The 56,426-nt window shown below is 63.8% G+C and carries 55 protein-coding genes (2 of these 55 cut by a window edge); 27 read left to right on the forward strand and 28 right to left on the reverse strand.

Annotated elements, in window-relative coordinates; all coding sequences use genetic code 11:
* On the reverse strand, window positions 1-223 hold the 5' end (the start) of the coding sequence (locus ACFQX9_RS25220) for a dihydrofolate reductase family protein (RefSeq protein ID WP_085395044.1). Its footprint begins 401 nt before the window's first position; 223 of the gene's 624 nt are visible here — the first part of the coding sequence; the start codon lies at window positions 221-223; the stop codon falls past the left edge of the window.
* Between the two features lie 17 nt (window positions 224-240).
* Entirely contained in the window at window positions 241-543 is a 303-nt protein-coding gene (locus tag ACFQX9_RS25225; protein WP_143275400.1) for a hypothetical protein, read from the reverse strand.
* 110 nt (window positions 544-653) lie between these two features.
* Between ACFQX9_RS25225 and ACFQX9_RS25230 the strand changes: the two genes are divergently transcribed.
* Entirely contained in the window at window positions 654-1,070 is a 417-nt protein-coding gene (locus ACFQX9_RS25230) for a helix-turn-helix domain-containing protein (RefSeq protein ID WP_085395042.1), read from the forward strand.
* Window positions 1,071-1,100: 30 nt separating this feature from the next.
* Here ACFQX9_RS25230 and ACFQX9_RS25235 read toward each other — a convergent pair whose 3' ends face one another.
* The 3 genes from ACFQX9_RS25235 to ACFQX9_RS25245 form a co-directional block, all read right to left on the reverse strand.
* Complete coding sequence (locus tag ACFQX9_RS25235) at window positions 1,101-2,309, reverse strand: MFS transporter (RefSeq protein WP_085353232.1); 1,209 nt, start codon at window positions 2,307-2,309, stop codon at window positions 1,101-1,103.
* Entirely contained in the window at window positions 2,309-3,172 is an 864-nt protein-coding gene (gene kdsA, locus ACFQX9_RS25240; RefSeq protein WP_018458071.1) for a 3-deoxy-8-phosphooctulonate synthase, read from the reverse strand. The genes ACFQX9_RS25235 and kdsA overlap by 1 nt, the downstream gene beginning before the upstream one ends.
* A gap of 125 nt (window positions 3,173-3,297) precedes the next feature.
* Window positions 3,298-3,624, reverse strand: coding sequence for an NIPSNAP family protein (locus ACFQX9_RS25245; RefSeq protein WP_247336773.1), 327 nt, complete (start codon window positions 3,622-3,624; stop codon window positions 3,298-3,300).
* Between the two features lie 195 nt (window positions 3,625-3,819).
* On the opposite strand from ACFQX9_RS25245, the gene ACFQX9_RS25250 reads away from it, so the two are divergent.
* From ACFQX9_RS25250 to ACFQX9_RS25260, 3 genes are all read left to right on the forward strand, one after another.
* On the forward strand, window positions 3,820-4,494 hold the full coding sequence (locus ACFQX9_RS25250) for a response regulator transcription factor (protein WP_247362721.1): 675 nt from the start codon (window positions 3,820-3,822) through the stop codon (window positions 4,492-4,494).
* On the forward strand, window positions 4,491-5,867 hold the full coding sequence (locus ACFQX9_RS25255; protein WP_377790992.1) for a sensor histidine kinase: 1,377 nt from the start codon (window positions 4,491-4,493) through the stop codon (window positions 5,865-5,867). The genes ACFQX9_RS25250 and ACFQX9_RS25255 overlap by 4 nt, the downstream gene beginning before the upstream one ends.
* Before the next feature lie 103 nt (window positions 5,868-5,970).
* Window positions 5,971-6,633 carry a class I SAM-dependent methyltransferase gene (locus ACFQX9_RS25260; protein WP_018458074.1) on the forward strand — a complete coding sequence of 221 codons (663 nt, stop codon included), beginning with the start codon at window positions 5,971-5,973 and terminating at the stop codon, window positions 6,631-6,633.
* Between the two features lie 4 nt (window positions 6,634-6,637).
* On the opposite strand, the gene ACFQX9_RS25265 is transcribed toward ACFQX9_RS25260, so the two are convergent.
* From ACFQX9_RS25265 to tpiA, 3 genes are all read right to left on the reverse strand, one after another.
* Window positions 6,638-8,269 carry a CTP synthase gene (locus ACFQX9_RS25265; RefSeq protein WP_007590604.1) on the reverse strand — a complete coding sequence of 544 codons (1,632 nt, stop codon included), beginning with the start codon at window positions 8,267-8,269 and terminating at the stop codon, window positions 6,638-6,640.
* Window positions 8,270-8,435: 166 nt separating this feature from the next.
* Window positions 8,436-8,822 (reverse strand): preprotein translocase subunit SecG, encoded by a 387-nt coding sequence (secG, locus tag ACFQX9_RS25270; RefSeq protein WP_007590603.1) that lies wholly within the window; start codon window positions 8,820-8,822, stop codon window positions 8,436-8,438.
* Between the two features lie 157 nt (window positions 8,823-8,979).
* A complete protein-coding gene (gene tpiA, locus ACFQX9_RS25275) occupies window positions 8,980-9,738 on the reverse strand; it encodes a triose-phosphate isomerase (protein ID WP_085395037.1) in 759 nt (252 codons plus the stop codon).
* Between the two features lie 223 nt (window positions 9,739-9,961).
* Here tpiA and ACFQX9_RS25280 point away from each other — a divergent pair, with 223 nt between their 5' ends.
* The 4 genes from ACFQX9_RS25280 to moaC are packed head-to-tail and all read left to right on the forward strand — an operon-like array spanning window position 9,962 to window position 14,261.
* On the forward strand, window positions 9,962-11,860 hold the full coding sequence (locus tag ACFQX9_RS25280; RefSeq protein WP_377790993.1) for a SurA N-terminal domain-containing protein: 1,899 nt from the start codon (window positions 9,962-9,964) through the stop codon (window positions 11,858-11,860).
* Window positions 11,861-11,874: 14 nt separating this feature from the next.
* On the forward strand, window positions 11,875-12,888 hold the full coding sequence (gene trpD / locus ACFQX9_RS25285) for an anthranilate phosphoribosyltransferase (RefSeq protein WP_085362122.1): 1,014 nt from the start codon (window positions 11,875-11,877) through the stop codon (window positions 12,886-12,888).
* Window positions 12,889-12,895: 7 nt separating this feature from the next.
* Window positions 12,896-13,717, forward strand: a complete 822-nt coding sequence (gene trpC, locus ACFQX9_RS25290) for an indole-3-glycerol phosphate synthase TrpC (protein ID WP_018458078.1) — start codon at window positions 12,896-12,898, stop codon at window positions 13,715-13,717.
* Window position 13,718: 1 nt separating this feature from the next.
* Window positions 13,719-14,261: a cyclic pyranopterin monophosphate synthase MoaC gene (gene moaC / locus ACFQX9_RS25295; RefSeq protein WP_018458079.1), complete on the forward strand. Its 543-nt coding sequence runs from the start codon at window positions 13,719-13,721 to the stop codon at window positions 14,259-14,261.
* 9 nt (window positions 14,262-14,270) lie between these two features.
* On the opposite strand, the gene ACFQX9_RS25300 is transcribed toward moaC, so the two are convergent.
* Window positions 14,271-14,372 carry a Flp family type IVb pilin gene (locus tag ACFQX9_RS25300; protein ID WP_085353576.1) on the reverse strand — a complete coding sequence of 34 codons (102 nt, stop codon included), beginning with the start codon at window positions 14,370-14,372 and terminating at the stop codon, window positions 14,271-14,273.
* A gap of 142 nt (window positions 14,373-14,514) precedes the next feature.
* Here ACFQX9_RS25300 and ACFQX9_RS25305 point away from each other — a divergent pair, with 142 nt between their 5' ends.
* A complete protein-coding gene (locus ACFQX9_RS25305) occupies window positions 14,515-17,247 on the forward strand; it encodes an EAL domain-containing protein (RefSeq protein WP_018458080.1) in 2,733 nt (910 codons plus the stop codon).
* A gap of 273 nt (window positions 17,248-17,520) precedes the next feature.
* Here ACFQX9_RS25305 and ACFQX9_RS25310 read toward each other — a convergent pair whose 3' ends face one another.
* Window positions 17,521-18,858: a S41 family peptidase gene (locus tag ACFQX9_RS25310; protein ID WP_026233497.1), complete on the reverse strand. Its 1,338-nt coding sequence runs from the start codon at window positions 18,856-18,858 to the stop codon at window positions 17,521-17,523.
* Window positions 18,859-19,162: 304 nt separating this feature from the next.
* Between ACFQX9_RS25310 and ACFQX9_RS25315 the strand changes: the two genes are divergently transcribed.
* The 6 genes from ACFQX9_RS25315 (at window position 19,163) to ACFQX9_RS25340 (ending at window position 24,553) form a co-directional block, all read left to right on the forward strand.
* Window positions 19,163-20,296, forward strand: coding sequence for an alpha-hydroxy acid oxidase (locus tag ACFQX9_RS25315; RefSeq protein WP_377790994.1), 1,134 nt, complete (start codon window positions 19,163-19,165; stop codon window positions 20,294-20,296).
* A 14-nt stretch (window positions 20,297-20,310) separates the two neighbouring features.
* Complete coding sequence (locus ACFQX9_RS25320) at window positions 20,311-20,937, forward strand: HAD family phosphatase (RefSeq protein ID WP_085395035.1); 627 nt, start codon at window positions 20,311-20,313, stop codon at window positions 20,935-20,937.
* 167 nt (window positions 20,938-21,104) lie between these two features.
* On the forward strand, window positions 21,105-21,296 hold the full coding sequence (locus ACFQX9_RS25325; protein WP_026233498.1) for a hypothetical protein: 192 nt from the start codon (window positions 21,105-21,107) through the stop codon (window positions 21,294-21,296).
* A 238-nt stretch (window positions 21,297-21,534) separates the two neighbouring features.
* The gene (gene glp / locus ACFQX9_RS25330) at window positions 21,535-22,746 is read left to right on the forward strand and encodes a gephyrin-like molybdotransferase Glp (RefSeq protein WP_085395034.1); all 1,212 of its coding nucleotides are present in this window, start codon (window positions 21,535-21,537) and stop codon (window positions 22,744-22,746) included.
* A gap of 176 nt (window positions 22,747-22,922) precedes the next feature.
* Window positions 22,923-23,624 (forward strand): transcriptional repressor LexA, encoded by a 702-nt coding sequence (gene lexA / locus ACFQX9_RS25335; protein ID WP_026233499.1) that lies wholly within the window; start codon window positions 22,923-22,925, stop codon window positions 23,622-23,624.
* Between the two features lie 494 nt (window positions 23,625-24,118).
* Window positions 24,119-24,553, forward strand: coding sequence for a hypothetical protein (locus ACFQX9_RS25340; RefSeq protein ID WP_018458088.1), 435 nt, complete (start codon window positions 24,119-24,121; stop codon window positions 24,551-24,553).
* A 138-nt stretch (window positions 24,554-24,691) separates the two neighbouring features.
* On the opposite strand, the gene ACFQX9_RS25345 is transcribed toward ACFQX9_RS25340, so the two are convergent.
* The 4 genes from ACFQX9_RS25345 to ACFQX9_RS25360 form a co-directional block, all read right to left on the reverse strand.
* Entirely contained in the window at window positions 24,692-26,971 is a 2,280-nt protein-coding gene (locus tag ACFQX9_RS25345) for a ComEC/Rec2 family competence protein (RefSeq protein ID WP_247336797.1), read from the reverse strand.
* 95 nt (window positions 26,972-27,066) lie between these two features.
* Window positions 27,067-27,300 (reverse strand): DUF2171 domain-containing protein, encoded by a 234-nt coding sequence (locus ACFQX9_RS25350; protein ID WP_007610829.1) that lies wholly within the window; start codon window positions 27,298-27,300, stop codon window positions 27,067-27,069.
* Window positions 27,301-27,384: 84 nt separating this feature from the next.
* Window positions 27,385-27,771 carry a nuclear transport factor 2 family protein gene (locus ACFQX9_RS25355; protein WP_377790995.1) on the reverse strand — a complete coding sequence of 129 codons (387 nt, stop codon included), beginning with the start codon at window positions 27,769-27,771 and terminating at the stop codon, window positions 27,385-27,387.
* A 19-nt stretch (window positions 27,772-27,790) separates the two neighbouring features.
* Window positions 27,791-29,467: a glutamine--tRNA ligase/YqeY domain fusion protein gene (locus ACFQX9_RS25360; protein WP_085395031.1), complete on the reverse strand. Its 1,677-nt coding sequence runs from the start codon at window positions 29,465-29,467 to the stop codon at window positions 27,791-27,793.
* A 166-nt stretch (window positions 29,468-29,633) separates the two neighbouring features.
* Between ACFQX9_RS25360 and gltX the strand changes: the two genes are divergently transcribed.
* The 8 genes from gltX (at window position 29,634) to ACFQX9_RS25400 (ending at window position 38,889) form a co-directional block, all read left to right on the forward strand.
* Window positions 29,634-31,061: a glutamate--tRNA ligase gene (gene gltX, locus ACFQX9_RS25365; protein ID WP_085353254.1), complete on the forward strand. Its 1,428-nt coding sequence runs from the start codon at window positions 29,634-29,636 to the stop codon at window positions 31,059-31,061.
* A gap of 169 nt (window positions 31,062-31,230) precedes the next feature.
* The gene (gene gltA, locus ACFQX9_RS25370) at window positions 31,231-32,535 is read left to right on the forward strand and encodes a citrate synthase (RefSeq protein WP_018458093.1); all 1,305 of its coding nucleotides are present in this window, start codon (window positions 31,231-31,233) and stop codon (window positions 32,533-32,535) included.
* Between the two features lie 177 nt (window positions 32,536-32,712).
* Window positions 32,713-33,891: an ROK family transcriptional regulator gene (locus tag ACFQX9_RS25375; protein ID WP_198957573.1), complete on the forward strand. Its 1,179-nt coding sequence runs from the start codon at window positions 32,713-32,715 to the stop codon at window positions 33,889-33,891.
* A 57-nt stretch (window positions 33,892-33,948) separates the two neighbouring features.
* On the forward strand, window positions 33,949-35,235 hold the full coding sequence (locus tag ACFQX9_RS25380; RefSeq protein ID WP_085353258.1) for an ABC transporter substrate-binding protein: 1,287 nt from the start codon (window positions 33,949-33,951) through the stop codon (window positions 35,233-35,235).
* A complete protein-coding gene (locus tag ACFQX9_RS25385) occupies window positions 35,232-36,155 on the forward strand; it encodes a carbohydrate ABC transporter permease (RefSeq protein ID WP_085362119.1) in 924 nt (307 codons plus the stop codon). Before ACFQX9_RS25380 ends, ACFQX9_RS25385 begins: the two co-directional genes overlap by 4 nt.
* The gene (locus tag ACFQX9_RS25390) at window positions 36,148-37,005 is read left to right on the forward strand and encodes a carbohydrate ABC transporter permease (protein WP_018458097.1); all 858 of its coding nucleotides are present in this window, start codon (window positions 36,148-36,150) and stop codon (window positions 37,003-37,005) included. The genes ACFQX9_RS25385 and ACFQX9_RS25390 overlap by 8 nt, the downstream gene beginning before the upstream one ends.
* 10 nt (window positions 37,006-37,015) lie before the next feature.
* Window positions 37,016-38,125 carry an ABC transporter ATP-binding protein gene (locus tag ACFQX9_RS25395; protein WP_247523000.1) on the forward strand — a complete coding sequence of 370 codons (1,110 nt, stop codon included), beginning with the start codon at window positions 37,016-37,018 and terminating at the stop codon, window positions 38,123-38,125.
* On the forward strand, window positions 38,122-38,889 hold the full coding sequence (locus tag ACFQX9_RS25400; RefSeq protein ID WP_247296565.1) for an SDR family NAD(P)-dependent oxidoreductase: 768 nt from the start codon (window positions 38,122-38,124) through the stop codon (window positions 38,887-38,889). The genes ACFQX9_RS25395 and ACFQX9_RS25400 overlap by 4 nt, the downstream gene beginning before the upstream one ends.
* A gap of 121 nt (window positions 38,890-39,010) precedes the next feature.
* Here the strand turns inward: ACFQX9_RS25400 and ACFQX9_RS25405 are convergent, their stop codons facing one another.
* Window positions 39,011-39,976 carry an ABC transporter substrate-binding protein gene (locus tag ACFQX9_RS25405; protein WP_377790996.1) on the reverse strand — a complete coding sequence of 322 codons (966 nt, stop codon included), beginning with the start codon at window positions 39,974-39,976 and terminating at the stop codon, window positions 39,011-39,013.
* A gap of 616 nt (window positions 39,977-40,592) precedes the next feature.
* Here ACFQX9_RS25405 and ACFQX9_RS25410 point away from each other — a divergent pair.
* The 3 genes from ACFQX9_RS25410 to ACFQX9_RS25420 all read left to right on the forward strand — a co-directional run bounded on the left by ACFQX9_RS25410 (window position 40,593) and on the right by ACFQX9_RS25420 (window position 42,371).
* Window positions 40,593-41,000 (forward strand): hypothetical protein, encoded by a 408-nt coding sequence (locus ACFQX9_RS25410; RefSeq protein ID WP_085349974.1) that lies wholly within the window; start codon window positions 40,593-40,595, stop codon window positions 40,998-41,000.
* Between the two features lie 199 nt (window positions 41,001-41,199).
* Entirely contained in the window at window positions 41,200-41,637 is a 438-nt protein-coding gene (locus ACFQX9_RS25415; protein ID WP_247487540.1) for a nuclear transport factor 2 family protein, read from the forward strand.
* Between the two features lie 329 nt (window positions 41,638-41,966).
* Entirely contained in the window at window positions 41,967-42,371 is a 405-nt protein-coding gene (locus tag ACFQX9_RS25420; RefSeq protein ID WP_247336813.1) for a hypothetical protein, read from the forward strand.
* A gap of 202 nt (window positions 42,372-42,573) precedes the next feature.
* On the opposite strand, the gene ACFQX9_RS25425 is transcribed toward ACFQX9_RS25420, so the two are convergent.
* The 5 genes from ACFQX9_RS25425 to lpxA all read right to left on the reverse strand — a co-directional run bounded on the left by ACFQX9_RS25425 (window position 42,574) and on the right by lpxA (window position 47,306).
* Window positions 42,574-42,747: a hypothetical protein gene (locus ACFQX9_RS25425; RefSeq protein WP_164988493.1), complete on the reverse strand. Its 174-nt coding sequence runs from the start codon at window positions 42,745-42,747 to the stop codon at window positions 42,574-42,576.
* Between the two features lie 1,109 nt (window positions 42,748-43,856).
* A complete protein-coding gene (locus tag ACFQX9_RS25430; protein WP_247487544.1) occupies window positions 43,857-44,222 on the reverse strand; it encodes a GNAT family N-acetyltransferase in 366 nt (121 codons plus the stop codon).
* A gap of 219 nt (window positions 44,223-44,441) precedes the next feature.
* Window positions 44,442-45,641 carry a lipid-A-disaccharide synthase gene (gene lpxB, locus ACFQX9_RS25435; protein WP_377790998.1) on the reverse strand — a complete coding sequence of 400 codons (1,200 nt, stop codon included), beginning with the start codon at window positions 45,639-45,641 and terminating at the stop codon, window positions 44,442-44,444.
* On the reverse strand, window positions 45,638-46,495 hold the full coding sequence (locus tag ACFQX9_RS25440; RefSeq protein ID WP_085384805.1) for an LpxI family protein: 858 nt from the start codon (window positions 46,493-46,495) through the stop codon (window positions 45,638-45,640). Before ACFQX9_RS25440 ends, lpxB begins: the two co-directional genes overlap by 4 nt.
* Window positions 46,496-46,514: 19 nt before the next feature.
* Window positions 46,515-47,306, reverse strand: coding sequence for an acyl-ACP--UDP-N-acetylglucosamine O-acyltransferase (gene lpxA, locus ACFQX9_RS25445; protein ID WP_085353276.1), 792 nt, complete (start codon window positions 47,304-47,306; stop codon window positions 46,515-46,517).
* A gap of 175 nt (window positions 47,307-47,481) precedes the next feature.
* Between lpxA and ACFQX9_RS25450 the strand changes: the two genes are divergently transcribed.
* On the forward strand, window positions 47,482-47,826 hold the full coding sequence (locus tag ACFQX9_RS25450) for a KTSC domain-containing protein (protein ID WP_085353277.1): 345 nt from the start codon (window positions 47,482-47,484) through the stop codon (window positions 47,824-47,826).
* Window positions 47,827-47,832: 6 nt separating this feature from the next.
* Here the strand turns inward: ACFQX9_RS25450 and fabZ are convergent, their stop codons facing one another.
* The 8 genes from fabZ to frr all read right to left on the reverse strand — a co-directional run.
* Window positions 47,833-48,249 (reverse strand): 3-hydroxyacyl-ACP dehydratase FabZ, encoded by a 417-nt coding sequence (gene fabZ, locus ACFQX9_RS25455; protein ID WP_050992707.1) that lies wholly within the window; start codon window positions 48,247-48,249, stop codon window positions 47,833-47,835.
* A gap of 41 nt (window positions 48,250-48,290) precedes the next feature.
* Window positions 48,291-49,358, reverse strand: a complete 1,068-nt coding sequence (lpxD, locus tag ACFQX9_RS25460) for a UDP-3-O-(3-hydroxymyristoyl)glucosamine N-acyltransferase (protein ID WP_377790999.1) — start codon at window positions 49,356-49,358, stop codon at window positions 48,291-48,293.
* 125 nt (window positions 49,359-49,483) lie between these two features.
* Window positions 49,484-52,039 (reverse strand): outer membrane protein assembly factor BamA, encoded by a 2,556-nt coding sequence (gene bamA, locus ACFQX9_RS25465; protein ID WP_026232862.1) that lies wholly within the window; start codon window positions 52,037-52,039, stop codon window positions 49,484-49,486.
* Window positions 52,040-52,226: 187 nt separating this feature from the next.
* Window positions 52,227-53,378, reverse strand: coding sequence for an RIP metalloprotease RseP (gene rseP, locus ACFQX9_RS25470; RefSeq protein WP_085353280.1), 1,152 nt, complete (start codon window positions 53,376-53,378; stop codon window positions 52,227-52,229).
* A gap of 44 nt (window positions 53,379-53,422) precedes the next feature.
* On the reverse strand, window positions 53,423-54,646 hold the full coding sequence (gene dxr, locus ACFQX9_RS25475; RefSeq protein WP_085394825.1) for a 1-deoxy-D-xylulose-5-phosphate reductoisomerase: 1,224 nt from the start codon (window positions 54,644-54,646) through the stop codon (window positions 53,423-53,425).
* A 4-nt stretch (window positions 54,647-54,650) separates the two neighbouring features.
* Window positions 54,651-55,493: a phosphatidate cytidylyltransferase gene (locus ACFQX9_RS25480; RefSeq protein WP_026232863.1), complete on the reverse strand. Its 843-nt coding sequence runs from the start codon at window positions 55,491-55,493 to the stop codon at window positions 54,651-54,653.
* Window positions 55,490-56,248, reverse strand: a complete 759-nt coding sequence (locus tag ACFQX9_RS25485; protein ID WP_007610887.1) for an isoprenyl transferase — start codon at window positions 56,246-56,248, stop codon at window positions 55,490-55,492. Before ACFQX9_RS25485 ends, ACFQX9_RS25480 begins: the two co-directional genes overlap by 4 nt.
* A gap of 112 nt (window positions 56,249-56,360) precedes the next feature.
* Window positions 56,361-56,426, reverse strand: the final stretch of a protein-coding gene (gene frr / locus ACFQX9_RS25490; protein WP_007603628.1) for a ribosome recycling factor. 498 nt of this gene lie beyond the right edge of the window; only the last 66 of its 564 coding nucleotides appear in the window; its start codon lies beyond the right edge, outside the window; it ends in the stop codon at window positions 56,361-56,363.

Here is a 56,426-nt window from a genome sequence, read left to right on the forward strand (position 1 = left end):
AGCGGTTCGCTGCGTTCTCCCAATGCCGTAGATACCCTTCATTCAGCATCTTCCGACTGAGAAGAATCGTGTCGATGCGCTCGAAGTGAGCATTGAAATCGCGCTTCAGTTCATCATCCCAAAAGTTGTTGTCACCCCAACCCCATAGCTGCCAATTTACCGTTCCGTAGGAGCCGACAAAGCCATCGGCTGACACCTGCATCTGAAGGATAAGTTTTCGCATCGGTCTATTCTCTCGAATCATGCAAGGATCGAAGCTGCGAACGATTCAGCAGCCCATTGTTTGAAGGTCGTTCGAGTTGTGTTTTCTGAAGTTGGCGTGTCGAGTGCCCATCGCTCTTGGCGATTGAAGCTCGCTGGAGTTTCGATCAACGCTTCCGTGAAGCTGGCTGATATCCCGTTTGCGATCATGCTGCTGCGGGCGTCATCGAGCGGGACAGATCGATAAGTCACGTCTTTGCGCAGTTTCCTGCCCAGGAGCTCTGTCACCTTCTGAAATATGTAAAAGCCGCCGCTTGCAACCTGATGGATATCTGCGGGCATTTTCCACCACTCCTCCAGCATTGAGACTTTGTGATTGGTTTACATTTGGAAGCATTGACGCCAGCCTCGAATGATGTCAATAGTAAATCGATTTACAAAGGGAACTACGGATGTCGGGAAGACAGCGATCAGGTTGCCCAATCAGTCTGTCGCTGGAGTTGCTCGGCGATCGCTGGACGCTGCTGATTGTGCGTGACATCGTTTTCGCGGGGAAACAGCACTTCCGGGAATTTCTGCAGTCCGATGAAACGATATCATCGCGGACGCTTGCGGAGCGGCTTCAAACGCTGCAAGAAGGCGGCGTCCTTACCCGTCATGACGACCCCACGCATAAACTGAAGGCGATTTATCGCCTTACGGAGGCGGGCATTGATCTGCTGCCTGTCCTCGCCGAGCTTGGCTTATGGGGCAGCAAATATCGTAATGCTGATCCGGATCTTGGTGCGATTGCCGAGAGACTATCGGCGGGGGGCCCCAAGATGCTTTCCCAGATGAAGCAAAAACTGAGGAAAGGAGGTTCTAAATGACGATACGCCGCGTCAGGCGCTAGACATCTTTTAGGCGACTGCATCCGATGGCGCCCGCTGTTTCAACAGCCGCGCACAGGCGAAGCCCAGCGCGACCATGATCGCGGCGCTCGCGAACAGGGTCGGCATCTTGCCGCCATGCTGGAGGCCAAGTCCATAGGCGAGCGGCCCCACCGTCTGCCCCATGAAGAAGAAGAACGAATGCAGCGACAACGCGGTTGCGCGCGCCTCGACCGAGAGTTCGCTGGCAAACATCTGAAGGCAGCCATGGGCGATGTAGAAGCCCCATCCCATCACGATGAGATTGAACGCCTGCACTTCCCAGCGCAGGCCGAAGCCGACGGCAACGAGCTGCGAAGCCACCAGCGTCATGCCCGCGATCATCATTCCCTTCATGCCCAGCCATGGCAGCAGGCGCGACACCGTCAGCGTGTAGAACAAGCCGCCGACCGCAAAGCCCGCGATGACGATGCCCGCGATCGAGAGCGAGGTCTGACCGAGCTCGAACAGGAACGAAGCGATGTAGGGAAACAGGCCGAGCACGCAGCAGCCTTCGATGAACACCGCCGCATAACAGACATAGGCGTTCGGGTTGGTGAAGATGGTGCGATAGCCCGCCTTCAGCGCCGACAGGCTCGTCTTCGGCGGATGCTTGACCTTGGCGCCACGAAAACCGGCGGCGACCGCGATCGAGGCAACGATCACCAGCGCGCCGAGCACCGCCAGCACGCCGCGCCAGCCGAGGAAATCGCCGATCAGGCCGGAGGCCGAGGCGCCGAGGAGATTGCCCGTCATCGCGCCGGCGAGCGTGCGGCTGATCGCGACCTGGCGCTTCTCCGGACCGACGAGATCGCTGGTCAGGCTGAGCGCCACCGGAAACACGCCGCCGGAGCCGATACCGGCGAGGATACGGGTCGCGAACAGAACCGAGAATGAGCTCGAGAGCGCCCCCAGGATGTTGGCAAGGCCGAGCAGCGCGAGGCAGCCGATCATCAGCCGCGTCTTGCCGAACAGATCGGCGGCGGCGCCGACGATCGGCTGGATGATCGAGAAGGTGAAGGCGAACACCGCGGCAAAACCGGCAGCGGTCGCGATGCTGACGCCAAAGTCCTCCGCGACGTGCGGCAGCACCGGATCGAGCGCGCGCGCGGAGAGCGCCGCGGCGAAGCTTGCACCGGAGATGACGTAAAGCGCGGCCGGCAGGCCGTGATCGTGCGCCCGCGCCTCGCCTTGCTGCATCAGCGCGGGTCGGCTTTGGTCGAATCCTTGGCGAGCGCGTCGAACGCCATCAGCCTTCGGATCAGCCCTTCGAACTCGCGCAGCGGCACCATGTTGGGTCCGTCGGACGGCGCGCTGTCAGGATCGGGATGGGTCTCGATGAAGATACCGGCAACACCGACGGCGACGGCTGCGCGTGCGAGCACCGGCACGAATTCGCGCTCGCCTCCGGAAGACGTCCCCTTCCCGCCCGGCTGTTGCACCGAATGAGTCGCGTCGAAGATCACGGGGGCGCCGGTGGTGCGCGCCAGGATCGGCAGCGCGCGCATGTCGGAGACCAGGGTGTTGTAGCCGAAGGACGCGCCGCGTTCGGTGACGAGCACGTTGGGATTGTTCGCGCTCGTGATCTTGGACACGACGTTGGCCATGTCCCAGGGCGCAAGAAACTGACCCTTCTTGACGTTGACGACCTTGCCGGTTGCGGCCGCCGCCAGCAGCAGATCGGTCTGGCGACATAGGAAGGCGGGAATCTGCAGCACGTCCACCGCCTGCGCCACCTCGGCACACTGCCCGGCGTCATGCACGTCGGTCAGGACCGGCAGGCCGAGCGACGATCGGATTTCGGCGAAGATCGGCAGCGATTGTGCAAGTCCGAGGCCACGCGCGGCCGACGCGCTGGTGCGATTGGCCTTGTCGAATGAGGTCTTGTAGACGAGGCCGATCTGCAGCCGCGCGGCGATCTCCTTCAGCGCGGAGGCCACCTCCAGCGCATGCTGGCGGCTTTCGAGCTGACACGGCCCGGCAATGATCGAGATCGGCAGATCATTGCCGAATTTGACCTTGCCAATGGTGACGACCGGAGCCGCTGACGTCGAAGAGCTCAAGGCAAATCCCTCGTTTCGGCGCGACCATAGCCGCGATGAAGGGCGGATCAACCCCATTCGGCCTGGGCTCCCAGAATATCAGGGTTGCGCCCAGGCTCCCCGCGACGCCCTCGCGCCGGCCGTCTCTACTTCACCGACGAGAAGGCGGTCGGCGCCAGGATCTGGCTGACGATGTTGCCGACGATCTGGCCGTCCGCCTCGCTCTCGGCGCGCCCTTTCATCCAGTCCGGATCGGTCATGAAGGCGGCCCACTTCTTCTCGCGCTCGGCGAGCGACTCCCAGGCCAGGAAATAGGTCAGCTCCTGGTTGGATTCACCGATCAGGGTCGTGAAGAACCCGGCCTGCTTGATGCCGTGCTTTTCCCACACCTTCAGCGTGACGGTCTCGAACCGCTTGAGCAGTGCCGGCAGGCGGCCGGGCACGCAGCGATAGATGCGCATTTCGTAGATCATTCGTATTCCTCCCTGATCAGGTCCGGCGGTTATAACGGCCGGCCCCGACGGTGTCTTGAGGCCCGCTCGGCCGCCCCGGTAGCGTTCCGTGCATGGCTAGAGCCGCTCAAGCCGCTTCATCGAGAGCCGGTTCCCGCAATGCTGCCGCAATGATACGGCCGCTAGAATGGCGCGATTGAGGTTGAGGTGCGGATCATGCGGATTTTGCTCGTCGAGGACGAGGCCGAAATGGCCGACGCGCTGGTGTCGGCGCTGAAGCGCTACGACATGGTCGTGGACCACGCCCCGACGCTTGCCGAGGCGGAAGAGGCCATTTCTGCCGACGTCCACGCCGCCGTCCTGCTCGATCGCCAGCTTCCCGATGGCGACGGTCTCACCCTGATCCCGAAACTCAGGGCGCGCGCCGACGGCGTGCCGATCATCGTGTTGACGGCGCGCGGCGAACTCGCCGACCGGGTCGCCGGACTGGACTGCGGGGCGGATGATTATCTGTCAAAGCCGTTCGCGGTGGAGGAATTGTTGGCGCGGCTGCGCGCCGTGCTGCGCCGGCCCGCCGGGCTGCATCCCGACATCATGCACGCCGGCCGCCTCGCCTTCGATTTCGGCCATCGCGAGGCAAGCATCGACGGGGCTCCGCTCGAGCTGCCGCGACGCGAGCTCCTCGTGCTGGAAGCCCTGGTCCGCCGCATGGGCCGGACCGTGCTGCGCTCCGCGCTGGAAGAAGTCGTCTACAGTTTCGACGACGAGATCCAGTCGAATGCGCTCGATACGCATGTGTCGCGCCTGCGCCGCAAACTCTCGGAAGCCGATGCGCGCGTGGAGATCCACGGCATCCGCGGCGTCGGCTATCTCCTGAAGAAGCTGCCATGAGCAAGCACCACGAACCCTATTGTCTGCGCTCGCGGCTGAGCTTGCGCCTGCTGTCGCTCCAGGCGGTGCTGCTCACGGCGCTCGTTGCCGTCGTCGTCGGGGCATTGAGCGCGTCGGGATTCGTGATCGCCGGACGCGACGAAGATCGCGTGATCGATATCGTCCAGCGCGCGCTCGGACGCGACGCGCAAGGCGACCTGGTCCTGCGGTCGACGACCGAACTGAAGCAATTGCGCAGCGAGACCCCCGATCTCTGGTTCCTGGTCCGCGACAGGCAGGGACATTCGCTCAGCGAAGGCCCCGTGCCGGCCGAATTCGCCGCCATCGGCAGCGGCCTCGACCAGATCAGCCAGGCCCGGCTCGGCTGGCAGCTGTTCGAGGACGATCCGCGCAAGCCCCCGGCGCGGCTGAAGCGGGTCGATACCGACGCCGGCAATGTGCAAATCATCACTGCGACGCAAGGCAAGCTCACCGGCGCCAAGGCGTTGTTCATGACATCGCTTGCATTGCTCGGCATCGCCCTGCCCGGTCTGCTTCTCATGGGAACGGCGACGTTCATCGCCACGCCGATGATCGTGCGGCGCGCCTTCGAGGCGCTCGATGCGACGGCGGACCAGGCGCGGCGCATCGACATCCATCAACGCGGCGCGCGGCTGTCGCTGGACCGGATTCCGCTGGAAGTCGTGCCGCTCGTGACTGCGGTCAACGACGCGCTGGCGCGGCTGGACCAGGGCTATGCCCGCCACAAGCGCTTCGTCGCCGATGCCGCACACGAGTTGCGCACACCGATCGCGATCCTGAACACGCGGCTGGAGTCGCTTCCAGCGGGGCCGGACAAGACCCGGTTGCTGGAGGATTCCGCGCGGCTAGCAACGCTTGCCGAGCAGCTGCTGGACATTCAAAGGCTCGACCGCTGCGGCCATCCCTTCACGCGCGTTGACCTCGTCGCAATCGCGCAAAGCGCGGCCGCAGATCTTGCGCCGCTGGCCATTGCCGCCGGCTACGAGTTGGCGCTCGACGCCCCCTCCACGCCGGTCGAAACGATCGGCGATGCGGCGGCGCTGGAGCGCGCGCTGACCAACCTTGTGCAGAATGCGATCCAGCACGGCCCGCGCCGCGGCACCATAGGCATTCGTGTCAGCAGGCCCGCGAGCATCGAGGTCACGGACGAAGGCGCCGGCATTCCGGCCGATCAGCGCGAACAGATATTCGAACCGTTCTACCGGCTGACACCGCTCGATCGCGGTGCCGGCCTCGGTCTCAACATGGTGCGCGAGATCGTGCTCCTGCATGGCGGCCACATCTCGGTCGCGGACACAGCGATCGGCGGCGCGTGCTTCAGGATGTCACTGCCGCCCGTCCGGGAGAATTGACGCAATCGACAGGCGGCACGCAATGCTGTCGCAATGCACTCAAGCGATTGTTCGGCCGCCTCACCTCTGACCTGCGAGGCGCAACCAAGATGCCGGAGTGCGCATGCCCAACGATTTCCTCTCGTTCTTCCTGTCATGGATGTCAGCCCCGCGCCGCGTCGGCGCGATCGCGCCGTCAGGCGCGGCGCTGGCCGATCTCATCACCCGCGAGATCACCGCATCGACCGGCCCTGTTCTCGAGCTCGGCCCCGGCACCGGCGCGTTCACCTACAAGCTGCTCAAACGCGGCGTGCGCCAGCAGGACCTCACGCTGATCGAATACGGCTCCGACTTCATGAAGGTGCTCCAGATGCGTTTTCCGAACGCGCGCGTCTTGTGGATGGATGCAGGGCGGCTCGCAACGGAGCGCCTCTATGACGGCGCGCCCGTCGGCGCGGTCGTGAGCGGCCTGCCGCTGCTCAACATGTCGACGCGCAAGGTGGTCTCGATCGTCGGTGGCGCGTTCAGTCATGTCCGCCCCGGCGGCGCCTTCTACCAGTTCACCTACGGCATGAGTTGTCCGATCCCGCGGCCCGTGCTCGACCGGCTGGGCTTGCGCGCAAAGCTGGTGGATCGTGCCCTGCTGAACGTGCCGCCGGCCGCCGTCTACAAGCTGACGCGACGGCCGCAGATGAAGCTCGTCACGGGATCGCTTGCGCCTGATACGTCAATGCCGGCCGCGCCGGAGCCGATGCATCTTGCAGGTGACTGCACCGCCACGCGCTGAGCGATTACACCAGGCGGCTCTGAACCATTGCCGCGCGAATGAACGACGCGAACAGCGGATGCGGCTCGAACGGTCGCGACTTCAGTTCCGGATGGAACTGGACGCCGATGAACCAGGGGTGATCCTCGTACTCGACGATCTCCGGCAGCACGCCGTCGGGCGACAGGCCCGAGAATTTCAGCCCGTGCTGCTCGAGGCGATCCTTATAGGCGGTGTTGACCTCGTAGCGATGGCGGTGGCGCTCGGAAATCTCGGTCGCGCCGCCATAGACTTCCGAAACGCGGCTGCCGCGATTGAGCGCCGCGGGATAGGCGCCCAAGCGCATCGTGCCGCCGAGATCGCCGGCGTTGGTGCGCTTCTCGAGCTCGTTGCCGCGCAGCCATTCCGTCATCAGGCCGACCAAGGGCTCCTTGGTCGGGCCGAACTCGGTGGAGTTGGCCTCCTCGATCCCGACGAGATTCCGAGCTGCCTCGATCACCGCCATCTGCATGCCGAAGCAGATGCCGAAATACGGCACGTCGCGCTCGCGCGCGAACTGCGCCGCGCGGATCTTGCCTTCGGCGCCGCGCTGGCCGAAGCCGCCGGGCACCAGAATGCCGTTGACGTGCTCGAGGAACGGCGCGGGATCTTCCTTCTCGAAGATCTCGCTTTCGATCCAGTCGAGATTGACCTTCACCTTGTTGGCGATGCCGCCATGGGAGAGCGCCTCGATCAGCGACTTATACGCATCCTTCATGCCGGTATACTTACCGACGATGGCGATGGTGACGTTGCCCTCGGGATTGCGGATGCGCTCGTTGATCTGCTGCCAGCTCCGCAGCTCCGGCGGAATCCGCGAGCCGATGCCGAAGGCGGCAAGCACTTCGTCGTCGAGGCCTGCCGCATGGTAAGCCTGAGGGACAGCGTAGATGCTGTCGGCGTCGCGCGCCTCGATGACGGCGCTCTCGCGCACGTTACAGAACAGCCCGAGCTTGCGCCGTTCCTCCTTCGGGATCTCGCGATCGGTACGGCAGAGCAGGATGTCCGGCTGGATGCCGATCGAGCGCAGCTCCTTGACGGAGTGCTGCGTCGGCTTTGTCTTCAGCTCACCGGCGCTCGGGATGTAAGGCAGCAGCGTCAAATGAATGTAGATGGCGTGATCGCGCGGCAACTCGTTCTTGAGCTGGCGGATCGCCTCGAAGAACGGCAGGCCCTCGATGTCGCCGACGGTGCCACCGATCTCGACCAGCACGAAGTCGTAATCGTCGTTGCCGTCGAGGACGAAATCCTTGATGGCGTTGGTGACATGCGGAACCACCTGGATGGTCGCGCCGAGATAATCGCCGCGCCGCTCCTTGGAGATGATGTCCTGATAAATCCGCCCGGTCGTGATGTTGTCGGCCTTGGTCGCCGGCCGCCCGGTGAAGCGCTCATAGTGACCGAGATCGAGGTCGGTCTCCGCGCCGTCATCGGTCACGAACACTTCGCCGTGCTGATACGGCGACATCGTTCCGGGATCGAGATTGAGATAGGGGTCAAGCTTGCGGAGGCGGACCTTGTAGCCCCGAGCTTGCAACAGGGCACCGAGTGCCGCTGAAGCCAGACCCTTGCCGAGCGAAGAAACCACGCCGCCGGTGATGAATATGTACCGCGCCATGGGGCTTAACCTCTAATCCCTCGAATTCGATTCGCCAAAGCGATTCGTATTCCGCCCCAAACATTTTGCGGGGCTGTGGGTGAGCCAGAACTGAGAGTGGTGACAGAGCCTTGATAGGGATTGTTGATCCAGGACGGTAGAAGCCGCCCTGCATGGCCCCCCTGTTTTATTGCGAACGCGGTACCTGCGGGCCGCTCGGTGCCGGAGCCTGCTGCTGCTCGTCGGCCTTCTTCAGCGAATCCAGGATGCCACCCGAGGTCGGCGGCGCGATCGGTCCGCCACCGGCCGGCTGTGTCTGCGACGCCGGCGCACCGATGATCGACGACGGCTTGCGGTCGTAGCCGGCATACCAGGACAGGAACAGGCTGGTGAGGAAGAAGCCGACGGCCAGAATCGCGGTGGTCCGCGTCAGAAGGTTCGCCGTGCCGCGGCTCGACATGAAGCCTGCGCCGCCTCCCATGCCGAGGCCCCCGCCTTCCGACTTCTGGAGCAGGACGGCGCCGATCATAACGGTGACGATCATGAGGTGAATGACGATGACAACGGTCTGCATAGTGTCCTTCCGTCACAAGCCGACAGCGCCGAGACGGCGGCCAATCGTGCTTCGCGGGGTTTTCCTGAAGTTGCGCGGTGTTACACGATCGGACGGGGCATTGCCACCCCCGATCAGCCCCGGACCAGTGGTTTGAACCAGCCAGGGACGGCCCTGCCTAAATAGGGCAGCCCTGCGCAATCGCAAGGAAATCGGCCGCCTTCAGACTGGCCCCGCCGACCAGCGCGCCATTGACGTTCTTCACGGCCATCAGCTCGGCCGCGTTCGAGGGCTTGACCGAGCCGCCATAGAGAATGCGCATCCCGGCGCCGTCGGCCTTGAACCTGGAGGTCAGGAATTCCCGGATAAAGCCATGAATCTGCTCGACATCCCGAGACGTCGGGGTCAGGCCGGTGCCGATCGCCCAGACCGGCTCATAGGCCACGACCAGATTGGCGGAGGTCGAGCCATCCGGCAGCGAGCCGGTGAGCTGGCCGCGCAGGATATCCAGGGTCTGGCCCGCATCGCGCTGGCCCTGCGTCTCTCCGATACAGACGATCGCCGTCACCCCGGCGCGCCAGGCGGCCTCAGCCTTCTGCCGGATCAGGGCATCGCCCTCGCCATGGTCGGCGCGGCGCTCGGAATGGCCGACGATGACGGCGGTCGCACCCGAATCCGCTAGCATTTCGGCGGCGATGTCGCCGGTATGGGCGCCCGAGGCTTTGGGGTGGCAATCCTGGGCCCCCACCGCGACCTTCTTGCCGCGTGCCTTCTCGGCAAAGACAGCGATCAGGGTCGCCGGCGGGCAAACCAGCAGCTCGGCTTTGCCGGCCACCTCTGCCGCGCCATTGAGCATGGCGTCGAATTCGGCAGTCGAGGCCTTGAGGCCGTTCATTTTCCAGTTGCCGGCGATCAGGGGGCGGATGGCATCGGTCATGTCAAATTCCAGCAAAATTTGGTTTGTTCATGCGCTAGCAGAGGTCCCGTGGCAGTTCCAGAGACCAGGGGCTTTTAACCGCAGGGATCGAAAGCCCGCTAGACCCGAGGTTGCGGGGGGAAAGCCACCACTTTATGATGATTGATCAATTTGGTGACGCGCTTTTGCGGAATCTGCATTAAGACGCGCTCCCGTTCCCCTCCTGCCAAACAAGTTGGACCAAATGCTTCGAGGAATGCGCAAGGCCTCATCAAACTGGCTCGGCAAGACCATTATGGCCATTGTGATGGGCGTGCTAATCATCAGTTTCGGCGTTTGGGGCATTGCCGACATCTTCAAGGGTTTTGGGCAATCCACCGTGGCCAAGGTCGGCGGCACCGAGATTTCGTTGAACGAGTTCCGCCAGATTTACACTGATCGCCTCCAGCAGATCAGCCGCCAGTTCGGCCGGCCGCTGTCGCCTGAGCAGGCGCGCGCCTTCGGCCTCGACCGTCAGGTGCTCCAGCAGACGATCGCGGAAGCCGCCCTCGACGAAGAGGCGCGCCGGCTCGGGCTCGGCCAGTCCGACGACCAGATCCGCCAGCTCATCATGAACGACCCGAACTTCAAGGGCGTCGGCGGCAACTTCGATTCGAACCGCTTTCAGTCCGTGATCCGCAATTTCGGCTATACCGAGCAGCGCTACGTTTCGGAGCAGCGCAAGGTCTCACTGCGTCGGCAGATCACCGGCACGCTCGGTGCCGGCCTCGAGCCGCCGAAGGCGATGCTCGACGTGCTGACGCGCTTCCAGAACGAGCAGCGCGCCATTGAATTCGTCAGGCTCGACGCAGCCCAGGCAGGCACCATCGACGCGCCATCGCCGGAGGCGCTCGCCGCCTATTTCGAGGATCACAAGGTCCAGTTCCGCGCGCCCGAATATCGCAAGATCGCGTTCGTCGTGGTCTCGCCGGAGGAGATCGGCAAGTGGAGCGAGGTGTCGGACGAGGACGCCAAGAAAGCATTCGACCAGCGCAAGGACCGGCTCGGCACGCCGGAGAAGCGCCAAATCCAGCAGATCGTATTCCCCAACGCCGCCGAGGCACAGGCCGCACGCGAGCGGCTCACCAGCGGGACGTCGTTCGAGGACCTCGGCAAGGAGCGCGGACTGAGCGCGTCTGACGTCGATCTCGGGCTCGTGACCAAATCCTCGCTCGATCCCGCAGTTGGAGACGCTGTCTTCGCGCTTCCCGCCGGTGAAATCAGCCAGCCGATCCAGGGCCGTCTCGGCACGTCGATCGTCAAGGTCGAAAAGATCGAGCCGGGCACTGAGGCGAACTACGCGAGCGTTGCCGCCGACATCAAGCGCGAGATCGCCACCGAGCGTGCGCGCGTCAAGGTCGCCGATCTCCGCGACAAGATGGAAGACGAGCGCGGCGGCGGTGCCAGCGTGATCGACGCGGCGCAGAAGCTCGGCCTCACCGCCGTGACCATCGACGCCGTCGACCGTTCCGGCCGCGCGCCGAGCGGCCAGCCGGTCTCCGGCATTCCGCAGGGCCTCGACGTGGTGTCGCAGGCCTTTAACACCGATGTCGGCGTCGACAACGACTCGATCTCGTTCAAGGGCGGCTATGTCTGGTACGACGTGCTTGCCATCACGCCCTCGCGCGACCGCAATCTCGACGAGGTTCGCGACCAGGTCGAGGTGCGCTGGCGCCAGGACCAGATCGCGACCAAGCTGAAGGCCAAGGCGACCGAGATGGTGCAGAAGCTCGAATCTGGCGGCAAGCTCGCCGACGAAGCAGCCGCGATCGGCGCCAAGGTCGAGACCGCCACCGGCTTCAAGCGGGACGACTCGCCCGCCAGCGTGCCCGCGGCCATCGTGTCGGCCGCCTTCCGCGTCGCCAAGGACGGCGTCGGGCAGACGGCAGTGACCGGCGGCACCGAGGTGATCGTGTTCCGCGTTACCGAGATCATCGATCCCACCGTCGATGCCGCTTCCGATGCGGTCAAGAAGCTGAAGGACAGTCTCGACCGCGCGCAGACCGAGGAGCAGGTCGCGTCCTACGTCAACAAGCTTGAAACCGACATCGGGACCACGATTAATCAGGCCGCCTTCGCGCAGGTGACCGGCGCGAACCAGTGAGTTGAAAGCACGCGATGGACGACCTGAAATCGATCATTGGAAAAGTGGCGACCGGCGCCAGCCTGTCGCGTGACGAAGCGGCTTCCGCCTTCGACGCCGTGATGTCCGGCGAGGCTACGCCCTCGCAAATGGGCGGCCTGCTGATGGCGTTGCGGGTACGCGGCGAGACCGTGGACGAGATCACCGGCGCGGTCTCGGCCATGCGCTCCAAGATGCTCACGGTCGATGCGCCCGCGGACGCCGTCGACATTGTCGGCACCGGCGGCGACGGCTCCGGCTCGGTCAATGTCTCGACCTGTGCCTCCTTCATCGTTTCGGGCGCCGGTCTGCCGGTGGCCAAGCACGGCAACCGCGCGCTATCGTCGCGTTCGGGCGCTGCCGACGTGCTGGCTTCGCTCGGGGTGAAGATCGATCTGAGGCCGGAGCAGGTCGGCCGCTGCATACGCGAATGCGGCATCGGCTTCATGTTCGCGCCCGCCCATCATCCCGCCATGAAGAACGTCGGCCCGACCCGGGTGGAGCTTGCGACACGCACGATCTTCAACCTGCTCGGTCCGTTGTCCAATCCGGCCGGTGTGAAGCGGCAGATGGTCGGCGTGTTCTCCCGGCAATGGGTGCAGCCGCTGGCGCAAGTGCTCAAGAACCTCGGCTCTGAATCCGCCTGGGTCGTGCACGGTTCAGACGGCCTCGACGAAATCACCCTCACCGGCCCGACCTTCGTCTCCGCGCTCCACAATGGCGAGATCCGGAATTTCGAGGTGACGCCGGAGGACGCGGGCCTGCCGCGCTGCGAGGCCGGTGCACTCAAAGGCGGCGACGCCGACGCCAACGCTATCGCCTTGCAGGGCGTGCTCGACGGCAAACCGAGCCCCTACCGTGACGTCGCGCTGATCAACGCCGCTGCCGCATTGGTCGTGGCGGGGCGTGCCGGGGATCTCAAGGAAGGTGTCGTGATCGGCGCAAAATCACTCGACAGCGGCGCGGCGCGCGCGCGGCTGAAACATTTGATCGCGGTCTCGAACGGCTGAGCCTGACATGTCGGACATCTTGACCAAGATCGAAGCCTACAAGCGCGAAGAAATCGCTGCGGCCAAGCGCGCGCAGCCGCTGTCGGCGGTAGAGGCGAAGGCCAAGGCGCAAGCAGCACCGCGCGGCTTCCTGCGCGCGATCAAGGCCAAGCACGCCAATGGCGACTACGCGCTGATCGCGGAGGTCAAGAAGGCGTCGCCGTCAAAGGGCCTGATCCGCGCCGATTTCGATCCGCCGCTGTTGGCCAGGGCCTATGAGGCCGGCGGCGCTGCCTGCCTGTCCGTGCTGACGGACACGCCCTCGTTCCAGGGCCATCTCGACTTCATGGTGGCGGCCCGCGCGGCAACGTCACTGCCGGTGCTGCGCAAGGATTTCATGTTCGACATCTATCAGGTGGCGGAGGCCCGCGCGCACGGCGCCGACTGCATCCTGATCATCATGGCGGCGCTCGATGATGCCGCGGCCAAGGAGCTCGAGGATGCCGCCATCGCCCACGGCATGGACGTGCTGATCGAGATCCACGACCGCGCCGAGCTTGACCGCGCGCTGAAGCTGCGTTCGCCGATGATCGGCGTTAACAATCGCAATTTGCGCACCTTCGAAACCACGCTTGCGACCAGCGAAACATTGGCGCCGCTGATCCCCGGCGACCGGCTGATGGTCGGCGAGAGCGGCATCTTCACGCCCGCCGATCTCGCCCGGCTCGAGCGCGTCGGCATGTCGACCTTCCTGGTCGGCGAGAGCCTGATGCGGCAAGCCGATGTTACCGCTGCGACGCGCACATTGCTGGCGCGCGAGACGACGGCGCGCGCGACGGGCACGCGCTGACATGGCCCGCAAGCCGACCGCGACGAAACCAGCCAAGTCCGAGTCCAAGACCCAGTCCAACACCAAGACCGGCCCTGCCCTCACCCATATCGGCGCCTCCGGCGAGGCGCGGATGGTTGACGTGTCGGACAAGCCCGCCAGCGAGCGGCTCGCGGTCGCGGAAGGACGCGTCGTCATGACCAGGGCGACGCTTGACCTGATCGTGTCCGGCAACGCCAAGAAGGGCGACGTGCTCGGCACCGCCCGCATCGCCGGCATCATGGCCGCCAAGCGCACCGCGGAGCTGATCCCGCTCTGCCATCCGCTCGCGCTGTCGAAGGTGACGGTCGAGATCGAGCCAGACGCAACGCTGCCGGGCTGCCTCGTCCGCGCCAGCGTGAAGGTCACGGGCCCGACCGGCGTCGAGATGGAAGCGCTCACCGCCGTCTCGGTCGCCTGCCTCACCATCTACGACATGATCAAGGCGGTGGAGCGCGGCGTGCGCATCGAAGGCATCCATCTGGTCGAGAAGCTCGGCGGCAAGTCCGGCCATTACCGCGTCTGATTGCGGCTGCTACTTCAACGACGCGCTGATCGACCCGAATTTTGAATTGAGCTTGCTGCCCAGGCCGTCCACCACGGCGACGATCGCGAGCGCAATCAGCCCATACTCGATCGCATATTGATTGCTTTTGCGAGGGTCCCTTCACGGCCCATTAACCCAGCTTGCTAACTTCGCCTCCACTCCGTTCCCGTAAACCAACGGATGTTTCCGGGGCCAAGAATTGACCCTGGCGTGTGCACGACAACGATCGATCATGATGACGGGATTCGGCAGTCGCCTTTTTGACCAGGCCTTCGTGCGCAGCGGACCGATCCGCTGGCTGGTGGTGGGCGGCACACTGTTGATCGCTGCGATCGCCGTCGGCGCGACGCTGATGGCGCAGAATTTCCGCGAACGTGCGCTGCGCAGCTCCGGGCGCGAGCTGGAAAACACCGTGCTGATGCTGGCCCATCATTTCGACCAGCAATTGCAGGATTTCGCGGTCATCCAGAAGGATTTCGTCGACTACGTCCGCGCAAGCGGCATCACCAGTGCGGCGGACTATCGCAAGCGCCTCGCCGGCCAGGACCTCCACCGGATGCTGCGTTCGAAGATCGAGGCACTGCCCTACATGGGCGGCGTCAATATCATCGATGCCGAAGGCAATTTGATCAATTCGTCGGCGGCATGGCCGGCCCCGAACGTGAACGTTGCCGATCGCGCCTATTTCCAGACCTTCCGGTACGATCCCGACGCTCCCGACGTCCTGATCGAGCCACTCTACAGTCGCATCTCCGGCGCATGGACCATCCTGATCGTGCGCAAGGTCGTCGGACCGAACGGCGAATTCATGGGTGTGGTCGGACGCGGCATCGAGCCGGCAAACTTCGAAAAATTCTTCGAGTCAGCCGTGCTCGGCGAAAGCACGACGATCTCGATGCTGCACCGGGACGGCACGATGCTCGCCCGTTATCCCCATTCCAGTGAATTGATGGGACGGAATTTCAAGAACGGTCCGTTCGCGCATCAAAGGGTTTTCGGGCTCGACCATTTTACCGGCCGCTTCATGAGCCCCGTTGACGGCGAGGACCGGCTGATTTCCTCACATGCCCTGCCTCACTTCCCGATCCTGATGATGGCCACCACGACGCGCGCGACGGCCCTGACGGACTGGCGCGAGCAGATCGGCATCCTGATCTCGGTCGCGGCCTCTTCCGCGCTCGCCATCGCGGGCGTGTTGATCGCGATCGTTCGCAAGCTCCTGGAGCAGCATCGTCTTTCGCGGGAACGGCTGACGCTGGAAAAGCAGCGTCTCGACCGCGCCGTCAACAACATGACCCAGGGCCTGCTGCTGTTCGACGCCTCGCAGCAGCTCGTGATCTGCAATCAGCGCTACATCGAGATGTACGGGCTGTCGGCCGAAATCGTGAGACCCGGCTGCAGCTTTCACGACATCATTGCACACCGCAAAGCCACCGGCTCGTTCACCGGCGATGCGGACCAGTATGTCGCACGGGTCCTGCGCGACGTCCACGTGCGCAATTCCATGGTGGTCGAGACCTCCGACGGTCGCTCGATCCAGATCGTGAACGAACCGCTCACGGATGGCGGCTGGGTGGCGACGCATGAGGACATCACGGAGCGCCGGCGTATCGAGGAGCGCATCACCCATCTCGCTCATTACGACGCACTGACCGACCTGCCCAACCGCACCATGTTCCACGAGCATCTGCGTCAGGAACTCGATCTCGTCGCCGGCGGCGAACAACTCGCGGTGCACTACATCGACATCGACGAGTTCAAGGGCGTCAACGACGCGCTCGGGCATCTCGTCGGCGACGAGCTCCTGAAGTCGGTCGCGCAGAGCCTCCACCGCTGTGCGGGGCCGACGGACTTCGTGGCGCGCCTCGGCGGCGACGAATTTGCCATCGTCCAGAGCGCGGTGACATCGCTGGATCAGGTCAACGAACTCGTCGCGCGGGTGTTTGAGGCCATCCGCGCGCCGTTCGACTGCATGGGACATCATCTTGCCACCGACGCCAGCATCGGCATCGCGCTGGCGCCGCAACATGGAACGGCGCTGGACCAGATCCTGAAGAACGCGGATATGGCGATGTACGCCGCCAAAGCCGCCGGGCGCCGCACCTACCGTTTTTTCGAGCCGGAGATGGACGCCAAGATCCACGAGCGGCGGCAGCTCGAGATCGCCCTGCGCCACGCCATCGCCCAAGGCGGACGCGAAGGCGGCCTCGAGGTGTATTACCAGCCCTGCCTCAGCCTGAAGGACGACCGCATCACCGGCTGCGAGGCGCTGGTGCGCTGGCGCCATCCCGAGCGCGGCATGGTCTCGCCGGCCGAGTTCATTCCGATCGCCGAGGACACCGGCCTGATCAACGAGATCGGCGAATGGGTGCTGGCGACCGCCTGCCGGGACGCGGCGAACTGGCCCGACGACATCCGCCTCGCCGTCAACGTCTCGCCGGTGCAATTCAAGAGCGGCACGCTGGCGCTGAAGATCATGGCGGCGCTTGCCGCCTCCAATTTGTCGGCGAGCCGGCTCGAGCTCGAAATCACCGAGGCGGTGCTGATCCGCGACGACGACACGGCGCTTGCGATCCTGCATCAACTCCGCGCCATCGGCGTCCGCATCGCGCTGGACGATTTCGGCACCGGCTACTCCTCGCTAAGCTATCTGCACCGCTTCCCGTTCGACAAGATCAAGATCGACCGCTGCTTCGTCAACGACATCGCCGGCCCCGACGGCTCCGCCAGCATCGTGCAGGCGCTCGTCAATCTCGCGGCCGCCCGTCGCATGACCACCACGGCCGAGGGCGTCGAGACCGAGGAGCAGCAGCGGTTGCTGCGCGCGCTCGGCTGCTCCGAGATGCAGGGTTATCTGTTCAGCGCCGCAAAGCCCGCCGACAAGGTGCTGGAGCTGTTCGCAGCTCATCGCAGCCGTCTCGCCCGGCGTAATGGCGAGGAAGGCCGGCGCCGCGAGGCAAGCTAGTTCGGACCTCGTGGTCGGCGCAGCGGCATTCCCAGAAGCTCTCCTCGATACACACGACGCAGGGTGTCGCGGAGGTCATGCAATTGCTGGAGTTGCGGGTCCAGCGGCGAGGTCTGGTCGAGCGCGACCGCGCCCGCCGCTGGGCCGAGCGCGATGGCTGCTACGAGGCCACCTTCGCGGCCATGAACCCGAGCTGACACAGCGTCCCGAAACAAGTTCGCCCGGGAACGGCTATCCGCTCCCGGGCGATCAACACCTTACCGTCGCGAGCGCCTAGTTCGGCACCGCAGCCTTCGACGCCGGCTTGGCGGCGACCGCATTCGCGGTTTGGCCGTGCAGGAAGTCGTAGGCCGTATGCAGGGCCTTGTCGTCTTTCGCTTCCGGTGGGACATAGGACTGCGACCCGGTCTGCTCGGTGCCGTCGGCTGCCTGGAGATGACCGCGCATCTGGGACTCCGCCATGGTGTCCATCCGGCCCTTCAGCTCGGGCGGCACGTCTTGGAGGATCTCGATGTCGGGCGCGATGCCCTGGGCCTGGATCGAGCGGCCCGAGGGCGTGTAGTAGCGCGCCGTGGTCAGCGCCAGCGCGCCGTTGCCGGTGCCGAGCGGAATGATGGTCTGCACCGAGCCCTTGCCGAACGAGCGCGTGCCGATCAGCGTCGCGCGCTTGTGGTCATGCAGCGCGCCGGCCACGATTTCCGAGGCTGAGGCGGAGCCGCCGTTGACGAGAACCACCAGCGGCTTGCCCTTGGTGAGGTCGCCACCATGGGCGGTAAAGCGCTGGGTCTCTTCCGGATTGCGGCCGCGGGTCGAGACGACCTCGCCACGCTGCAGGAACGCGCTCGACACCGACACGGCCTGGTCGAGCAATCCGCCCGGATTGTTGCGCAGGTCCATCACGTAGCCTACCAGCTTCTCCGGCGGAACCTCCTTGGTGATCGATGCGATCGCCTTCTTCAGGCCATCGGTGGTCTGCTCGTTGAACGAGGTGACGCGGATATAGCCGATATCCCCGTTCTCGACGTGGAAGCGCACGGGACGCACATGGATGATCTCGCGCTTGATCGCGACGTCGAGCGGGGCGTCGGCGCCCTTGCGCACGATCGTGAGCTTGGTCTGGGTCTCGACCGGCCCCTTCATCTTGTTGACGGCCTGCTCGAGCGTCATGCCCTGCACGGCATCGCCGTCGATCTTGCTGATGAGGTCGCCCGACATGATGCCGGCCTTGGATGCCGGCGTGTCGTCGATCGGCGAGACGACCTTGACCAGCCCCTCCTCCATCGTGACCTCGATGCCGAGCCCGCCGAACTCGCCGGAGGTGGTCTCCTGCATCTCGGTCCAGGCCTTGTCGTTCATGTAGCGCGAGTGCGGATCGAGCGAGGTCACCATGCCGGTGATCGCGCCTTCGATCAGCTTGGCATTGTCAGGCTTCTCGACATAGCTCGCCTTCACCCGCTCGAACACTTCGCCGAACAGATTGAGCTTGGAATAGGCGTCATCCGCGCTCGCTGCCGCCCGTGCCGCCCATACGCCGCCGTGCGGACTGGCTACCAAAAGGGTCAGACACGCTCCGGTGAGCGCGCCCAGTGGAAACAGCAGGGTTTTCCGCATGGATAGGCTGGCCTTTTTGCTTCGCGGTTCGGTGGGGCTGGGAGCCGCCATGCAAATGGCGATCCAGCCTGCTTCTCACAATACCATTCTGGTTTCTTCAAGGCCGGGATGCCACGCCGGCGGGTACACCGTAAAAATCGGTTGGTCCGGACCCAAACTTTCGGCAACGTTGCAGGACCGGTTCGTGCGCCGCGGGGGTCGGCCGGCCGGCCCGCGCCTCGCAGCCATGCCATTTTAGGATGGTTTTGGCGCCCCGGACGGGTTAGGCGATCAGGGAAGGCTTCAAATTCTCGGGAGGATAACAATGAACGAAGCACCCCGCATCCAACCGGAAAGGAACGTCGAGCTCGGCGCTAGCACCGAGCCGTTCCAGAATCTGCATGAATTCATCCGGAAAGCCCGCGCCAACCTCAACCAGAATGCATGGGACTATATCGTCGGCGCGGCCGAGACCGAGACCACGATGCGTCGCAACCGCATGGCGCTGGACGAGATCGCTTTCCGCCCGCGCGTGCTGCGCGATGTTCGCAAGGTTACAGGTTCGGTCGAACAGTTCGGCCGCAAGATGCGCCTGCCCGTGGTCCTCGCCCCGGTCGGCGCGCTCGAGATCTTCGATCCGGATGGTGCGGCGAGCGTGGCACGCGCCTGCGGCACTTTCGGTGCGGCGCACATGCTCAGTTCGGTGTCCGAGCCCGGCCTAGAAAAGACCGCCGAAGCTGCGTCCGACGCGCTGCGGCTCTACCAGCTCTATGTGCGCGGCGATGACGCCTTCGTCGCCGACGTCATCAGCCGGGCCGAGAAGAACGCCTACGCCGCCTTCTGCCTGACCGTCGACACCGCCCACTACAGCCGCCGCGAACGTGACATCGCCAAGCGCTACGTTCGCGAGAGCCGCTTGCGCGCCACCGGGGGCGATTACCAGAAGGGTCTGGAGTGGCGGACGGTGAAGATGATCAAGGACAAGTTCAAGATCCCGCTGATCCTCAAGGGCATCGCGACGCCAGAGGACGCGCTGATCGCGATCGATCACGGCGTCGAATGGATCTACGTCTCCAACCATGGCGGCCGTCAGCTCGATCACGGTCGCGGCGCCATGCACGTGCTGCCCGAGATCGTCGACGCCGTGAACGGCCGCGCCAAGATCATGGTCGATGGCGGTGTCTGTCGCGGCACCGACATCGTCAAGGCGATCGCGGCGGGCGCCGACCTCGTCGGCATCGGCCGGCTGCAATGCTGGGCGCTGGCGGCGGCCGGCGAAGCCGGCGTGGCGCGCATGCTGGAACTGCTCGAGGACGAAGTGCTGCGCTGCCTCGGCCTCTTGGGTGCGACCTCGTTCGCCGAGGTCAACAAATCCTGCCTGCACCAGGCGACCGCAACCAACGCGCCGAGTGTGTTCAGCGCGTTTCCGCTGTTCGACCACGAGCCGTATCGATACTGAGTGAAAGGACGCAGGTGACATCGCTCTCTCCCGGCAGCGCGGATGCGCTCCTGTTCGATCTCGGCCGCGTCGTGCTCGATATCGATTTCTCCAAGGCGATCGCCTGCTGGGCGGGACATGCCGGCTGCAAGCCCGAAGCCATCGTCGCGCGCTATGTGCGGGACAGCGAAGCCTATCGGTTGCACGAGATGGGGAAGATCAGCGATGAGGACTATTTCGCCTCATTGCGAGCCTCGCTCGGAATCGGCATTTCGGATGCGCAGTTCCTGGAAGGCTGGAACGCGATTTTCGCCGGCGAAATGCCTGACATCGCCGAGCTGCTGCCGCGCGCAGCGAAACAGATGCCGCTCTATGCTTTCTCCAACACCAACCGGCCGCACGTGGACCATTTCTCGAGGGAATATGCCGACCTCCTCGGCCATTTCCGCGAGCTGTATTTGTCGTCCAGCATCGGCCTGCGCAAACCGGATGCGGAGGCCTTCGACCACGTCGTTGCGGCGATCGGCGTGCCCGCCGGGCGCATCGTGTTCTTCGACGATCTTGCCGAAAACATCGAGGGAGCGCGCGCGCGCGGCTTGACGGCGGTGCATGTGACCTCGCCGCGTGACGTCGGGAACGCATTGAAGGCATTGGGCATTTGACGACGGTCCGTTGTCGCGAAACCCACGACGGCACGGCCCGACGGACCAATTTTGAAAAATTGAGGAACCGGATCACTTTGTACATTTTTATACAGAGTTCCGGGAACGGAATACCGCCTTCCGGACTCTTAGAGTCCGTTGGGACTTCTACGGACGGATGCATCATCGTGCTGGGCAAAACCTACCTCACCAAGCAGGCCTCTCTTCTTCTTGAATTCGCGAGGACAACTTCAGATTCGGACCTTTCCGCCAAGCTTGTGAGCAAGGCCGCCGACCTGAAATCCCAAGCCGACCCGCTGCCCGACAAGGATCAGGGATCCAAGGCGCCCGACGTAACTCCCGGGCAGGCAGGGAGCTGATCGATTCAGGCCATGGCGCGTTCTCGCCTTGCCATGATTTTCGTCGCTTCCATGACCACTCTCCTGCCGATCTGTGACCTCCTTCGGATCATGCCGCGACGCGCTTGATCCTGCCTTCCGGAACAATGTGAAGGGGCGGGATGACTGTGCCTGCTCAGCCGCTTTTGCCTCTGCGCCTGCGCTCGGCTAGAAGACGTGCGGAACATTCGCCCGAACGTGCCGAGCAGGAGTTTTCGCCGTGGCCTTGATGCCGGTTTCTGACGCGCTTGCCGCGGTGCTGGCGGGTGCAGAGCCGCTGCCGGAAGAAATGATTTCCCTCGACGAGGCCTACCATCGCGTGCTCGCGCGTGACGTCGTGGCGCGGCGCACGCAGCCGCCGCAAGCGATGTCGGCGATGGACGGCTACGCGGTGCGCGCGGCCGACGCCGCGACGATCGATTCGGAGCTCACCGTCATCGGCGAAGTCGCAGCGGGCCGACCGTTCGAGGGGACGGTCGGAGCCGGCGAGGCCGTGCGGATCTTCACCGGCGGCGTCATTCCCTTTGGCGCGGACGCCGTCGTGATCCAGGAGGACACGGTCGCCGCCGGCAAGCGCATCACGATCAAGGAAGCCGCGATCGCCGGCCGGCACATCCGCCCCGCCGGCGTCGATTTCCGCGAGGGCGACGTGCTCCTGCGCAAGGGAAGCCGTCTGACCGAGCGAGACCTCGCGCTCGCCGCCGGGATGAATCATCCGCACCTTGCCGTTGTCAGGCGTCCGAAGGTCGCGATTCTCGCCACCGGCGACGAGCTGGTGATGCCGGGCACCACGCCCGGCCACGGCCAGATCGTCTATTCCAACGGCTACGCCCTGCACGCGCTCGCCCGCAGCGAGGGCGCCGAGACCATCGACCTCGGTATTGCCGCCGACACGCTCGAGGCCACCACCGCCGGCATCCGCCGCGCCCGCGAGAGCGGCGCCGACGTCCTGATCACGACCGGCGGCGCATCGGTCGGCGACCACGATCTGGTCCAGCAGGCACTGCGGGACGAAGGCATCGCGATGGCGTTCTGGAAGATCGCGATGCGGCCAGGCAAGCCGATGATGCACGGGCGACTCGGCGCAATGGGTGTGATCGGCCTGCCGGGCAATCCCGTATCGTCCTACGTGTGCGCTTTCCTGTTCATGGTGCCGCTGATTCGCGCCCTGTCGGGCCGTTCAGTGATTCACCATCGCCGTGAACGCGCCGTGCTCGGCCGCGACGTCGGCGCCAACGACCAGCGCGAGGACTATCTGCGCGCGCATCTTGAGGAGCGTGACGATGGCACACGCGTCGTTGTTCCCGTCAATCATCAGGACTCTTCGCTGCTTGCGAATCTCGCTGCAGCACAGGTACTTCTCGTCCGCGCACCATTCGCGCCGAAGGCCGAAGCCGGCACGGCTTGCGAAGTGTTGCGGCTCCCCGTCTGAGCGCCCCCGCAACGCGCGTTCCGCGCACTTTGCTCTGTTCACGGTAAATTAAGCAGTTGCGGAACATGTATCGAACATATAGTGTCTGTTCATGATTTGTTTCGAGCATGCAGCGGCTTATGGCCGAATTCAGCGTCTCGGAATCGGACGACATCAACCGGGGGACTTTGGTCGAGATGTTAACGCGCAAACAATACGAGCTTCTGCGGTTCATCAGTGAACGTCTGAAGGAAAGCGGCGTGCCGCCCTCCTTCGACGAGATGAAGGATGCGCTCGATCTGCGCTCGAAGTCGGGCATCCATCGCCTGATCACGGCGCTCGAGGAGCGTGGCTTCATCCGACGCCTGCCCAACCGCGCCCGTGCGATTGAAGTCATCAAGCTGCCGGAGCTCCAGGCAGCCGCTGGCAGCCGCCGCGGCTTCACGCCGAGCGTCATCGAGGGCAATCTCGGCAAGGTGCGTGCGAGCGCGAGCCTGCCCGCTGACGAGGGCGAACGTCCCGTCGCGGTGCCGGTGATGGGCCGCATCGCGGCCGGCACGCCGATCGAGGCGTTGCAGACCCGCAGCCATACTATCAGCGTACCGCCTGACATGCTCGGCTCGGGCGAGCATTACGCGCTGGAAGTGCGCGGCGACTCGATGGTCGAAGCCGGCATTCTCGACGGCGACATGGCCCTGATCCAGCGCAACGAGAGCGCCGATACCGGCGACATCGTGGTGGCGCTGATCGACGACGAGGAAGCGACGCTGAAGCGCTTCCGCCGTCGCGGCGCCTCGATCGCGCTCGAGCCCGCCAACGCGGCCTATGAGGTCCGCATCCTGCCGCCCAACCGGGTGAAGATTCAGGGCAAGCTGATCGGGCTTTACCGGAAGTACTGATACCGGGAGTCCTTTCTATCGGCAGTACTTCATATCGGAAGCACTTCATGCCGGAGGTGCTTGGCGCCTCGCGCGCTTCCGATCGGCATCGCCGGTCAGAGATTGGAGCGGATCATCGTCCGCTCCGGCTGGATAGCCTTTCTGGTTCTGCACAGACTATCCGGCCCCTCCTCCAACGCTGGCTCCTCGCCACGCCGACGAAGCAGCACCGCTTCAAGCAGCACCGCTTCGCGGCTCGGTTGTTCGAGGAAACAGCGACCAGCGGTCAAGTTCGGCCGTTGCAGCCAAGTTGGCAATGTTCGCGTACGCGCCTCCCGAATGCATCGCGGCGAGCTTTGTTCCTATTGAATTCGGGAAAGATAATGTGATCGCGGCTTGCGGAAGCCAGCCGCAGATTTGCCCACAACCAAGCACAGCGTTCGTGCTTCCACTCTGATAGAGGCCTGCGCCTCGATAAGAGACGCGGGTTGCTATCCCAGCATGAGGAGCACCCGATGTGTGACTACAGCCTACATGCCGTCGCGTCGCGCCCCGCCGAAGTCGGCGAGACGATCGTCACGACAAGCTTCCGCGGCACCTCGACGCGCGGCTTCGCCTCTGCAGCCGATCCGTCCGTCGCCGTCTGCCTGCTGCCGGGGACGGAGCTCGCCTTCGCCGACGACGTCCGCTACGACAATCGCTGGATCTGGACGCGCACCATCAATTCCCGCGTCGGCAAGTTCGGCAAGATCGATCCGCACGTTCCCGACCGCCATCATGATGCGATCGAATTCCCCGACGGCAAATACGTGCTGGTGACGCAGCTCGTCGAAGGCCAGCGCGCGACGGTGCTGCAACTGCCGGTGACTCAGTCGGTCACCGAGCGCGAGCACAAGGCGCAGATCACCGCCGACAGGCAGCCGACCGTCACGCACCTGCCGATCGGCTGACAGAGCCGCCCTCCGGCTACGAGGTCGGAGGTCAGGATTGAATCGCCATCGCCGGCCGTGGCCGGCGAGATGGTGTGGTTTGCGCCCCGCGAATCCGAACGGACGCACCGAACCACTGCGTTGCTCCGCACCATCAGATCAATCGTCGGCTTGCAGGTCGGTGTCCGCCGGCGTTGCGTCCTTGATGCGAGGCGCGGTCGACTTTGGCGCGAGGCTGCCGTCGAAATCACCCTCGCCGGCGCCGGCCGGCAACCAGGGGCGGCTCGTGCCTCTCGCCCTCACTGCCTGAACCACAAAACCGTCACCACGCTGCGTCAGCGCCAGCGCGCTCTGGCTGGCGAGCCGCTGCCGATCGACCACCATCGCCGCGCAATCGGGCGGCGCGGGACGAGTCGTCACCACCAGGGCGGCCCGACTGCAATCGTCTGCGAGAGCGTCGACGCGCAGTGCCAGCGCGACCAGCCTCCCGTCGGCCAGTGGCGTCACGCAGCCGGATTCGTCGCAGGACACGCCATCGGCAAGCGAGGCTCTGCCCGCATCGCGCGGATCGGCGTCGGCAGCGAGCCATTCCTTGAGCAGAAAGCCGTCCTTGTTCGTCCTGATCAGGTGCAGATATCCGTCCCTGCCCCGCACCGCGACGCTCGCGCCATCCCCGGCAATCAGGATGTCGGGCTGCCGCGCCGACAGTCCCCAGAGGATCGCTGCCAGCAGCACCAGGGCGCCGGACCAGCGCAGCGGCGTGCGCAACAAGCCGAGCACAATGATTCCCAGGCTCGCCGCGATCAGCGGCGCGATCCCGAACGCCGGGATGCGGCCCACCGCGCCCGGCAAGGCCGCGACCCAGCGCGAGACCGCGACCATCCACTCGATGCCAATCCCCATCAGCCACCAGAACACGCTGTCCAGCCCGAACGGCGCAGCAAGCAGCCCCAACAGCCCCGCCGGCATCACCAGCGCAGAGACCACGGGCATCGCGCCGAGATTGGCGAGCACGCCGAACGGCGTGACACGGTGGAAATGAAAGGCGGCATAGGGCGTGGTCGCAAGTCCCGCAATCAGCGAAGCCATGAACAGCATCGCAATCTCGCGCCCACCCCACATCGCAATGCGCGCAGTCGCCGAATTGTCCGGCGAGGCAAACAAATTGGGCATGCCGATTTGCACCAGTGCGACCAAGCCGAGCGTTGCCGCAAACGACATCTGAAAACTCGGATGCACCAGCGCTTCCGGCGCGACCGCCAGCACGATCAGCGCAGCCACAGCAAGCGTGCGGAAGGTGATGGCGCGGCGATCGACCATCACCGCGATCAGCACCACCGCCGTCATGAAGAACGACCTTTGCGTGGCGACCTCCGCGCCCGACAGCAGCAGGTAGAACGCAGCGGCGACCAGCGCGGCGGCGGCCGACCATTTCTTGATGGCGAAGCCGGCTGCCAGTCCGGGGATCAGAGCGAGCAGCGCGCGCACCGCGAAGAACACGACGCCGGCAACGACGGCCATGTGATAACCGGAGATCGAGAGCACGTGGCCGAGGCCGGAGATGAACATCGCATCGTTGACGGGCGTGGTGATCGCATCGCGCCGCCCGGTGAGCAGCGCGGTCGCGATCGCCCGATTGTCGCCGTCGAGCGTCGCCCGGATGCGGGCATCGATCGCATCGCGCAGGCCTTGCATGAAGGCCGCGTAACGCAGCCGTAAGCCGCCGGTCTCAGGCGGCGACGCCACCGTGATGGCGCCCATCGCGAAGCCGGAGGCGCCGATGCCCTGGAAGAACATGTCACGCGAAAAGTCGTAGCTGCCGGGCCGCACCGGCGCGAGTGGCGGCATCAGCCGTGCCTTCAGCTGAACGAAGCTACCGACCTCCGGCGCGGTGCCCTTGCGGACCGACAGGCGCACGCGCTCGAGCCTGACGTCGCTGCGCTGCGCCTCCATCGCCGTGACGCGCAGCACGAAACGATCGGTACGCTCGCGGATGTCGCGAGCCTCGACGAAGCCCGACAACGACACCGAATAGAGCGCCCTTGCCAGCACCGGGTGGGCGATGCGCGCCGTCTTCCAGGTTGCGACGGCAAAGCCGGCCGCGACCGCCGCGATCATGATGGCCGGGGCGAACAGCCGGCTCCGCCGCAACAGAGCCGCGCCAAGCAGGAGCGCGATGGCGGTCGTGGCAACGACCCACAGCACCGGCTCATGATCGGCAGAGAAATAAAGCGCGATGCCGCAGCCAAACGCGACGGGCACCCACGGCAACAGCCGCCCGGCGCCCGCCTCGGCGCGCAGCCAGGCGCGGAGGGTCTCGGCCAGCGATGTCCAGAGGTCGAGGCCTGCAGGCGCGAGGCCGCCCGCGGACGCGGCGCGGCCCGCGGGCCACGTCCCCGCGATCCCCTGCGATCGTACCGGCCGGCCCGGCTCCGCCATTCCCTGCACTCGATGATACGCAACGAAGCCAGAAGCTACCGGAACGTGCAGGTGGGCGGATAGCGGTACGGATCAGGAACGAAGGGGCGCGGCCGCTACTTTTCCTCTTCCATCGTCACGGCCACATCCGCCTTGGCCGACAGCCTGACCTTGTTGCCCTCGATATCGGCGACGAGGCCCTTGTCGATGAAGTGATGATGGCCCTTGTGGCTGCCCTCGCCGCTGTCCTTCTTGGTCAGCTTGATGCGATTGCCTTCGACCTTGTCGACGGTGCCGATGTGGACGCCGTCGGCGCCGATCACTTCCATATGCTCTGCGATGTTCTGCATGGTGGGTTCCTTGTTGGACCCACCCCAACGCGCGGGGAGCACGTTCGTTCTCTCACGAGAATGACGAAGCCGTGTGCCCGCTCGTCAGATCAGCGGCGCCTGCGACGAAGCATGGTGATTGACGATCTTCCACTCGCCGTCCTCGCGCATGATGACCCAGCTCATCTTGACCGAGAAATCGGGGCGTTCGCCGGCGAGATCGAACGAGATGGTCGCGGCCATATTGATCAGATCAGGACCTGCCTGCGCCGCCGTCACCTCGGAAAACACCGCGCTCGGCTTGCGCCAGTGCGGCAGGCCGTTGAAATAGTCTGCGACGCCGGCCCTGCCCCGGTAGAGCTTTGGGTTGGAGCCGAAGAAGAAGGCATTCCTCGCATAGAGCGATGAGAGCGCGGCCGCATCGAGCGTGGCGAAGCCGGCGCGCCATTTCGCGATGATGCCGGAAACGATAGCGTCGGCTTCGTTGCTCATTGTGGTCTCGCAGCTCTTTTCAGCCTTTGGCAACTTCCTTCGCGAACGTGTCGCGCAGACCGATAGTCCTGGAAAATACCGGTCTGTCGGACGTCGAGTCCTTGTCGCGCACGAAATAGCCCTGGCGCTCGAACTGCATCGGCTCGGTCGAATTGCTTTCCGCGACCGATGCCTCGACGCGGGCATTAGCGAGAATTTCCAGTGACTGCGGATTGAGGTCGGCGGCGAAGTTCGAGGCGTCCGGGCTCGGTTTGGCAAAAAGCTGATTGTAGATGCGGATTTCCGCGGGCACGGATGTCGCCGCCGGCAGCCAGTGCATGGTGGCCTTGACCTTGCGGCCATCGGGCGCGTTGCCGCCCTTGGTCGCGGGATCGTAGGTGCAGCGCAGCTCCACCACCTCGCCGGCATCGTTCTTGATCACGCCGGTGCACTTGACGAAATAGGCGTAGCGCAGCCGCACCTCGTTGCCCGGCGACAGACGGAAGAACTTTTTCGGCGGGTTCTCCATGAAGTCGTCCTGCTCGATATAGAGCTCACGGCCGAACGTGATCTTGCGGGTGCCGGCGGAGGGATCATCCGGATGGTTGATCGCCTCGAGCTCCTCGGTCTGCCCCTCGGGATAATTCTCGATCACGATCTTGAGCGGCTTAAGCACCGCCATGCGCCGCTGCGACGTGCGGTTCAATTCCTCGCGGATGCAGAATTCCAGCATGCCGACGTCGACCACGCTATTGGCTTTCGCAACGCCGATGCGCTTGACGAATTCGCGAAGCGCGGCCGGCGGCACGCCGCGGCGGCGCATGCCCGCCATGGTGGGCATGCGCGGGTCGTCCCAGCCCGCGACATGGCCCTCGCGGACGAGCTGGGTCAGCACACGCTTGGACAGCAGCGTGTAGGTCAGGTTCAGCCGCGCGAATTCGTACTGGTGCGGCTTCGAGGGCACCGGCAGCTTCTCGATGAACCAGTCGTAGAGCGGCCGATGGTCCTCGAACTCCAGCGTGCAGATCGAGTGCGTGATGCCTTCGATGGCGTCCGATTGGCCGTGGGCATAGTCGTAGCTTGGATAGATGCTCCATTTGGTCCCGGTGCGCGGATGGTGCGCATGCAGGATGCGGTACAGCACGGGGTCGCGCAGATTGATGTTGCCCGCACCCATGTCGATCTTGGCCCGCAGCACGCGCGCGCCGTTCGGGAATTCGCCCGCCTTCATGCGACGGAACAGGTCGAGGTTTTCATCCACGGTGCGATCGCGGAACGGCGAGTTCTTGCCGGGCTCGGTCAGCGTGCCGCGCGCAAGACGAATCTGCTCCTGGGTCTGGTCATCGACATAGGCGAGCCCGTCGCGGATCAGCTGCTCCGCCCATTCGTAGAGGCGGTCGAAATAGTCCGAAGCGAAGAACAGGTTCTTGCCCCAGTCGAAGCCGAGCCAGCGCACGTCGGCCTGGATGGAATCGATATATTCCTGCTCTTCCTTGACCGGATTGGTGTCGTCGAAGCGCAGATGGCAACGGCCCGGAAACTCTTGGGCGATGCCGAAATTGAGCGCGATCGACTTGGCGTGGCCGATATGGAGATAACCGTTCGGCTCCGGCGGGAACCGGGTCACGATCTCCTTGTATTTGGCCTCCTCGAGGTCGGCCTGGATGATGTCACGAATGAAATCGCGCCCAACCTCGTTCGCCACCGGTTCTGTCATTACGAAAATCCTGTAGGGAAATCAGCGGCCCTTCTGCCAAATTCCCTTGGCTGAGCCAAGGGCTTAAGCAAGGTCTCAAGCAACCCCTGGCGGTCCGCTGCCGGGCTTTAGTTATGCTCCGGTCCTGTTATATACCAGCGCCTCCAATGCATAGGCCCTGCCAAGAATGACCTCTCCCGTCGTCACCCGTTTCGCTCCTTCGCCGACCGGCTTCCTCCATATCGGGGGCGCGCGCACGGCGCTGTTCAACTGGCTCTATGCGAAGAAGCACGGCGGCAAGATGCTGCTCCGGATCGAGGACACCGACCGGGAGCGCTCCACCGAGGCCGCGATCGGCGCCATCCTCGACGGCCTGAAATGGCTGGAGCTCGGCTGGGATGGCGACGTCATCTACCAGTTCAGCCGCGCCGCCCGCCACCGCGAGGTCGCCGAGCAGCTGCTCGCCGACGGCAAGGCCTATCGCTGCTACGCCACCGCCGAGGAGCTCACCGCGATGCGCGAGAAGGCGCGCGCAGAGGGGCGCACGCGCCTCTATGACGGCCTGTGGCGCGACCGCGATCCGGCGACGGCCCCGACCGACGTAAAGCCCACCATCCGGCTCCGTGCGCCCCAGACCGGCGAGACCGTGATCGAGGACCAGGTCCAGGGCCGCGTGGTCTGGCAGAACGAGAATCTGGATGACCTCGTCCTGCTGCGCGGCGATGGCAACCCGACCTACATGCTCGCTGTGGTGGTCGACGATCACGACATGGGCGTCACCCACGTCATCCGCGGCGACGACCATTTGATCAACGCGGCCCGCCAAAAGCAGATCTACGACGCGATGGGCTGGACGCTGCCGAGCATGTCCCACATCCCCCTGATTCATGGCCCGGACGGCTCAAAGCTCTCCAAGAGGCACGGCGCGCTTGGCGTCGATGCCTACCGCGCCATGGGGTACCTCCCGTCCGCGCTCCGCAACTATCTCGTCCGGCTCGGCTGGAGCCATGGCGACCAGGAAATCTTCTCGACGGAGGAGATGATCGCGGCGTTCGATCTTGCCAGCGTCGGCCGCGCAGCAGCGCGCTTCGATTTTGCCAAGCTGGAAAACCTCAACGGCCACTACATCCGCAATGCCGACGATCAATCACTCGTGAAGATGTTCGAGGACGTGCTCGACCACGTCGTGCCCAGCCGCGACGAGCTTAAGGCCAAGTTAAACGACACCACGCGCGCGCAGCTCCTGAAGGCCATGCCGGCCCTGAAGGAGCGCGCCAAGACGCTGATCGAGCTGATCGACAGCGCCTATTTCATTTTCGCGGACCGGCCGCTGGAGCTTGACCCGAAGGCGGCGGCGCTGCTGACGCCTGAGAACCGCAAGCTGATCGGCCAGCTTCATTCCGCGCTGGAGAAAGTCGAGACGTGGAGCGCGGCCAATGCGGAAGCCGCGCTGCGCGCCTTTGCCGAGGAAAATAGTCTCAAGCTCGGCGCGGTCGCCCAGCCGCTGCGGGCCGCGCTGACCGGTCGGACGACGTCGCCCGGCATATTCGAGGTTTTGGACGTCCTGGGACGCCAGGAAAGCCAGGGCCGGCTTAAGGATCAGGCTAAGGACTAGCTGAGGGCCAGCCTACGACGTAAGTCGACCATGCGTGGCGCCATCTTGCAGCGCACACAGCAATAATATACCCATCTCACCCGTACCTTCTGGAACATCCGGCCTGCCCCGCGATATCTCATCGGGGCCTCCGGGTCCGGCCCGTTTCACCATACATCGGGGACCTCTGATGGACGCCAAACCAAGCAATAAGACCGCCACACTGACGGTCGGAAACAAGAATTTCGATCTTCCGATCCACAGCGGCAGCGTCGGGCCCGACGTCATCGATATCGGCAAGCTCTACGGCCAGTCCGGCCTGTTCACCTACGATCCGGGCTTTACCTCGACCGCGAGCTGCCAGTCCAAGATCACCTATATCGACGGTGACGCGGGCGTGCTGGAATACCGCGGCTATCCGATCGAACAGCTCGCCGAGAATGGCGACTTCCTCGAGACCTGCTATCTGCTGCTGTTCGGGGAGCTTCCGACCGCCGCGCAGAAGAAGGATTTCGACGACCGCGTGATCCATCACACGATGGTGCACGAGCAGATGGCCCGCTTCTTCCAGGGCTTCCGCCGCGACGCCCATCCGATGGCGATCATGGTAGCGGCTGTCGGCGCGCTCGCCGCGTTCTATCACGACTCAACCGACATCAACGATCCGAAGCAGCGCATGATCGCCTCCATGCGCATGATCGCCAAGATCCCGACGCTGGCTGCGATGGCCTACAAATACACGGTCGGCCAGCCCTTCGTGTATCCGAAAAACTCGCTGAAGTTCGCCGAGAACTTCCTGCACATGTGCTTTGCCGTGCCGTGCGAGGACTACAAGATCAACCCGGTGCTGGCTGACGCGCTGGACAAGATCTTCATCCTGCACGCCGACCACGAGCAGAACGCCTCGACCTCGACCGTGCGTATCGCCGGCTCCTCCGGCGCCAACCCGTTCGCCTGCATCGCGGCCGGCATCGCCTGCCTGTGGGGCCCGGCCCATGGCGGCGCCAACGAAGCAGCGCTCGCGATGCTCGCCGAGATCGGCTCGGTCGACAAGATCCCCGAGTTCATCGCCAAGGTGAAGGACAAGAACTCTGAAGTCCGCCTGATGGGCTTCGGTCACCGCGTCTACAAGAACTACGATCCGCGCGCCAAGATCATGCAGAAGATGTGTCACGCCGTGCTCAAGGAGACCGGCCATGGCGACGATCCGATGCTGAAGGTGGCGCTCGAGCTCGAGAAGATCGCGCTCAGCGACCAGTACTTCATCGACCGCAAGCTCTACCCGAACGTCGACTTCTATTCGGGCATCACGCTGAAGGCGATGGGCTTCCCGGTCTCGATGTTCACCGTGCTGTTCGCGGTCGCCCGCACCGTCGGCTGGATCAGCCAGTGGAGCGAGATGATCGAGGATCCGCAGCAGAAGATCGGCCGTCCGCGCCAGCTCTACACCGGCGTCACCCGCCGCGACTACGTTGCGATCAACAACCGGAAGTAAGATCGAGCCCATCACGGCTTTCGAAGCGGCGCCATCTCCGGATGGCGCCGTTTTGTTTTGCACGGACACAACCCTGCTGCCGTGCACAACAACAAGTCGGCGCAATATCTCGGCCGACGCTTGACGTCGCAACGCTTCGCGCGCAAATTCTTACTCTAAGTAAGAATGACGACAGGGATGGAAATGCCGGAGCAGCCGAGAAGTCGGCGGCAGACGCGCGCTGCCATTTTGACTCACCTGCTTCAGTCAGGCGGGTCTTTTCGCCCGCCGCTGGCCAAGGCCGTGCGCCTGTCGGAAGCGAGCCTGTCGCGCATCCTGTTCGATCTGAAGGCCGAAGGCCTGATCGAGGAAGTGCGGCGCCCTGCCCCTTATGTCGGTGGCCCCACGGGTCTCGTGTCGCTCGATAAGGCGGTGGCGCTCGCGGCGTTCGAGCTGACCACTCAGCGGCTCAGCGTCGGGGTCGGGGGCCTGTCGGGCGAACTGCACTACACCGGGCATGTGCCGCTGCCGAAGACGCCGACCGTCGCGACGGTCGGCCGGGCGTTTCGCGAAGCGATGACATTGCTGCGCGAGTGGACGCGGCGTCGACGTATCCCCCTCGCACAGATCGGCGTCTCGATTCCGGGTCTCGGCCGGCTGGGCGCGTCAGGCAATCCGATCATTCCCTGCGATGTCGGGCGGATCAGCGAGATGTTCGGCGAGACGCTTCCCGGCGTGCGGGTCGAGTTCACCAATTCGGTCGTCGCGCACGCCATCTTTCACCGTTGCCGCACGGAGCATTATCCATTCAGCGGCGCGCATCTCTTCGTCTTCGTCGGTCAGGGCGTCGCGGGCACCTGGATGGATGACGCGGTCGAGGACGATGTCCTCCAGCCGGTCGAGCTCGGCCACATGGTGTTCGGAGCCGACGGACCAATTTGCCGCTGCGGTCATCATGGCTGCGTCGAGGCTTATACGTCGCTTCCCGCTTTGGCCGAGCTTCTTGGCGTCGCGGAAGCCGAGTTGCTTGAGCTCGGCAGCGAGTGGGTGACCGCGATGCCGCTCTCGTCGCGCGTGCGGCAGGAATTGCGCCGGCGGCTGTTCCGGCTTGGCCTTGCGATCGGCAATACGCTGAACGTGAAGCCATGCAAGGGCGTCGCGATCAGCGGCTGGCCGTCGCTCCTCACCGAGGACGATCGCAACGCGCTCGTCGAGGGGATCGACGCCAGCCTGTTGGGCGGCCGCAAACACGCGCAAGTGTCGCTCGCTTTCGTGCCGCCGTCGAACGGCAACGATCCGCGGGCGGCGCTGGCATTCGCGTCTTTCTGCCTCGCTTGCCGCGGCGGCATGCCGGCCGCATCGGCCGAGGCCGCCTGACGTACCTGATGCCGCGCGGCTCTCGCGCGAAAGAGTTCACACCGGGAGGAAATTGCCATGCCGATCACGACAACAAGGCGCCAACTGCTCGCCGGATCTGCGGCCGCGCTCGCGCTGCCGGCATTCGCCCGCGCGCAAGGCGCGATCAAGCCGCGTCTGACTGCGATCTCGCAATGGTCCGCAGGTAGCGATGGGGCGGCCATCACGGCACTCGGCAAGAAATTCGAGGAGAAAGGCGGGGTTTGGCAGCACTCGCCCGTCCCCGGCTTCACCACCGAGATGATGAACAAGCTGCGTGCCCAGATCATGGCCGGCGATCCGCCGGCCTGCTCGCAGCTCAAAGGTCCCGAGATCGCGGCCTGGTCCAAGATTGCCCCAACCGTCGATCTCGATGCCGTCGTCGCTGCCGCCGGCTACGAAAAGGTTGTCGCTCCGGATCTTGCAAAATTGCACAAGCCGGGGGGCAAGTGGATTGCACTGCCGTTGCAGATCTACAGCACCAACATGCTGTTTCTCTCCAAACGCGCGATGGACAAGGCCAAGGCCGACAAGGTCCCCGTCACATGGGCTGAGTTCAACGACCTCGCCGAGAAGATGAAAGCAGGCGGCGTCCCCTATCCCATCGCCAACGGTGGCACCCGCCCGGACGACGGCCAGAAATTCGAGGCCGCTTTGGCGGGCATCAGCCCCACCGCTTACCGCGCAGCCATCATGAATCTCGACAAGAAGGCCCTGGAGGGCCCCGAGATAAAGGCTGCCTTCGTACAGGTGCGCAAGATTGCCGACTGGATGGACCCCAACGTCGGCGCCCAGCACTTTTCGACCAACTTGAAGCGCTTTGTCGACGGCGACATGGGGATGATGATCATGGGCGGGTGGGCGCAGGGCGTCTTGCGCAACGCCGGCTTCAAGTTCGAGGACTTCATCATCGCCCCGGGCCCGAGCGACAATAGCAAGCCGGTCTTCCTGTTGAATGCCGATGCCTTCATATTCTGGCAGCGCAAGGAGCCCGACCTGCAGGCCGGCCAGACGCTGATGGCCCAGCTCGTCATGGATCCGGCGATCCAGACTATGTATTCGCAGATCACGGGATCGATCCCCGTGCGCACCGATGTCGATCTCTCCGGCGAAGGCTGGTCGGACGGGCAACGGCGGACCGCAGCAGCCCTGAAAGACGCGATTGCCAGCAATCAGGCCGTCCTCAGCCTTGCGCACAACATGGCGCAGGAAAACGGCATGACCGCAGCGATGATCGACGTGATCACGGAGTACGTGAAGAACAAGACGATCAAGCCGGAGCAAGCGGCCATACGCCTCGCCGAAGCCGTCGAGAGCTCACGTTGACGATCGCCGTCTCGACAACACCGGGCCGGCCGGCGGCCTCTGGCTGGGTACGCCGGCTGCCTGAATATCTGACGATCTGGGTGCCGCTGCTGTTATCCGCCGCGCATCTCATTGCGTTTACGCTGTGGACGATCTGGATATCGTTCACGCCGTCCACTCTGGTCCCGGTCTCGGGCTGGGTCGGCTTGCGCAACTATTCTGCGGTCGCCGCATCGCGGAACTGGCAGATTGCCTTGGACAATCTGCTGCTGTTTGGCAGCGCCTTCGTGTTGCTGAGCCTGGCGACCGGTCTCATCCTTGCGATCCTGCTCGATCAGCGCATTCGCGGCGAGAATCTGCTGCGGTCCATCTTCCTCTATCCTCTGGCGGTGTCATTCGTGGTCACCGGCACGGTCTGGAGTTGGCTGCTCAATCCCGGCCTCGGGATCCAGAAGCTGGTCCGCGACCTCGGCTGGACCTCCTTCCGGTTCGACTGGCTGATCGACCGCGACATGGCCATTTGGACCATTGTCATCGCTGCGATCTGGCAATCGTCCGGTTTCGCCATGGCGCTGTTCCTCGCCGGCCTTCGCTCCGTCGACGCCGACCTGATCAAGGCCGCGCAGATCGACGGCGCCGGACCGATCCGAATGTACCGGCGTGTCATCCTGCCGACCCTTTGGCCGATCACCATCACCGTCATCGTCATCCAGCTGCAGTTCGCGATTTCGACCTTCGACCTCGTCCGCGCGCTCACCAATGGCGGACCCGGGATCGCCACCCAGCTGCCGGCCCTCGTCGTCTATGACCTGATGTTCCAGCGCAGCCTGCTCGGACGCGGAGCGGCGGCGGCAGTGCTCATGTTGCTCATTCTTCTTGCGGTTTTGCTGCCCTATGCAGCGTGGCGTTATGTCCAGCGGCGGCGGGCGATCCATGCGTGAGCGAACCATCGCGCCAAGCCGGATTCTGATCTATCTCGTCGTCTCGCTGATCGCTGCAGCATGGCTCGCGCCATTGGTTGTTGTCGTGCTGAACTCGCTCCGCACCAACGAGGAGATCGCGCAGGCGTCGATGATCGGCTGGCCGAAGCAATGGGCATGGAGCAACTACGCCGCGGCCTGGAGCGGTTTCTGCGTCGCCGAGACCTGCGCCGGCATCCGGCCGTACATGCTGAACTCCGCGCTCGTCACGATTCCCGCGACGATTTTCTCGACCCTGCTCGGTGCTGTCGCCGGTTACGCCGTGTCGCTCTGGCGTTTTCGCGGCGATAACTGGATCTACGGCATCGTGACCCTCGGCCTCTTCCTTCCCCAGCAGATGCGCTTGCTTCCCTGGACCATCGTGTTGCGCGATACGGGCCTGATGAACACGCTAACGGGCCTGGTCGTGATCCACACGATCCAGGGACTCTCCTTTACGGTCTTGTTCTGCCGAAACTACTACACTGCCATCCCGCAGGATCTGATAAGAGCTGCGCGCATCGATGGCGCAGGGTTCTTTCGTATTTTCTGGCGCATCATCCTGCCGCTCTCGCCGCCTATTCTGGTCGTCACCGTGATCTGGCAGTTCACGCATATCTGGAACGAATTTCTCTACGGCGTGACATTCACGACTGGTCAGCAACAGCCCGTCACCGCCGCGCTGATCGCGCTATCCGCAGCAGTCGCGGACATCCCGCAGCATGGCGTGCAGAGCGCGGCGGTGATGATCGCCGCCCTGCCGACCCTGCTGATCTATCTGATCGGCGGCAAGTATTTCGTGCGCGGCCTCACCGCCGGGGCCGTGAAATGATCGGATTGTCATGGCAGCCCTAAGCATTCGCTCCCTGTCCAAGCGCTACGCCAATCTGGAGGTGCTGAAGGGCATCGATCTCGACATCGAGAGCGGTGAATTCACCGTGCTCGTTGGCCCATCCGGCTGCGGCAAGTCCACGCTGCTCAACATCATCGCTGGGCTCGACCTCCCGAGCGCAGGCACCGTGGAAATCGGCGGACGTATCGTCAACGACATTCCGCCGAAGGACCGCGACATCGCGATGGTGTTCCAGTCCTACGCGCTCTATCCGTCGATGACGGTGCGCCAGAACATCACTTTCGGCATGGAATGCCGTCACGTCCCGAAGGCCGAGCAGGAAAAGGCGCTGGCGAATGTGGCCAGGCTGCTCCAGATCGAGCCGCTGCTCGGCCGCAAGCCCTCGCAGCTCTCCGGCGGCCAGCGCCAGCGTGTGGCGATGGGCCGGGCGCTGGTGCGCGATCCCCTGCTCTTCCTGTTCGACGAGCCGCTCTCCAATCTCGACGCCAAGCTGCGCGTCGAGATGCGGATGGAGATCAAGCGGCTGCACCAGCGCATCGGCGCCACCATCGTCTATGTCACACACGATCAGATCGAGGCGATGACGATGGCGACGCGCATTGCCGTGATGCATCGCGGCGTGGTGCAGCAGTTTGCCGACCCGGATACCGTGTATCGCTATCCCGCCAATCTGTTCGTGGCCCGCTTCATGGGCTCGCCGCCGATGAACACGATGCCGGCACGGCTGGAGGCCGATGCCGGCGGGCCGGTGGTCGTGATCGGCGCGGGACGGCCGGACGAGGTCCGCCTCCGCCTTCGTCAATACGACGCGGCGGCCCCTTTCGTCGGCCGTGACGTGGTGGTCGGGATCAGGCCGGAATGCCTCGCCGAGGGCAGCCGCGTGTTCTCCGCCGATCCGCCCGTCGTCGTCAACGCGCCGGTGGAGATGGTCGAGCCGACGGGAGCCGAAACGATCGTGCTGCTGCGGCTTGGCGGCGAGCCTGCGCTGGCGCGCATCACGCCGGACATCCGCCCCACACCGGGCGCCGCCGCCCCGTTCGCGCTCGACACGCGTCGCATCTGCCTGTTCGACCCCGAGACGGAGCGACTGATCGCATGACAAGAACGAGCTATGCCGGCCTTAGGGACCGCGTGGTGTTGATCACCGGTGGCGCCAGCGGCATCGGTGCCGCCTTCGTGCGGGCGTTCGCGGCGCAAGGGGCGCGCGTCGCGTTCCTGGATCTCGATGAAGCAGCCGGCCGGGCGCTGGTCGCGGAAGTGAAGGCCGCGGCCGGGACCGTACCCTTGTTCGTGCCGTGCGATCTCCTCGACATCGACGCCTTGCGCGGCGCCATGGCGCAGGTCCGGGGATCGCTTGGCGATGCCGCGGTCCTCGTCAACAACGCCGCCAATGATCAGCGTCAGGTGCTGGCCGAGGTGACGCCGGCCGAATTCGACTGGATGATCGGCGTCAACCTCAAGCACGTCTTCTTTGCCGCGCAAGCGGTGGTGCCGCAGATGCAGGCGCGCGGCAGCGGTTCGATCATCAACATGTCGTCGATTGCCTGGATGCGCGGCGCGCCGGGGCTGCCTGTCTACGCCGCGGCAAAGGCCGCGATCGTCGGCTTCACCAACTCCCTGGCCCGGTCGCTCGGGCCCGACCGCATCCGCGTCAACGCGATAGCGCCGGGGATGGTGATCACGGAGCGTCAGCGCCGGCTGTGGTACCCGGACGACCAGGTGATCGCCGAGCTGCGCACGCGTCAGGCCATTCCCGACGCGGTGACGCCCGACGACATCGCCAACATGGCGCTTTTCCTCGCCTCGGACGACAGCCAGCGCATCACGCGGCAGTGTTTTCAAGTCGACGCTGGTCTCGGCTAGAGCGTGATCCGAGCTGCTGTCGTAGAGGTCCGCTCCGTCTCCGAGAGCAGCCGCGTGAGCCCACCTCACCTTGAGTCGGAGTTGGGCCATGAACGGACTCCTGCATCGCAGCGAGATAGCTCTATTCAATCACCTCGTCAGCGCGAATGAGTAGTGAAGGCGGCACTGTTAAGCCGAGCGCCCTGGCCGTCTTCATGTTGATCACCAACTCGAATCTGGTCGGCTGCTCGACCGGCAACTCGGGGGGCTTGATGCCTTTGAGGATCTTATCGACGTAGCCGCCAGCACGACGCAATAGATCGAAAATATCCGGGCCGTAGACGACTAATCCGCCATCCGCGAATTGTCGGAAGAAATGCATCGCGGGCAGATGATGTTTGGCCGCGAGCGCGATAACTCGTGGGGCTTGGCGAATGATAAGAACATCGCCAAAGACAATGATTGCATCGGCGTGCTGGGCGGCAGCCGAGGCAAAGGCGATATCAAGCTCCTCGTCCGCGGTCGCCTCAATTATCGGCAGAGCCACGCCCAACTTCCGGGCTGCGCTTGGTGCCTCCTCGGCTACCATCAGCCTGTGCATGGGGTTGCTCGGATTGACCAAGAGCGCAATTTTCGACGCGCCAGGAACCAGTTCCTGGAGGATTTGTATTTGTTTGGCGGTCCAATCTCCCGGCACCCAGCTCGCGAGACCGGTCATGTTACCGCCTGGACGCGCGAGGCTTTGGATGAGGCCGAGCCCCACGGGATCGGCGACAACCACGAATACAATCGGAATGGTGGCAGTTGCCGATTTAAGGGCAAGGGCTGGTGACGGCCCGAGGGCAATTACCAGATCGGGAGTTAGCGTCACCAACTCCGCAGCTAGGGTTGACAAGCGATCCGGAGTTTCGGCAAAACGATATTCAACGAGCAGGTTCCTGCCCTCGATCCAGCCCTTCTCGCGCAAACCACTGCGCCACGCGTTGCGACCCTGAGAATCTAGGAATCCGCCCAAGAGACCGATCCGGCGAGGCGTGCCCTGGGCCCGCAAACGCCGTGGCGAAACGAGCAGCATTGCACTGCCTGCTATGAACTCCCGCCGCTTCATTCGATCCTCATCGGAGCCCGAGGACGATCGAACACAGAGTATCACGTCTCGATAGTTGGTGCACTCACAGCTGGGAGATGCAGGGGATCGGCGCAGCGGCAACTTCGGGTCACGTGCCGATATCCTATAAACGAGCGCCAAGGTTGCCACGTAATCGCACCACTGGATTGGTTAGAAGTCATGCCTTATCGTGCGCGTACTTCTCCAAAAGCAGCCGACTACATCACTTTCTCAGGGCCTCCGCGAAATATGCCCGGCGACCAGCACGCACACACCGTAGGACCAGTCAGCGACACTGACTTGCGTATTCAGTCGGGCGCCGTGTGAAGGTGCCGAAAGCGAGTACGATTCTCCGGGCCCTAAACAAGCTGAGGCATTATGCCTCTTGGGGCGAAACACCCATTTCTACGGGTGCACCAGTCTCGTAGAATGTGGTTGCCCTTGAAGCGGGATGTGCCGAAGTCACCGTTCGGGCCGAACGAGCAGTACTAGCGCTGTCGGCAGGTACGCTACCCTAAGAGACCGCCCCCCTTTTCGGTTTCACACCACGATTTCACATTCCACACGCGCGCAGCTTTTGCGGCGGCTTGTTGCAAGTAACCCAGGGAGAAAAGCGATGAGCAAGATCGATCGAAGGTCTGCATTGACATTCGGGTTGGCAGCGGCATCGGCGGCCATGATAAAGCCCGCCGCCGCTCAAACGACGGGCTACAAGGACACAACTCCGTGGCCAGGTGTGGTGGTGCGTGAGTATGATGGCGAGACACCATCGCTGATCCCGGGTTTTAAGACCGTCTCAATGCGCGACATCATCATGCAGCCGGGATCGAAGACCATGGGGCCCCCGATGATGAATGCCATGGTCTGCCATATCACCGAAGGAGAGCTTCGGCTTGAGCAGGACGAAAAGACCTTTACCGGCAAGAAGAATTTTGTCTGGACCTGCAACAAGGACACAAAGGAGCAGGCGTTCAATGATGGGAACGTGGTCGCGATTATGCGGATCACCGACCTGAAGGCTTAAGGCTCGTTCTTCGTAAGTAATCGATTGTGGGAGCGAATGACGCACGCGACGGTGCCGATCGCGTCGGTTTCCGCAATGAACCAATGGCCGCCACGCGACCGGCGACGGTGTCGTCATACTGGCGGACCGCAGCTGCGGCAGACGACCGGAGTGATGATCTAATCAATCGGGAAGGCGTTATCCTACAGAGGAGTATCCTATGAAGTTGGCTCTAACATCAGCACTAGTCATTTGTCTGCTCGGTGCGCCGGGAATTTCGTTGGCCGCGGACGCCAAGGGCGACGTGGAGAAGGCTTACGCCGCTTGGGATGCCGCATTCAATAAGCACGACGAGAAAGCCATCGGCGCCTCCTATGTTGCGACGGCAAAATTGATGCCACCCACACATCAGGTCGCGTCGGGTCCGGCTGAGATCGAGAAATTCTTTGCCGGACTGTTCGCGAGCGGTGTGACGGATCACAAGTTGGAGATGATCGACGCCGGCGGAGACGATAAGGTTGTCTTCGGCACAGCCAAGTGGAGCGCCACGGGTAAGGACAAGGAGGGCAAGCCGTCTCCCTTCAGTGGTTTAGCGACGCATGTCTTCGAACGCCAAGCCGACGGATCGCTCAAATTGAGACTACAAACATTCAACTAAAGCGGTCGAAGCTTAATCGGTCCGGCGAGGCGGCGGCCTTACCGGACACCCAAAACGGCTACTTGTCTCCGGTGCAAGCTATGTCCGGGTTGGGTCCAAAAGCAGCGGTGGACGTCAAGTTGGATCGAGGTCCGGTTTGCCCCTGACAGCCGGCATGACACGCGCTCAATTGACCTTCGGCTAAGGGCCAAGAGGCGAAATTGACTCGGTCGCCAAAGGTAAAGCCGTGCCGAGGTAGTGATCGGCATCTCTAACGGCATGCACTTTCCGATTGAACCTTGGCGCAATTCCGATGACCCACGCAAATGGGCAGGGAAACGGAGGTTTCCATGACCAGTTCCAGTGGACGCCCGGTGCATTTTTATCGGTTGATCGTAGCCCTGTATGCGGTCAATTTTTTCGGCATCAGCACAGCCTATTCACATGATCCGATCGGGCCAGAACTGAACGCTTGGTTCAAAAGTCTCAAGAATAAGGCAGGTGAGCCGTGCTGTGATGGAGGGGACGGCCAACACGCGGAAGCCGAGTGGGATGTGGCAAAAAGCGGCTATAGAGTCCTTCTGAAAAATCCGCAGCGCCCAAGCGAACCCGGGCAATGGTTTAACGTGCCAAACTCTGTCGTGCTCAACCGGCAGAACCTCAGCGGCAGGGCGCTGGTTTGGTGGTGGCCGTCCTACGCCGAAGGAAGAATGATTCCTTTGTGGCGCTGCTTCATTCCCGGACCGGAAGGATGATCCGTCGTTGGGCAATCAATAGCACCCGTAGTCCGCCATGGGTCAAGGTGCGAAGAACCCGGCCTGAGCAAAACCAGTCCGCTTCCACCCACGAAGCTGACCTCAATGAGACGGTTCGCCACTTCGCTGATGGGCCACAAGCGGGAATGCCAAATGAGCAGCTCAAGCCTCGCCGCACGAGGACGGGTGCAGTCCAATCCCCTCAGGAGATCGAGCGCCAACGCTCTTGGCTCATCCGCAGTTCAAACTCGAGCTGGTACTTTTGGGCTTTTCGGATCGCATCGCGGCGTTCTTGGCGAAGCCGGATCGAGGTATCGATCGCTCGTTGCGCTCGATCGAAGAGTTCTAGCGTTTCACTGCTGAAGGGCTGGGCCATGATGATCGCTCCCGTCTAGGCGGGAGCGCAAATCATCTCTCAGGCACCGACGCCTACGGACAAGCCTTTGGCCGGCGATAATCGGTAGTGCGCCACATCTGGAGGAACTGCAACCGAATACGCACTCCTCTGGAGCGAGCATCGATGCATCAGGTCCGTTTGGCCAGCGACAGATTGCGAGACTACTCGTGTGCTGAGAGCGGCGGGCGGAGCTTCTTCCGGCTGAGGGCTAATCTTAGTCTTTCCCTCAGTTGACGGATTTCGTCATATTGCTTTTCGATCTCTGGATCGATGCGCAGCCGTTCTAATTGCTGCTCGTGCAGTTTCGACAATGCTGCAATATATGAACTTTGGATGGGCGGGACACGCATGATGACCCTTAATAGAATGCGAGAAAAGCCTCTCAAAACACTTGGCCGAAGCACAACTTAGAAAGAGATTTTGGGGTGGAGCCTTTCTGACAATGCGGGCTCGCTGGCGAAGTTCGGTCGTTGCGGCTTTATGACGCCTGCAGGCTGTTCCCCGACCTTCAGGAGTCCAGCTTCTGGCGGAGCTTCCTGATCAATTCGCTGAGGCCGGCGGCATACTTTTCGATGATGCGCCGTCGGGCTCTCGGGGGCTTCACTTCTGGCTTGGGCGCAGGCTTATCGTTCATGGACATCACATCATGCGCACGGTGGCAGGCGGTTTTGATCCAGATCGATCGTTCTCTTCAGGGGAGCTGGTCTGCTCGCTTCGCGATCAACTCAGCCCGGGCCATTGCCGCTTCGGCTCGTGCAAGGCGGAGAAGTTCACGTTGTTTTCTCAAGGCGGCGCGAAGCGTGCGGGCCTCGTCGCGCAACCTGCGACTGTCCTCCCGCGTAGTCTGAAACTGGGCAAATGTCGAATCGTCCATAGCGGAATTGGGAGCAAGCCGGCCGGTTCCTGCATTTGGCTAGGTTAAAGAACACGGTGCCCACTCCCTCAGAGGGAGCTCGATGCGCTGGAGTCCGCTTTGGGTCAAAATGCGAAGAACTCAACGTGAGAAAATCTGGTCCGCCATGCCTCACTGATCGGACCTCACCCGGTGCGCTGCTACTTCGCCGATGGGCCAGGAGCCGACATGCACCTCATATTGATCCCAGCTCCGTAACCAGCTTGGGAAGCATCCTGCCGCGTAATGAGCCGGAGGGAGCGAAGCCGCAGTCTTTCGCGCCCATTCGTCGATAGAAAGGTGCAGCATCTGGGTCCGCTTCGATCACCATACGATGAGCGCCCATGGCTGTTGCTTCGCTGGTGGCCCAATGAAACAGCTTCATTCCTACACCATTACGAAGCATCGTCGGGTCAACGAACAACTTCAACAAATCAGCCTCGCTTCCAGTGACCTGGACTTGGGCGACGCCGACAATCTTGCCGTGCTCTTCCGCCACCGCAATCGAACTAGATTGCAGTTCGTATGGTTCGATAGTGAGTTCACCCCGACACGCGTCCATGAAGTCGTTGCCGTAACCCCATACAGCTTTGGACCTAAGACACAAAGCCGAGAGCGTTGGTAGTTCTTCAAGTCTCGGCGGTCTGAGAACACAAGTCACGAAGCTTGGCTCCTGCATCGGCTTTCGGATACCACATCGTGAGGCCGATGTCTCAGGCCACCAGCCGCCCGATCGCGCTCAACGTGAGAGGCTTCCGCTTTGCTCTCGTAAGCCAAGAGTTTAGGAGTACGCGTCCGGGCTCGCCCGCCTACCCTTGCGTATCGTCGCCAGCACGATGTCGGCTGCGAGCACGCTCGGCGATCTGTTGCCTGTCGACATGATCGTATCGAGCTGGGCGAATGCTTCCACCTGCTGCCGGCGCAGCGGTGAATCGGTCAGAAGCTCCCAGAGCGCGGGCGCCAGCTTCTCCGGCGTGCAGTCTTCCTGCAGGAACTCCGGGATGACATCCTTGCCGATCACGAGATTGGCGAGGATCACCGAGGAGACACGGATCGCGCGGCGCAGGATGAAGGCTTCGATCGCGCCGACGCGATAGGCCGTCACCATCGGAATGCCCGATAGCGCGAGCTCCAGCGTCACCGTGCCGGATTTTGCCAGTGCCGCGCGCGCGATGCGGAAGGCAGCGCGCTTCTCGTTCTCGCCGACCACGATTTGAGGCTTGACCAGCCAGTTCGCGATGCCTTCGCGGATGGTGGTTTCGAGATGCGGCATGGTCGGCAGCATCAGCTCGAACGCGCGGCCTTCGGTCTGCAATCGGCCGAGCGTCGCGCCGAACACGTCGAGATGGTGCCTGATCTCGCTGCGGCGGCTGCCGGGCAACACCAGCAAGACCGGCGGCTCGCCGTCGCGGCGCGCCTGCTCCTCCGCGTTCGGCCGCAGCGAGGGCAATTGCTCGATCAGGGGATGGCCGACATAGCTGCATGGCGGCCCGCCGAGCTTGCGGTATTCCTCCGGCTCGAATGGCAACAGGCCGAGCACATGGTCGACATAGCCGAGCATGGTCCGCGCCCGTCCCGGCCGCCAGGCCCAGAGCTGTGGCGAGACGTAGTCGACGATCGGGATCGCCGGATTGCGCGTCCGCACGCGGCGGGCGACACGGTGGGTGAAATCGGGGCTGTCGATGATGACGAGCGCGTCCGGCGCGGCTTCGGTCACGGCCTCCGCGGTCTCGCGGATCAGCCGCAGGATCTTCGGCAATTGCTGCACGACCGCGGCGAAGCCGACGATCGAGAGCTGCTCGATCGGAAACAGCGTCTCGAGCCCCTGGCGCGCCATGGTGTGGCCGCCGACGCCCACGAACTGCACGCCGTCGCCGAGGCGCTGGCGCAGCACCTTCATCAAGGCGCTGCCGAGCCGGTCGCCGGATTCCTCCGTGGCGATCAGGAAGATCTTGCGCTTGGGATCGCGACCCTGCATCACGCCGGCAGGCCGATGACGAAGAGATATTTTGCGTCGGCGAGTGCGATCATTGCCTGCGGCTCGGCGGCGATGGTGTTGCCGGCAACGACGGCGATCCCGGCCAGCCCTGCGGCGGCGACGCCCTCGAGGGTGCGCGGGCCGATCGTCGGCAGGTCGAAGCGCAGATCCTGCCCGCTCTTTGGGACCTTCACCAGCACGCCCCGCCCGGTGGCGGCGCGGATGCGGCCCTCTTCGCGCAGCCGTGCCACGCGCGCGAGCAGTGCATCGGTGCCCTCGATATCCTCGACCGCCACCACATGGCCGTCGATCACGACCGCGGCCTGGCCGATATCGAACGGACCGAGGGCGGTCAGCACCGCGCGTCCGCGCTCGATGTCGGTCTTGCCGGTGTCGCTCGGCCAGGCGCGGCTGATGCAGCCCTCGGGCATCAGCAGATCGGGCGCGACATCCTTGATGCCGACCATGCGAAAGCCGCCCTGCTCGAGAATGCGCCCGACGCCGGACAACAAATGATCGTCGCCGCCGCGGAAGGCGCGGATGACATTGCCGAGCAGCCGAAGCGTCGTGAAGTCGACCCGGACCTCCGAGAGCGAAGGTCGCACCAGCGTGCCGATGAAAATCAGGTCGCGGCAGCCCTCCTCGCGAAACAACCGCATGGCGCGGCCGAGCTGGCCGACCGAGATCCAGCGATGACGGAATTTCTCTACCCGCGCGGGATCGCAGGCTCCCCGAAGCGGAAACAACACCGGCGTGATGCCGCGGGCGGCGAGCGAGTCGGCAACCGCGAACGGCATCGCGCCGCCGCCAGCGACGACGCCGACCGGCGATGAAATTTCCGAAGCCGCCGATGTCATGCCCGGGGCCATTCCATCATCACTTCGCGATGGCGGGAAGACAGAGCGGGCGCTTGCCCTTGCCGATGAAGTCGAGGATTTCGCCGATCGCCGGATCTCCACCGGCGAGCGGCCGCGCCGCCTCCAGGCGTTCGGCAAAGGTAGCGGGGCCATGGAAGAGTTTCTGGTAGAACGCGCGCACGGTCACAAGCCGCTGCTTGGTGAACTTGCGCCGCTTCATGCCGATCAGGTTGAGGCCTTCGAGCACCGCATATTGGCCGTTGACCAGCCCATACGGGATGACGTCGTCGCGCACGCCGCAGACACCGCCAACCATCACATAGGGGCCGATGCGGGTGAACTGATGCACTGCGGACAGGCCGCCGATATAGACGGCGTCACCGATCTCGCAATGGCCGCCGAGCGTCGCCGAGGTTGCGAAGATCACGTTGTTGCCGACCATGCAGTCATGCCCGACATGACTGTTGTTCATGAAATAGCCGTCGTTGCCGACGCGCGTCAGGCCACCGCCCTTGATGGTGCCGACATTCATGGTCGCACCTTCGCGGATGGTGCAGCCCGAGCCGATCTCAAGCTTCGTGGGCTCGCCCTTGTAGCTGAGATCCTGGGGCGCCCCGCCCAGCACCGCGAACGGCGAGATCACGCAGCCATCTCCGATCGAGGTGTGGCCGATGGCGGTGACCTGTCCGATCAGCTTGCAGTTATTGCCGATCGCGACATGCGGGCCGATGATGCAGAAGGGGCCGATCTCGGTGCCCTCGCCGATCACGGCGCCGTCCGCGATCCGTGCGGTGGGGTCAATCTTACTCATCAAGCAATCTGACTCATCAAGAAGGTCTGATTAGGTGTTGAAGTCGCTCGGTTTTCCGCTGGTTAGCGCGACTATGCCCGATCTGTCCAGTGACGTATGATCTCTCCGTGTTTCAAGTGCCGGATGAGGCAGCCTTCCCGGGTCATCAACAAGTTCACGCGGAGCTTCAGGTATCGTGGTCAGGGCCCTGGCACTTCTCCTCGCACAGTTCGCCGCGGCGCCGATCGTCTCCGAGACGATCGAGACCGCCGAACACCGCCCCATCGACCTCGCGACGTTCGAGTGCCGCGACATCAGCCGCAGCACGGTGCTTCAGCGGGTCTGTTACGACCGTGCGCAGCAGGCCCTCGTCGTGGCCGTTGAAGGCGTTTATGACCGCTATTGCGGCGTACCGGTCGACACGGTCGAGCGCCTGCTGGGCGCACCGTCCATGGGACAGTTCTTCAACCAGAACATCAAGCGCGAGGTCAGCGGCGGCCGGTACGCGTGTCCTGCGCGCGAGCGCATCCAGAGAAGTTGATCCCGCTCAGTCGGTCAGCATGGCGCCGACGTCGGCCTCCGCAACCACCTGGCCGTTGACCTTGGCGTCGCCGTGAAACCACCACATGGCCTTGCGGCGGCCGATCGAGCGCATGTGGTATTCGATGGTATCGCCGGGCAGCACAGGCTTGCGGAACTTGCACTTGTCGATGGTGAGGAAATAGACCGCGCGCGGCTTCTCGGTGCCTTCGACCGACTTGATGCCGATCACACCCGCGGTCTGCGCCATCGCTTCGATCATCATGACGCCGGGATAGACCGGGCGATCGGGAAAGTGGCCCTGGAACGGCGGTTCGTTGAAGGTGACATTCTTGATGCCGATGCCGCTGTAATCGGTGCGGATGTTGATCACGCGATCAATCAGCAGCATCGGAAAACGGTGCGGGAGCGTTTGCAGGATCATGTTGATGTCCACAAGCTCGAACCTGACCGGTGCTTCGTCCGTCACTCCCGTTCCTCCTGCTTCGGATCGGCCTTGCTGTCGCGCGCCAAGCGCTCGACCGCCAAAATTTCCTTGAACCACTGCCTGGTCGGCTTGGCGAAAAAACCACCCCAACGTCCGTTGGGAGGAACGTCGTCCTTGACGCCGCTCATGGCAGTCACCTGAGCTCCATCCCCGATCTTGACGTGATTGTTGATGCCCACCTTCGCTCCCAGCGCCACGTTGTCGCCGAGGGTGAGGCTGCCGGCAAGGCCGATCTGGGCTGCCAGCAGGCAGTGCCGGCCAATGGTCACATTGTGGCCGATCTGGACCTGATTGTCGATTTTGGTCCCTTCCCCGATCACGGTGTCGCGCAAGGAGCCCCGATCGATGGTGGTGCCGGCGCCGACCTCCACGTTGTTCTGAATCAGCACGCGGCCGGTCTGGGGCACCTTCAGATGGCCCTCGGGGCCGAAGAAGATGAAGCCGTAGCCGTCCTGGCCGATCGAACAACCGGGGTGGATCAGCACGTCGTTGCCGATCAGCGCGCACTGGATGGCGGTGCGTGCGCCGACATTGCAGTCCCGGCCGATCTTGACGCCGGGGCCGATCACGGCCCCCACACCGATCACCGTGCCGCTGCCGATCTCCACGTCAGGGCCGATCACGGCCAAGGGATCGACGATCACGCCGTCCTCGAGCCTGGCGGTGGGGTCGATGATGGCCGACGGCGCGATGCCGTCGTTGCCGGTCCAGGATTGCGGCCGGAGCGCGTCGCCATGCCACTCCCGCGCGATCCTGACGAAGGCGCGGAACGGCTGTGGCGCCCGCAGCACGGCGACATGCGCGGGCACCCGCGCCTCGAAGCGTGGGCTCACCAGGCAAGCACCGGCCTTGGTCGCCTTGAGCTCATCGGCATATTTGAGATTGTCGAAGAACGTCAGGTGCATCGGGCCGGCTTCGTCGAGCGAAGCAAGACCCCTGATGATTTGGCCGCCCCTGGCGGGATCGACCAACTCCGCCTTGGTCAGCGTGGCGATGTCAGCCAGCGCTGAGGCGGGCGACTGTGTGAAGAAGGTCGGCTGCGCCATTCCACCCCGTCGCGGTCCGGCTTCGGCATGAAGCGGCCAAGCCGCATCATGCCTCATCTCCTGGATTGGCACGATCCCTTTCGGAAACCGGCTCCGGTGGTCCGGATCGTGCCGTGCTGTTCGAATTAGAACGAGGTGCCGCCGCCGAACCGGAACTCCTGCGTACGGTCGTTCTTGCCCTTGGTCAGCGGCACGGCGTAGTCGAAGCGCAGCGGACCGAACGGCGAGGCCCAGATCAAGCCGACGCCGACCGACGACCGGACCGCATTGCCATTGTCATACACCAGGCCGGTGCAGGTTCCAGCCGAAGCGGGATTGACGGTCGACGGCGTGCAGCTCGAATTCTTGGTCGTGGTCAGTTCGTTGGTCACCGACCACGTCGTCGGTCCCTGATAGTCGAACAGTCCGCCGGCGTCGGCGTAGACGGCGCCCTTCAGACCCACTTCCTTCGGCAGGAACCAGAACGGCATCTGCAATTCGAGCGAAGCACCCCAATACTTGGTGCCGCCAAGCGCGTCCTGCGTACCGAAGGGGTTCAAATCGCGCGGTCCGATGCCGTTCGGGGCAAAGCCGCGGACGAGGTTCGGGCCCATCTGGAAATGATCGAGCATGCGCAGATCGCTGCCCATCTTGTTCAGCATGCCGCCCTGGAGGCGAACGAGACCGACGATATCGGAGACCAGCGGAGTGTAGTACTTCGCGTCAACCACAGTCTTCAGATAGGAGACGTCGCCGCCGACGCCGGCGAAGTCCTGCCGGAAATCGACCAGCAGACCGTCGGTGGGGTTCTTGTTGTTGTCGAGCGTGTTGTAGGTCAGCGTGTAGCCGAGCGCCGAGGTCAGGGTCTTGCCGTTGGCAAGCTCCTTGCGGACCGGCAGCGAGGCCTCGCCGTCGCTGTAGCAGCCGAGGCCGTTGGTCGAGGGAGCCAGAGGAATACCACTCGCCGCGGAGAAAGCCGGGCTTGGATTGAATGCCGGATTCGGAGTGACACCGTCGGCAAGGAACTGGTTGTTGTTACAGTTCGCGAGGTACGACGGCAGCGTGATTTCCTGCCGGTAGATCGAGTAGCGCACCTGCAGCGACAGATCTTCACGCAGGGAGAAACCGAGGCGCGGCGAGAAGCCGAGCGTCTTGGTGCCGTAGGAGATGTAGCTGTTGGACCTCTGCTCACGCTGATAGAGGTCGAGACCCAGCGCGACCCGGTAGTCGAGCAGATAGGGTTCGACGAACGACAGCGAGTAGCCGCGGGCATACTGGCCGTAGGTCACCGCCGCCTTGGCGAACAGGCCGCGGCCGAGCAAATTGCGTTCGGAAACCGAGACTTCGGCCAGCGCGCCGTCGGTGGTGGAATAACCACCCGAGACCGAGAAGTCGCCGGTCGATTTCTCTTCCATGTCCACGAGCAGGATCACGCGGTCGCTCGACGAGCCGGGCTCCGTCGTGATCTTCACGCTCTTGAAATAGTCGAGGTTCTTCAAGCGGCGCTCGGCACGGTCGACCAGCGCGCGGTTGTAGGCATCGCCCTCGGAGACGTCGAACTCGCGACGGATCACGTAGTCGCGCGTACGGGTGTTGCCGCGAAGATTGATGCGCTCGATATAGGTGCGCGGACCCTCGTCGATGTTGAACACGACCGACACGGTGTGCGCCTCGAAATTGCGGTCGCCGCCGGGACGGACCACGGCGAAGGCGTAACCGCGACGCGAGGCCTCGATCTGCATCTCCTCGACCGACTTCTCGACCGATTCGACGTTGTAGAGCGAGCCGACATTGACGCGCGAATAGTTGCGCATCGAGGTGGGATCGAAGTTGGGAATGCTGGAGCGGAAGTCGATCGAGCCGACCCGGTATTGCGAGCCCTCCTCGATCTTGAAGGTAACGTTGAAACCCTTCTTCTCCGGATCGTATTCGGTGAGCGCGGCGACGACCTGGACGTCGGCGAAACCGTTCTTGAGATAGAAGCGGCGGATCAGGTCGCGGTCGGCCTCGACCCGATCGGGATCGTAGATGTCGCTGCTGGCGAGGAAGCTCAGCAGGTTGGATTCGTGCGTCTTGATGACGTCGCGCAGGCGGTAGGACGAGTACGCGTTGTTGCCGACGAACTCGATCGACTTGACGCCGGTCTTGGCGCCCTCCTCGACCGTGAAGACGAGATCGACGCGGTTGTTCGGCTGCTCGATGATTTCAGGCGTGACGCGAACGTCGTAACGGCCGGAGCGGCGATAGATTTCTGCGATTCGCAGGGTGTCGGACTGCACCATGGCGCGGGAGAAGGTGCCGCGCGCCTTGGACTGGACTTCACCGGTGAGCTGCTCGTCCTTGATCTTCTTGTTGCCCTCGAAGGCAATGCGGCCGATCACCGGGTTTTCCACCACGGAGACGACGATCTGGCCACCGGCCCCGCGGTTGATCCTGACGTCCTGGAACAGGCCGGTCTCGATCAACGCCTTGAGGCCATCGTCGATGGCACCCTGATCCAGGCGACCGCCGGGACCCGGCTTGAAGTAGGAGCGGATCGTCTCCACCTCGACCCGGCGATTTCCTTCGACGGAAATCGACTGCACGGTCTGAGCAAGCGCAGACGAAGACACAAAGGCAGCCCCAACCGGGGCAAGCACCGGCGCGCCGAACATGATCAGGGTTGCGAGCAAGCCCCCCCGGAGTCGCAGTCCAAACTTCATTGCGCAACGCGCCCTTATCATTCCGTACCAGACCCAACCCCAACGCCGGTCTGGAGATTCCCCAAGTTCAAGCCGCTTGTAGACAATTTCACCGACGCCGCAAACGGTCGAGCGCGCCGTAATTTCATTTTCATTCCAAGACGTTGCCCAAGAGCAACGCCCGGGCAACGCCACAAAAAAGCCCCTATCAGGATGCGGCCATTCGCAGGATGTCGTTATAGGTCGCAAACACCATCAACATCAGCACCAAGCCAAGCCCGATTCGGAACCCCATCTCCTGGGTCCGCTCGGACAGGGGCCGACCACGGGCGACCTCCGCCGCATAGAACATAAGGTGACCGCCATCGAGCAGTGGGATCGGGAACAGATTCAGCAGGCCGATCGACACCGACAGCACCGCGCAGAGGTTGATCACGAACTGGAACCCGGCGCTGGCCGCCTGCCCTGACATCTTGGCAATGCCGAGCACGCCGCTGACCTCGTTCGGATTGCCGTTCCCGACGAACAACGAGCCCAGGAACTTGAAGGTGCTGGTGATGATGAACCAGACCTGCTCCACCCCGATCTTGAGCGCTTCGCCGACGCCGACCGGCGACGTCGAGGCCTCCCCGGCCTGAGACTTGTGTTCGACGCCGAGCACGCCGAGACGGTGGCTGTTGCCGAAGGGATCCTTGCGCTCGAGCAGCGCCGGCGTCGCGGTCAGCGACACGATGGAACCGTCGCGCTTGACCTGGAAGGCAAGCGGCGAACCAGCATTCATCGCAACCATGCGCTGCATGTCGGCAAAGCTTTCGATCGGCTTGCCGTCGATCTGGACGACGACGTCGCCGATCTTGAAGCCGGCTGCCGCCGCAGCGCCATCGGCGACGACACCGTCGACGCGCGCAATCGTGCTCGGCTTGCCGTAATACAGCGCCATGCCGGCGAAGATCAGCGCGCCCAGGATGAAATTGGCGATCGGTCCGGCGGCAACGATGGCGGCGCGCGGGCCGACCTTCTTGTGATGGAAGCTGCCGGCGCGCTCCTCGGCCGTCATGGCCGCAAGCTTCTCGGACGACGGCGTCGAAGCCTCGCTCTCGTCGCCGAAGAACTTGACGTAGCCGCCGAGCGGGATCGCCGAGATCTTCCAGCGGGTGCCATGGCGGTCGTTGAAACCGACCAGCTCAGGTCCGAAACCGAGCGAAAAAGTTAACACACGAACGCCTGCCCAGCGCGCGACCAGGAAATGGCCGAGCTCATGGAAGAACACGACGATGGTCAGGACGAACAGGAAGGGAACCGCGTAGCCAAGGAGCCCATGGCTCAACGTATTGAAACTATGGACGAAAAAGTCGATCATCGAATTCCCTCATCCAGTGCCGCAAGGCCCTGGCCCCGAACCATCTAGGATGCCTTTAAGGCAATTTGAGGCAATAGGGCGGCAGCCCTATTTCGCGCAACATGGTCAACAGCGATTGCATCGTCCGCTGACGTCAGCGGCGCCTGGTTCCCGCTGCGGACCCAGTCATCCAGCGTCTCCTCCACCAGCCTGGCAATCGCCCCGAACCGGATCTTGCCGGCGATGAAGGCGGCGACCGCGACCTCGTTGGCGGCGTTGTAGACCGTGGTCGCCCCCTTCCCGGTCCGGAGAGAATCGAAGGCCAGGCGCAGCCCGGGGAAGCGCTCGAAATCTGGCGCCTCGAAGGTCAACTGGCCGATCTTGGCCAGATCGAGCTTGGCGGCCGGACCCTTGATACGGTCGGGCCAGCCGAGGCAATGCGCGATCGGCGTGCGCATGTCGGGTGAGCCGAGCTGGGCCACGACCGAGCGATCGGAGAACTCGACCATGCCGTGGATGATCGACTGCGGATGAACGAGGACGTCGATCTCGTCGGGCGAGAGCGCGAACAGATAGGAGGCCTCGATCACCTCGAGCCCCTTGTTCATCATCGAGGCGGAATCGATCGTGATCTTCTGGCCCATGCTCCAGTTCGGATGCTTCAGGGCTTGCGCGAGTGTCGCCTGCTCGATGTCGGCAGGCTTCCAGGTGCGGAAGGGGCCGCCGGAGGCCGTGATGATGACACGGACGAGCTCGTCGCGATTGCCCGAGGCGAGCGCCTGGAACAACGCATTGTGCTCGGAATCCGCAGGCAGGATGCAGGCGCCCGCTTTCGCCGCGCGCTGCATGAAGAAATCACCAGCGCAGACGAGACATTCCTTGTTGGCGAGCGCGACATGCGCGCCGCGATCGACCGCCGCCAGCGCCGGCTTCAGTCCGGCGGCGCCACTCACGGCGGCCATCACCCAATCGGCCGGACGCGCGCCGGCCTCGATCACCGCGCTTTCGCCGGCGCCGCATTCGGTGCCGGTGCCCGCGAGCGCAGCCTTGAGTTCGGCAAACTTGGAGATGTCGGCGATCGCGACGAAGCGCGCGGAGAACTCCTTCGCGAGCTTTGCCAGCGCCTCGACATTGCTGTTTGCCGTCAGCGCCTCGACACGGTAGCGCTCGGGAGAGGCGCGCAGCAGATCCATCGTGCTGTCGCCGATCGAGCCGGTGGCGCCGAGAACCGTGACGCTGCGGACGCTCGATGCCGCAGCCTTGTTGTTACGCAATGGGACCGCGCTCATATGTTCACCAAACCATAAGACCGCTTCCGGCGCTATGCACACCATGGCGGAGGAAGCCGATAATCCATGCCACCAGGATGGCGGCGACAAAACCGTCCAGACGGTCCAATAGCCCGCCGTGGCCCGGAATTAAGTGACTGGAATCCTTGACGTCGAAGCGCCGCTTGACCGCGGATTCGAACAGATCGCCGCAGGCCGACACGATTGAGAGGACCGCGCTGACGAGCAGCAATGGAACTATCTTTCCAACCCCGCAAGCGGCAAAGGCGACCGCGACCAAAAGGCTCGCGGCAAAGCCGCCGAGCGCCCCTGACCAGGTCTTCTTCGGGCTCACGCGCGGCCACAGCTTCGGTCCGCCGATGCCGCGGCCGGCGAAATAGCCGCCGATATCGGTCGCCCACACCACGAGCAGCACGAACATCAGCGCGGCGAAGCCGTTCACGAGATCCTTCCGCAGCAGGATCGAGGCGAGTAGCGCCGCCGACGCATAGGCAAATCCGGAGGCCGCCCAGACGAACTTGCCCCGCGCGATCACCGTCACGACCGCCCCGCCAATCAGGCCGGTGATGATTGCGGTCTTCAGCGCGCCGAAGGCAACGCACAAGCCCATCGCGGCGATGACGATCGTCCCCGCCCCGGTCAGCGCGGTCGAGCCTGCGCCAACCACCATCAGCCATTCCGCGAACAGTCCGATCGACACCAGGGTGACGAGAAGCGCCCACAGCCAGCCGCCGGCATAAGCGAGCGCAATGGCGAGCGGCGCCAGCACCAGCGCCGCGAGGATTCGCATCACGAGATTGCTCGGGGCAGGCTGAGAGCCGGCCGGTGCGGAGTTGGGCTCGCTCACGAGGCGGTTTTCGCGACCAGGCCGCCGAAACGTCGCTCGCGCCTGGCGAATTCGGCGATTGCGCCTTCCAGCGCCGCCTTGTCGAAATCGGGCCAGTGAATCGGCACGAAGACAAGCTCGCTATAGGCGGCCTGCCACATCAGGAAGTTGGACAGGCGCTGCTCGCCACTGGTGCGGATGATGAGATCGGGATCGGGAATGTCGGGCGCGTCGAGATGCGCCCCCAGTGTCTCGGCATCGATCGTGTCGGGACTGCGCCGGCCCTCGGCGACTTCCCGCGCGAGCTTCTGCGCCGCCTTCGCGATCTCCTGCCGGGAGCCGTAATTGAAGGCGACGACGAGCGTGAGGCGCGTGTTATCGCGCGTCAGTTCCTCCGCCTCATTGAGAAGTGCGCAGATGTCGCCCTCCAGCCCGTCCCGCTCGCCGATGATGCGTACCTTGACGCCGTCGCGATGCAGGCTCGCCAGATCGTTGCGGATGAAGCGGCGTAACAGGCCGAACAGATCGCCGATCTCGCTCGCCGGACGCGACCAGTTTTCCGAGCTGAAGGAGAAGATGGTGAGATAGCGGATGCCAAGCTCATGCGACGCCCGAACCACGCGACGCAGGGCCTCCACGCCGCGGCGATGGCCCTCCGCCCGTGGCAAGCCGCGCGCGGCCGCCCAACGTCCGTTGCCATCCATGATGATGGCGACATGCGCAGGCGCATCGGACCGATCTGGTCCTTCCGTTGCGGGCGCGGCGGCGTTGGACATGAGGCTGCCTTAAAGCATGATCCGGACCCGAAGGGCCGCGTTAGCGCAAAGTGCGAAGCGGTTTTCCGTAAAGATCATGCGCGAACATAACCTAGAGCGCGATCCATCCTGCTTAGACGGTGAGGATTTCTTTTTCCTTGGCGGCCAGCAACTGGTCGATCTCGGAGATCGTGCCGTC

The sequence above is a fragment of the Bradyrhizobium sp. GCM10028915 genome, from assembly GCF_042666195.1.
Classification (GTDB): domain Bacteria; phylum Pseudomonadota; class Alphaproteobacteria; order Rhizobiales; family Xanthobacteraceae; genus Bradyrhizobium; species Bradyrhizobium canariense_D.

Coding starts and splice junctions, on each gene's coding strand:
- ACFQX9_RS25225 (WP_143275400.1), bottom strand. CDS start 543: ATGCCCGCAGATATCCATCAGGTTGCAAGCGGCGGCTTTTACATATTT.
- ACFQX9_RS25230 (WP_085395042.1), top strand. CDS start 654: ATGTCGGGAAGACAGCGATCAGGTTGCCCAATCAGTCTGTCGCTGGAG.
- ACFQX9_RS25235 (WP_085353232.1), bottom strand. CDS start 2,309: ATGCAGCAAGGCGAGGCGCGGGCGCACGATCACGGCCTGCCGGCCGCG.
- ACFQX9_RS25245 (WP_247336773.1), bottom strand. CDS start 3,624: ATGATCTACGAAATGCGCATCTATCGCTGCGTGCCCGGCCGCCTGCCG.
- ACFQX9_RS25250 (WP_247362721.1), top strand. CDS start 3,820: ATGCGGATTTTGCTCGTCGAGGACGAGGCCGAAATGGCCGACGCGCTG.
- ACFQX9_RS25255 (WP_377790992.1), top strand. CDS start 4,491: ATGAGCAAGCACCACGAACCCTATTGTCTGCGCTCGCGGCTGAGCTTG.
- ACFQX9_RS25260 (WP_018458074.1), top strand. CDS start 5,971: ATGCCCAACGATTTCCTCTCGTTCTTCCTGTCATGGATGTCAGCCCCG.
- ACFQX9_RS25265 (WP_007590604.1), bottom strand. CDS start 8,269: ATGGCGCGGTACATATTCATCACCGGCGGCGTGGTTTCTTCGCTCGGC.
- secG (WP_007590603.1), bottom strand. CDS start 8,822: ATGCAGACCGTTGTCATCGTCATTCACCTCATGATCGTCACCGTTATG.
- tpiA (WP_085395037.1), bottom strand. CDS start 9,738: ATGACCGATGCCATCCGCCCCCTGATCGCCGGCAACTGGAAAATGAAC.
- ACFQX9_RS25280 (WP_377790993.1), top strand. CDS start 9,962: ATGCTTCGAGGAATGCGCAAGGCCTCATCAAACTGGCTCGGCAAGACC.
- trpD (WP_085362122.1), top strand. CDS start 11,875: ATGGACGACCTGAAATCGATCATTGGAAAAGTGGCGACCGGCGCCAGC.
- trpC (WP_018458078.1), top strand. CDS start 12,896: ATGTCGGACATCTTGACCAAGATCGAAGCCTACAAGCGCGAAGAAATC.
- moaC (WP_018458079.1), top strand. CDS start 13,719: ATGGCCCGCAAGCCGACCGCGACGAAACCAGCCAAGTCCGAGTCCAAG.
- ACFQX9_RS25305 (WP_018458080.1), top strand. CDS start 14,515: ATGATGACGGGATTCGGCAGTCGCCTTTTTGACCAGGCCTTCGTGCGC.
- ACFQX9_RS25310 (WP_026233497.1), bottom strand. CDS start 18,858: ATGCGGAAAACCCTGCTGTTTCCACTGGGCGCGCTCACCGGAGCGTGT.
- ACFQX9_RS25315 (WP_377790994.1), top strand. CDS start 19,163: ATGAACGAAGCACCCCGCATCCAACCGGAAAGGAACGTCGAGCTCGGC.
- lexA (WP_026233499.1), top strand. CDS start 22,923: ATGTTAACGCGCAAACAATACGAGCTTCTGCGGTTCATCAGTGAACGT.
- ACFQX9_RS25340 (WP_018458088.1), top strand. CDS start 24,119: ATGTGTGACTACAGCCTACATGCCGTCGCGTCGCGCCCCGCCGAAGTC.
- ACFQX9_RS25345 (WP_247336797.1), bottom strand. CDS start 26,971: ATGGCGGAGCCGGGCCGGCCGGTACGATCGCAGGGGATCGCGGGGACG.
- ACFQX9_RS25350 (WP_007610829.1), bottom strand. CDS start 27,300: ATGCAGAACATCGCAGAGCATATGGAAGTGATCGGCGCCGACGGCGTC.
- ACFQX9_RS25355 (WP_377790995.1), bottom strand. CDS start 27,771: ATGAGCAACGAAGCCGACGCTATCGTTTCCGGCATCATCGCGAAATGG.
- ACFQX9_RS25360 (WP_085395031.1), bottom strand. CDS start 29,467: ATGACAGAACCGGTGGCGAACGAGGTTGGGCGCGATTTCATTCGTGAC.
- gltX (WP_085353254.1), top strand. CDS start 29,634: ATGACCTCTCCCGTCGTCACCCGTTTCGCTCCTTCGCCGACCGGCTTC.
- gltA (WP_018458093.1), top strand. CDS start 31,231: ATGGACGCCAAACCAAGCAATAAGACCGCCACACTGACGGTCGGAAAC.
- ACFQX9_RS25375 (WP_198957573.1), top strand. CDS start 32,713: ATGGAAATGCCGGAGCAGCCGAGAAGTCGGCGGCAGACGCGCGCTGCC.
- ACFQX9_RS25380 (WP_085353258.1), top strand. CDS start 33,949: ATGCCGATCACGACAACAAGGCGCCAACTGCTCGCCGGATCTGCGGCC.
- ACFQX9_RS25390 (WP_018458097.1), top strand. CDS start 36,148: ATGCGTGAGCGAACCATCGCGCCAAGCCGGATTCTGATCTATCTCGTC.
- ACFQX9_RS25395 (WP_247523000.1), top strand. CDS start 37,016: ATGGCAGCCCTAAGCATTCGCTCCCTGTCCAAGCGCTACGCCAATCTG.
- ACFQX9_RS25400 (WP_247296565.1), top strand. CDS start 38,122: ATGACAAGAACGAGCTATGCCGGCCTTAGGGACCGCGTGGTGTTGATC.
- ACFQX9_RS25405 (WP_377790996.1), bottom strand. CDS start 39,976: ATGAAGCGGCGGGAGTTCATAGCAGGCAGTGCAATGCTGCTCGTTTCG.
- ACFQX9_RS25410 (WP_085349974.1), top strand. CDS start 40,593: ATGAGCAAGATCGATCGAAGGTCTGCATTGACATTCGGGTTGGCAGCG.
- ACFQX9_RS25415 (WP_247487540.1), top strand. CDS start 41,200: ATGAAGTTGGCTCTAACATCAGCACTAGTCATTTGTCTGCTCGGTGCG.
- ACFQX9_RS25420 (WP_247336813.1), top strand. CDS start 41,967: ATGACCAGTTCCAGTGGACGCCCGGTGCATTTTTATCGGTTGATCGTA.
- ACFQX9_RS25425 (WP_164988493.1), bottom strand. CDS start 42,747: ATGGCCCAGCCCTTCAGCAGTGAAACGCTAGAACTCTTCGATCGAGCG.
- ACFQX9_RS25430 (WP_247487544.1), bottom strand. CDS start 44,222: ATGGACGCGTGTCGGGGTGAACTCACTATCGAACCATACGAACTGCAA.
- ACFQX9_RS25440 (WP_085384805.1), bottom strand. CDS start 46,495: ATGACATCGGCGGCTTCGGAAATTTCATCGCCGGTCGGCGTCGTCGCT.
- lpxA (WP_085353276.1), bottom strand. CDS start 47,306: ATGAGTAAGATTGACCCCACCGCACGGATCGCGGACGGCGCCGTGATC.
- fabZ (WP_050992707.1), bottom strand. CDS start 48,249: ATGATCCTGCAAACGCTCCCGCACCGTTTTCCGATGCTGCTGATTGAT.
- lpxD (WP_377790999.1), bottom strand. CDS start 49,358: ATGGCGCAGCCGACCTTCTTCACACAGTCGCCCGCCTCAGCGCTGGCT.
- bamA (WP_026232862.1), bottom strand. CDS start 52,039: ATGAAGTTTGGACTGCGACTCCGGGGGGGCTTGCTCGCAACCCTGATC.
- rseP (WP_085353280.1), bottom strand. CDS start 53,378: ATGATCGACTTTTTCGTCCATAGTTTCAATACGTTGAGCCATGGGCTC.
- dxr (WP_085394825.1), bottom strand. CDS start 54,646: ATGAGCGCGGTCCCATTGCGTAACAACAAGGCTGCGGCATCGAGCGTC.
- ACFQX9_RS25485 (WP_007610887.1), bottom strand. CDS start 56,248: ATGTCCAACGCCGCCGCGCCCGCAACGGAAGGACCAGATCGGTCCGAT.